Source organism: Paraburkholderia sabiae (genome assembly GCF_030412785.1).
Classification (GTDB): domain Bacteria; phylum Pseudomonadota; class Gammaproteobacteria; order Burkholderiales; family Burkholderiaceae; genus Paraburkholderia; species Paraburkholderia sabiae.
This window is the reverse complement of the sequence record NZ_CP125295.1, coordinates 4,938,216-4,995,886: the sequence shown is the minus strand read 5'-3', so window position 1 is coordinate 4,995,886 and position 57,671 is coordinate 4,938,216. Positions and strand designations below refer to the sequence as shown.

General features: G+C 64.1%; 47 protein-coding genes and 1 other RNA gene (2 of these 48 cut by a window edge). 23 read left to right on the top strand and 25 right to left on the bottom strand.

Translation table 11 applies throughout. The features are described 5' to 3' along the window. Positions 1 to 876, top strand: the 3' portion of a protein-coding gene (locus QEN71_RS22475; RefSeq protein ID WP_201652081.1) for an inorganic phosphate transporter. The gene continues 135 nt to the left of window position 1, outside the view; only the last 876 of its 1,011 coding nucleotides appear in the window; its start codon lies off the left edge, out of view; the stop codon is at positions 874 to 876. 33 nt (positions 877 to 909) lie between these two features. On the opposite strand, the gene QEN71_RS22470 is transcribed toward QEN71_RS22475, so the two are convergent. The 12 genes from QEN71_RS22470 to QEN71_RS22415 form a co-directional block, all read right to left on the bottom strand. Then, positions 910 to 1,716, bottom strand: a complete 807-nt coding sequence (locus QEN71_RS22470; protein WP_201652083.1) for an SDR family NAD(P)-dependent oxidoreductase — start codon at positions 1,714 to 1,716, stop codon at positions 910 to 912. Between the two features lie 132 nt (positions 1,717 to 1,848). After that, the gene (locus QEN71_RS22465; RefSeq protein ID WP_201652085.1) at positions 1,849 to 2,916 is read right to left on the bottom strand and encodes a C40 family peptidase; all 1,068 of its coding nucleotides are present in this window, start codon (positions 2,914 to 2,916) and stop codon (positions 1,849 to 1,851) included. Positions 2,917 to 3,171: 255 nt separating this feature from the next. Beyond that, a complete protein-coding gene (locus QEN71_RS22460; protein ID WP_201652087.1) occupies positions 3,172 to 4,992 on the bottom strand; it encodes a PhoH family protein in 1,821 nt (606 codons plus the stop codon). Positions 4,993 to 5,357: 365 nt separating this feature from the next. Next, positions 5,358 to 5,819 (bottom strand): peroxiredoxin, encoded by a 462-nt coding sequence (locus tag QEN71_RS22455; RefSeq protein WP_201652089.1) that lies wholly within the window; start codon positions 5,817 to 5,819, stop codon positions 5,358 to 5,360. Positions 5,820 to 6,037: 218 nt separating this feature from the next. Then, on the bottom strand, positions 6,038 to 6,934 hold the full coding sequence (locus tag QEN71_RS22450; RefSeq protein WP_201652091.1) for a polysaccharide deacetylase family protein: 897 nt from the start codon (positions 6,932 to 6,934) through the stop codon (positions 6,038 to 6,040). A gap of 12 nt (positions 6,935 to 6,946) precedes the next feature. Continuing rightward, positions 6,947 to 7,993 carry a bifunctional UDP-4-keto-pentose/UDP-xylose synthase gene (locus QEN71_RS22445; RefSeq protein ID WP_201652093.1) on the bottom strand — a complete coding sequence of 349 codons (1,047 nt, stop codon included), beginning with the start codon at positions 7,991 to 7,993 and terminating at the stop codon, positions 6,947 to 6,949. Continuing rightward, complete coding sequence (locus tag QEN71_RS22440; protein ID WP_201652095.1) at positions 7,990 to 8,925, bottom strand: formyltransferase; 936 nt, start codon at positions 8,923 to 8,925, stop codon at positions 7,990 to 7,992. The genes QEN71_RS22445 and QEN71_RS22440 overlap by 4 nt, the downstream gene beginning before the upstream one ends. After that, the gene (locus QEN71_RS22435) at positions 8,922 to 9,971 is read right to left on the bottom strand and encodes a glycosyltransferase (RefSeq protein ID WP_201652097.1); all 1,050 of its coding nucleotides are present in this window, start codon (positions 9,969 to 9,971) and stop codon (positions 8,922 to 8,924) included. Before QEN71_RS22435 ends, QEN71_RS22440 begins: the two co-directional genes overlap by 4 nt. Before the next feature lie 17 nt (positions 9,972 to 9,988). Then, positions 9,989 to 11,140, bottom strand: coding sequence for a DegT/DnrJ/EryC1/StrS family aminotransferase (locus QEN71_RS22430; RefSeq protein ID WP_201652099.1), 1,152 nt, complete (start codon positions 11,138 to 11,140; stop codon positions 9,989 to 9,991). A gap of 259 nt (positions 11,141 to 11,399) precedes the next feature. Continuing rightward, positions 11,400 to 11,771: an SMR family transporter gene (locus QEN71_RS22425; RefSeq protein WP_041763289.1), complete on the bottom strand. Its 372-nt coding sequence runs from the start codon at positions 11,769 to 11,771 to the stop codon at positions 11,400 to 11,402. A gap of 28 nt (positions 11,772 to 11,799) precedes the next feature. Beyond that, positions 11,800 to 13,605 carry a glycosyltransferase family 39 protein gene (locus QEN71_RS22420; RefSeq protein WP_201652101.1) on the bottom strand — a complete coding sequence of 602 codons (1,806 nt, stop codon included), beginning with the start codon at positions 13,603 to 13,605 and terminating at the stop codon, positions 11,800 to 11,802. A 406-nt stretch (positions 13,606 to 14,011) separates the two neighbouring features. Next, positions 14,012 to 14,386 (bottom strand): Mth938-like domain-containing protein, encoded by a 375-nt coding sequence (locus tag QEN71_RS22415; RefSeq protein ID WP_201652103.1) that lies wholly within the window; start codon positions 14,384 to 14,386, stop codon positions 14,012 to 14,014. A 456-nt stretch (positions 14,387 to 14,842) separates the two neighbouring features. Here QEN71_RS22415 and QEN71_RS22410 point away from each other — a divergent pair, with 456 nt between their 5' ends. The 6 genes from QEN71_RS22410 (at position 14,843) to moaE (ending at position 21,647) form a co-directional block, all read left to right on the top strand. Continuing rightward, entirely contained in the window at positions 14,843 to 16,090 is a 1,248-nt protein-coding gene (locus tag QEN71_RS22410) for a pyridoxal phosphate-dependent aminotransferase (protein WP_290370823.1), read from the top strand. A 57-nt stretch (positions 16,091 to 16,147) separates the two neighbouring features. Continuing rightward, complete coding sequence (locus tag QEN71_RS22405; RefSeq protein WP_201652107.1) at positions 16,148 to 17,479, top strand: homoserine dehydrogenase; 1,332 nt, start codon at positions 16,148 to 16,150, stop codon at positions 17,477 to 17,479. Positions 17,480 to 17,509: 30 nt separating this feature from the next. Then, positions 17,510 to 18,958 carry a threonine synthase gene (gene thrC, locus QEN71_RS22400; RefSeq protein ID WP_201652109.1) on the top strand — a complete coding sequence of 483 codons (1,449 nt, stop codon included), beginning with the start codon at positions 17,510 to 17,512 and terminating at the stop codon, positions 18,956 to 18,958. A gap of 697 nt (positions 18,959 to 19,655) precedes the next feature. Continuing rightward, complete coding sequence (locus tag QEN71_RS22395; protein ID WP_233471944.1) at positions 19,656 to 20,876, top strand: molybdopterin molybdotransferase MoeA; 1,221 nt, start codon at positions 19,656 to 19,658, stop codon at positions 20,874 to 20,876. Between the two features lie 15 nt (positions 20,877 to 20,891). Further along, positions 20,892 to 21,149, top strand: coding sequence for a molybdopterin converting factor subunit 1 (moaD, locus tag QEN71_RS22390; RefSeq protein WP_201652113.1), 258 nt, complete (start codon positions 20,892 to 20,894; stop codon positions 21,147 to 21,149). Positions 21,150 to 21,170: 21 nt separating this feature from the next. After that, the gene (gene moaE / locus QEN71_RS22385) at positions 21,171 to 21,647 is read left to right on the top strand and encodes a molybdopterin synthase catalytic subunit MoaE (RefSeq protein WP_201652115.1); all 477 of its coding nucleotides are present in this window, start codon (positions 21,171 to 21,173) and stop codon (positions 21,645 to 21,647) included. Between the two features lie 123 nt (positions 21,648 to 21,770). Here the strand turns inward: moaE and QEN71_RS22380 are convergent, their stop codons facing one another. Beyond that, positions 21,771 to 22,331, bottom strand: a complete 561-nt coding sequence (locus tag QEN71_RS22380) for a group III truncated hemoglobin (RefSeq protein WP_201652117.1) — start codon at positions 22,329 to 22,331, stop codon at positions 21,771 to 21,773. A 239-nt stretch (positions 22,332 to 22,570) separates the two neighbouring features. On the opposite strand from QEN71_RS22380, the gene QEN71_RS22375 reads away from it, so the two are divergent. Continuing rightward, positions 22,571 to 23,068, top strand: a complete 498-nt coding sequence (locus tag QEN71_RS22375; RefSeq protein ID WP_201652119.1) for an Rrf2 family transcriptional regulator — start codon at positions 22,571 to 22,573, stop codon at positions 23,066 to 23,068. A 289-nt stretch (positions 23,069 to 23,357) separates the two neighbouring features. After that, positions 23,358 to 25,955, top strand: a complete 2,598-nt coding sequence (clpB, locus tag QEN71_RS22370) for an ATP-dependent chaperone ClpB (protein WP_201652121.1) — start codon at positions 23,358 to 23,360, stop codon at positions 25,953 to 25,955. 109 nt (positions 25,956 to 26,064) lie between these two features. On the opposite strand, the gene QEN71_RS22365 is transcribed toward clpB, so the two are convergent. The 4 genes from QEN71_RS22365 to QEN71_RS22350 all read right to left on the bottom strand — a co-directional run bounded on the left by QEN71_RS22365 (position 26,065) and on the right by QEN71_RS22350 (position 35,821). Continuing rightward, positions 26,065 to 26,508 (bottom strand): YidB family protein, encoded by a 444-nt coding sequence (locus tag QEN71_RS22365; protein WP_201652123.1) that lies wholly within the window; start codon positions 26,506 to 26,508, stop codon positions 26,065 to 26,067. Between the two features lie 131 nt (positions 26,509 to 26,639). Next, on the bottom strand, positions 26,640 to 27,197 hold the full coding sequence (locus tag QEN71_RS22360; protein ID WP_201652125.1) for a ComEA family DNA-binding protein: 558 nt from the start codon (positions 27,195 to 27,197) through the stop codon (positions 26,640 to 26,642). Between the two features lie 182 nt (positions 27,198 to 27,379). Beyond that, positions 27,380 to 29,737: a penicillin-binding protein 1C gene (gene pbpC / locus QEN71_RS22355; RefSeq protein ID WP_377791236.1), complete on the bottom strand. Its 2,358-nt coding sequence runs from the start codon at positions 29,735 to 29,737 to the stop codon at positions 27,380 to 27,382. 15 nt (positions 29,738 to 29,752) lie between these two features. Continuing rightward, on the bottom strand, positions 29,753 to 35,821 hold the full coding sequence (locus tag QEN71_RS22350; protein ID WP_201652127.1) for an alpha-2-macroglobulin family protein: 6,069 nt from the start codon (positions 35,819 to 35,821) through the stop codon (positions 29,753 to 29,755). Positions 35,822 to 35,984: 163 nt separating this feature from the next. Here QEN71_RS22350 and QEN71_RS22345 point away from each other — a divergent pair, with 163 nt between their 5' ends. Together QEN71_RS22345 and QEN71_RS22340 are read left to right on the top strand one after the other, a co-directional pair. After that, positions 35,985 to 36,401, top strand: a complete 417-nt coding sequence (locus QEN71_RS22345; protein ID WP_201652129.1) for a MerR family transcriptional regulator — start codon at positions 35,985 to 35,987, stop codon at positions 36,399 to 36,401. Continuing rightward, on the top strand, positions 36,398 to 36,808 hold the full coding sequence (locus QEN71_RS22340) for a carboxymuconolactone decarboxylase family protein (protein WP_201652131.1): 411 nt from the start codon (positions 36,398 to 36,400) through the stop codon (positions 36,806 to 36,808). Before QEN71_RS22345 ends, QEN71_RS22340 begins: the two co-directional genes overlap by 4 nt. 128 nt (positions 36,809 to 36,936) lie before the next feature. Here QEN71_RS22340 and QEN71_RS22335 read toward each other — a convergent pair whose 3' ends face one another. From QEN71_RS22335 to trxA, 7 genes are all read right to left on the bottom strand, one after another. Further along, positions 36,937 to 38,316, bottom strand: coding sequence for an MATE family efflux transporter (locus QEN71_RS22335; RefSeq protein ID WP_201652444.1), 1,380 nt, complete (start codon positions 38,314 to 38,316; stop codon positions 36,937 to 36,939). A gap of 2 nt (positions 38,317 to 38,318) precedes the next feature. Then, positions 38,319 to 40,076: an ArnT family glycosyltransferase gene (locus tag QEN71_RS22330; protein ID WP_201652133.1), complete on the bottom strand. Its 1,758-nt coding sequence runs from the start codon at positions 40,074 to 40,076 to the stop codon at positions 38,319 to 38,321. Positions 40,077 to 40,351: 275 nt separating this feature from the next. Next, a complete protein-coding gene (locus QEN71_RS22325; protein WP_028365113.1) occupies positions 40,352 to 40,615 on the bottom strand; it encodes a type B 50S ribosomal protein L31 in 264 nt (87 codons plus the stop codon). Positions 40,616 to 40,768: 153 nt separating this feature from the next. After that, positions 40,769 to 41,605 carry a M90 family metallopeptidase gene (locus tag QEN71_RS22320; RefSeq protein WP_201652135.1) on the bottom strand — a complete coding sequence of 279 codons (837 nt, stop codon included), beginning with the start codon at positions 41,603 to 41,605 and terminating at the stop codon, positions 40,769 to 40,771. A gap of 92 nt (positions 41,606 to 41,697) precedes the next feature. Further along, positions 41,698 to 42,207: a MerR family transcriptional regulator gene (locus QEN71_RS22315; protein WP_201652137.1), complete on the bottom strand. Its 510-nt coding sequence runs from the start codon at positions 42,205 to 42,207 to the stop codon at positions 41,698 to 41,700. 159 nt (positions 42,208 to 42,366) lie between these two features. Then, positions 42,367 to 43,629, bottom strand: a complete 1,263-nt coding sequence (gene rho, locus QEN71_RS22310) for a transcription termination factor Rho (protein WP_012400357.1) — start codon at positions 43,627 to 43,629, stop codon at positions 42,367 to 42,369. A gap of 288 nt (positions 43,630 to 43,917) precedes the next feature. Beyond that, on the bottom strand, positions 43,918 to 44,244 hold the full coding sequence (trxA, locus tag QEN71_RS22305) for a thioredoxin TrxA (RefSeq protein ID WP_007586494.1): 327 nt from the start codon (positions 44,242 to 44,244) through the stop codon (positions 43,918 to 43,920). Between the two features lie 433 nt (positions 44,245 to 44,677). On the opposite strand from trxA, the gene ffs reads away from it, so the two are divergent. The 8 genes from ffs to QEN71_RS22265 all read left to right on the top strand — a co-directional run bounded on the left by ffs (position 44,678) and on the right by QEN71_RS22265 (position 52,594). Then, positions 44,678 to 44,776: signal recognition particle sRNA small type (gene ffs / locus QEN71_RS22300), an RNA gene on the top strand. Positions 44,777 to 44,966: 190 nt separating this feature from the next. After that, positions 44,967 to 47,276 carry a DNA polymerase III subunit gamma/tau gene (locus QEN71_RS22295; protein ID WP_201652139.1) on the top strand — a complete coding sequence of 770 codons (2,310 nt, stop codon included), beginning with the start codon at positions 44,967 to 44,969 and terminating at the stop codon, positions 47,274 to 47,276. Positions 47,277 to 47,348: 72 nt separating this feature from the next. Next, positions 47,349 to 47,675 carry a YbaB/EbfC family nucleoid-associated protein gene (locus QEN71_RS22290; RefSeq protein ID WP_006048866.1) on the top strand — a complete coding sequence of 109 codons (327 nt, stop codon included), beginning with the start codon at positions 47,349 to 47,351 and terminating at the stop codon, positions 47,673 to 47,675. Positions 47,676 to 47,807: 132 nt separating this feature from the next. Next, complete coding sequence (recR, locus tag QEN71_RS22285; protein ID WP_201652142.1) at positions 47,808 to 48,404, top strand: recombination mediator RecR; 597 nt, start codon at positions 47,808 to 47,810, stop codon at positions 48,402 to 48,404. Between the two features lie 54 nt (positions 48,405 to 48,458). Then, positions 48,459 to 49,691 carry a CaiB/BaiF CoA transferase family protein gene (locus QEN71_RS22280; protein ID WP_201652144.1) on the top strand — a complete coding sequence of 411 codons (1,233 nt, stop codon included), beginning with the start codon at positions 48,459 to 48,461 and terminating at the stop codon, positions 49,689 to 49,691. Positions 49,692 to 49,769: 78 nt separating this feature from the next. Continuing rightward, the gene (locus QEN71_RS22275) at positions 49,770 to 50,807 is read left to right on the top strand and encodes an ABC transporter substrate-binding protein (RefSeq protein ID WP_201652146.1); all 1,038 of its coding nucleotides are present in this window, start codon (positions 49,770 to 49,772) and stop codon (positions 50,805 to 50,807) included. Between the two features lie 136 nt (positions 50,808 to 50,943). After that, on the top strand, positions 50,944 to 51,768 hold the full coding sequence (locus QEN71_RS22270; protein WP_201652148.1) for an ABC transporter ATP-binding protein: 825 nt from the start codon (positions 50,944 to 50,946) through the stop codon (positions 51,766 to 51,768). 1 nt (position 51,769) lies between these two features. Continuing rightward, positions 51,770 to 52,594 (top strand): ABC transporter permease, encoded by an 825-nt coding sequence (locus QEN71_RS22265; RefSeq protein WP_201652150.1) that lies wholly within the window; start codon positions 51,770 to 51,772, stop codon positions 52,592 to 52,594. A gap of 81 nt (positions 52,595 to 52,675) precedes the next feature. Here QEN71_RS22265 and QEN71_RS22260 read toward each other — a convergent pair whose 3' ends face one another. Next, positions 52,676 to 53,650 carry an NADPH:quinone oxidoreductase family protein gene (locus tag QEN71_RS22260; protein ID WP_201652152.1) on the bottom strand — a complete coding sequence of 325 codons (975 nt, stop codon included), beginning with the start codon at positions 53,648 to 53,650 and terminating at the stop codon, positions 52,676 to 52,678. Positions 53,651 to 53,916: 266 nt separating this feature from the next. On the opposite strand from QEN71_RS22260, the gene surE reads away from it, so the two are divergent. The 4 genes in view from surE to rpoS are tightly spaced (at most 16 nt apart) and all read left to right on the top strand, a layout consistent with a single transcriptional unit that may run on beyond the window. Further along, positions 53,917 to 54,675, top strand: a complete 759-nt coding sequence (gene surE / locus QEN71_RS22255) for a 5'/3'-nucleotidase SurE (RefSeq protein ID WP_201652154.1) — start codon at positions 53,917 to 53,919, stop codon at positions 54,673 to 54,675. Continuing rightward, positions 54,672 to 55,730, top strand: a complete 1,059-nt coding sequence (locus QEN71_RS22250) for a protein-L-isoaspartate(D-aspartate) O-methyltransferase (protein WP_201652156.1) — start codon at positions 54,672 to 54,674, stop codon at positions 55,728 to 55,730. Before surE ends, QEN71_RS22250 begins: the two co-directional genes overlap by 4 nt. Positions 55,731 to 55,735: 5 nt before the next feature. Then, entirely contained in the window at positions 55,736 to 56,683 is a 948-nt protein-coding gene (locus tag QEN71_RS22245; protein WP_201652158.1) for a peptidoglycan DD-metalloendopeptidase family protein, read from the top strand. Between the two features lie 16 nt (positions 56,684 to 56,699). Next, positions 56,700 to 57,671, top strand: partial view of an RNA polymerase sigma factor RpoS gene (gene rpoS, locus QEN71_RS22240; RefSeq protein WP_201652160.1) — the 5' portion only. The gene runs 123 nt beyond the window's last position; 972 of the gene's 1,095 nt are visible here — the first part of the coding sequence; it begins with the start codon at positions 56,700 to 56,702; its stop codon lies beyond the right edge, outside the window.

Below are 57,671 nucleotides of genomic sequence, written 5' to 3'. Positions count from 1 at the left end.
CAACAGGCCGTCGCGTTCGCGGCCGCCTTCAACGTCATCGCGTATTTCATTTTTCACCTGAAAGTCGCGCAGACGGTCGGCAAGGGCACGATCGACCCCGGCATCGTCGATCACTACGTCGTGTTCGGTGCGCTGGTCGGTGCGATCGGCTGGAACATCGTGACGTGGTACTACGGCATTCCGTCCAGCTCGTCGCATGCGCTGATCGGCGGACTGGTGGGCTCCGCGCTCGCGAAATCGGGCTGGGGCGCGCTGAACTGGGACGGGTTGCTGAAGACGATCGCGTTCATCTTCGTGTCGCCGCTGCTCGGTTTCGTGCTGGGCTCGTTCTTCATGCTGCTGGTGTCGTGGATCTATTTCCGCACGCCGCCGAGCAAGGTCGACCGGCGCTTCCGGCGGCTGCAGTTGCTGTCGGCGGGGCTGTACAGCCTCGGTCACGGCGGCAACGACGCGCAAAAGACCATCGGCATCATCTGGATGCTGCTGATCGCAACGGGCTACGCATCGTCCACGGGCGACGCGCCGCCGCTCTGGGTGATCGGCGCGTGCTATCTGTCGATGGGTCTCGGCACGCTGTTCGGCGGCTGGCGCATCGTGCGGACGATGGGACAGAAGATCACCAAGCTCAAGCCGGTCGGCGGTTTTTGCGCAGAGGCGGGCGGCGCGATCACGCTATTCGTTGCTTCGTTCCTCGGTATTCCCGTATCCACGACGCATACGATCACGGGCGCGATCGTCGGCGTCGGCGCGACACAGAAACTCTCGGCTGTGCGCTGGGGCGTCGCGGGCAATATCGTCTGGGCGTGGGTGCTGACGATTCCCGCCTCCGCCGTGCTCGCGGCGGCCGGCTGGTGGCTCGGTCACCGCATCTTCTAAAGCTCCAGAAGCTTCTAAAAAAGCGCGCCGCGCTCAGATCAGCGGCGCGCTGCCTCCATCCATCGGGACGATCGCGCCCGTCACATAGCTCGCGCGGCGGCTCGCCAAGAACAGCGCGACGTCCGCAATTTCTTCCGGTTTCGCGAAACGTCCGAGCGGCACGCTTGCTTCGCCGCGCGCCAGCGCTTCGGCCGAGTCGATGCCTTCGCGCGACGCTTCCAGCTTCAGCGCTTCGTCGACACGCTCCGTCAACGTCGCGCCCGGATTGATCGCGTTGATGCGGATGCCGTAGCGCGCGTAGTAGTGCGCGAGGCCGACCGTCGCGAGCATCAGCGCCGCATTGGCCGCGCCGCCCGCGATGTGGATGTCGCTCGCGATCTTGCCGCCCATCCCGATGATGTTGACGATCGTGCCGGGCTCCTTCGCAGCGCCCGATTTGACGCGCTCGGCCATGCGTTTCAGCACTTCCTGCTGCGGGTAGATGTACGGGAAATATTTGGCTTCCATCGTCGCCTTGAAGGCGGCGGCGTCTAGCGTTTCAGGATCGTAGCGGCGCGCGGCGCCCGCGCTGTTGATCAGAATGTCGATCGGGCCCACGGCGCTCGTCGCTTCCTCGACGACATCGGCGGCGCTATGCGGCTCATGCAGATCGGCGCGCGTCAGATGGACGTGCAAGCCTTCGCTCGCCAGCTGCTCGCGGGCGCGCGCGAGATTCGCGGGATCGCGCGATACGATCGCGACTTTCGCGCCTTCCTGTGCAAACGCGCGCGCGCACGCGAGTCCGATGCCCTTGCTGCCGCCCGTTATCAGAACCACTTTGTCTTTGAGACCAAGATCCATCGTCGTCACCCGCCATCAGGGAAGTGAGGGAAATATCGTCAAAAGATAGCAGAGGTGCGCGCTGACGGGTGGCGAATCGGGCAGGGCCGTCGAGGCGTGCCGCTTTGATCTCGCGATCCTGCGTCCACTCGATCAGTAATTGGCGAAACCGGCGATCGGGTCGTCGTTGGTCTGCGTCGGCGCGGGAACGGGGCGCGAGGCCGTCGACGCGCGCATGATCTGCACGCCGCCCGCTTCTCCGTTCGATCCGTTATACGACTGCGCCTGCCGGGCCTGACGCGCTGCCATGGCTGCGGGCGGCGGCGGTTCGTAGGCATCGGCGGCTGCGTCGATGGCGTCGGGTGCGGGTGCATTCGACACGTTCGGCGACACGGCGCCAGCCGCACGCGCCTGCATTTGTGCAGCGCTCATGCCGGGAGGCGGCGGTTCGAACTGATCGGCGGATGCTGTGGGCGGCGTGGCCGGCATCACAGGCGCTGTATTAGCGACGGGCGCGGCTTGCGTGCGCGACTGGGCGGCATAAGCGCTGGACACAGTGCGAGACACGCCACCCTGGGCTTCCGTAGCAGCGGCATCGCGTGGAGCTTCGGCGGTCGCCACAGCAGGCGTTGATGGCGCGGCAGCCTGATAACTCGGCGCATCGAATGGCGCCGGCTTGCTCAACGCAGGCGCGACCCGGCGGATGCCGTCGAAACGCTTCGCCCAATACGGATTGGTCAGATAGTCGAGCCGCACGGTGCCGCCCGTCGACGGCGCATTGACGAAGCGCAGCTTGCCGACGTAAATCCCGACGTGCGAATGCGGGCGCCCGGTCGTGTTGAAGAAGATCAGGTCGCCGGGCGCGACTTCGTCGGGTTCGACGGATTCGCCGCGCGAACTCATATCGGCGGTGGTGCGCGGCAGGTTCACCGAGGCCGCACGCTGCACGACGTAGTGTACGAGTCCGCTGCAATCGAAGCCGCTGTCGGGCGTGTTGCCGCCCCAGCGATACGGCACGCCGACGAGGCTCATCGCCTGAATCGAGATTTCTTCGCGGCCGATGCTGTGATCGACGAAACGGGGGAAGCCCGGCGGCGTCGTGCGATATGCGCCGCTTGAGGACGCAGACGATCCGCCCGAGCCGCGCACGGTCTTCTGCGGCGCGCCTGAGCAGGCGGCGAGCAGGGCGACGACCAACAGTGACAGCGCGAGGCGAAGCATGAAAGCACGGACGAGCGCAGACGCTCGCCAAAAGCCGACGATGTCCGATGGTAGCCCGCGTGACGGGCCTCTCGCAACAACTCTTGATGAATTACTTGAAGTTTACGCGCTAAATGTTGCTTTGCCCGGACGCTATACGCGCGCAAACCGTGTGTTGCTGAATGCACCACGCATAGAGTGCGTCACACAAGCGCAAATGAAAAAGCCGCTTCCGGGTTACACCGAAAGCGGCTTGAGAAGAAGCAAAAACGCGCGTTACAGAATATCCGACGCGTAATCCGCCAGACGCGAACGCTCGCCGCGCGCCAGCGTCACATGCCCGCTGTGCGCCCAGCCCTTGAAGCGATCGACGACATACGTGAGGCCCGAGCTGCCTTCCGTCAGATACGGCGTATCGATCTGCGCGATGTTGCCGAGACAGATGATCTTCGTGCCCGGACCCGCGCGCGTGACAAGCGTCTTCATCTGCTTCGGCGTCAGGTTCTGCGCCTCGTCGATGATCAGATACTTGTCGACGAACGTCCGGCCGCGCATGAAGTTCATGCTCTTGATCTTCAGGCGCGAGCGGATCAGTTCCTGCGTCGCCGCGCGGCCCCATTCGCCTGCGGCATCGTCCGTCTTCTGGAGCACTTCGAGGTTGTCGTCGAATGCGCCCATCCACGGCTGCATCTTTTCCTCTTCGGTGCCGGGCAGGAAGCCGATGTCCTCGCCGACGGGAACCGTCGCGCGCGTCACGATGATCTCGTTGTAGCGCTTGTCGTCGAGCACCTGCGCAAGGCCAGCCGCGAGCGCGACCAGCGTCTTGCCCGTGCCTGCCTGGCCGAGCAGCGTGACGAAGTCGATCTCGGGATTCATCAACAGGTTCAGCGCGAAGTTCTGCTCGCGGTTGCGCGCCGTGATGCCCCACACGTTGTTCTTGTGGTGGCCGTAGTCGCGCAGCGTCTGCAGCAGCGCCGTCTTGCCGTTCAGCTCGCGCACGATCGCGTGAAACGCCGGCTCGCCGTTTTGCGGCTCCAGATACACGAACTCGTTGACCAGCATCGACGCGCACAGCGGACCCGTCACGCGGTAATACGTGGTGCCCGTCTTCGTGTCCTGCCAGCTCTCCATGTCCTTCGCGTGCTTCGTCCAGAAGTCGGGCGGCAGCTGGCGAATGCCGGAGTAGAGCAGGTCCTTGTCTTCGAGAACCTGGTCGTTGAAGTAGTCTTCAGCGGGCAGGCCGAGCGCGTGCGCCTTGATGCGCATGTTGATGTCTTTAGACACCAGCACGACCTGGCGATCCTCACGGTCGCGCTGCAACGCGCGCACGACGCCGAGAATCTGGTTGTCGGCCTTGCCTTGCGGCAGGCCTTCGACGGGCTCGATATGCGTGAGCTTCGTCTGGAAATACAGACGTCCGAGCGCTTCGCGGCTGCCGAGACGCGCGAGGGGGATGCCTTCCGACATCTCGCCCGCGTTCGCGACGAGCGTATCCAGCGTGCGGCTCACCTGACGCGCGTTACGCGCGACTTCCGACATCCCCTTCTTGTGATTGTCGAGTTCTTCCAACGTCATCATGGGCAGATAGACGTCGTGTTCCTCGAAGCGGAAGAGGCAGGTCGGATCGTGCATCAGCACGTTGGTGTCGAGCACGAACAGCTTGCGGATTTCGACCTGTGCGCCTTTGGTCGCGCCTTTCTTCGTAGCCGTACGCGCCGGTTTGGCGCCGGCAGCGGCGGGCGCTTCTGCTTCGGCGGAACCCTTGCCGCGGCGCGCGACAACGGGCGCTGCCGTTTGCGCGTCGGCGGCGGGCGCGGACGGCACCGGCTGCAGCAACGCAGCCGTCTGCTTCGACTTGCGGCTGCGCGACGGCGCGGCTTCTTCAGTGGCGGGAACGGCGTGCGGGACAGGGCGCAGGGTGGTGGCCGCGTTGGCGGCGTGCGTCATCGGTGCGGCAACATTGGCGCGGCCATATTCGGCCGATGCGGCTTGCTCCCCTTCTTGCGCCTGTTTTCGACCAGGCTTTGCAGGCTTCGCCGTGTATTCATCAGGCGGCAACAGATTGCCGAGCTTGCTGGGGGGGGTAGGCAAAGGCATGGTTTCCCTCAAGTAAAGCGGGTCACAATTCTTCGCCGCCTGCCGCAAACTGTCGTGCGTTGTGCGCTCGCAATTTGCGTCCGGTGGCGCGTGTCGGATTAGTAATGCCGGTTCGCCTGGTTTTCGATCGGCTCCTTGACGAAAGTGCGCTGCGAACGACGCGAACAGCTTCGCGCAATGAAAAAAGCCGCCGCCCCGGCAACCGGGGCAAGCGGCTTGACTTCGGTCATCGCATTGCGCCTCATGGCTCGCCTCATTGCCGGAATCACTGCCTCGTGGTCAGCGACGACAACTACGCGATCTGCAGCGCAACTGCGGAAAAAAGTATGTGAACAGGCACTCATTGCGGCCCAATATAACGCGCCTCAAAGCGCTTGTACAGCCTCCAGAATCTCGTCGACATGCCCCGGCACTTTCACGCCGCGCCACTCGCGGCGCAACACGCCTTCGGCATCGATGACGAATGTGGAGCGCTCGATTCCCCGTACTTCTTTGCCATACATTTTCTTCAGTTTCATGACGCCGAAGAGCGTGCACAGCGTTTCGTCGGGGTCCGATACCAAGGTAAACGGCAATTCGAGCTTGGCCTTGAAGTTATCGTGCGAGCGCACGCTGTCGCGCGACACGCCGATGATCTCCGCGCCCGCCTTCTTGAACTTCGGATACAGGTCGCGGAACTGCAGGCCTTCCGTCGTGCAGCCGGGCGTGTTGTCTTTCGGATAGAAATACACGACGACCTTTTTGCCGCGCAGGCTGGACAGCGTGAAGTCGCCGCCGGTAGCCGGGGCGGTGAAGTCGGGAACGGGTTGATCGACTGCGATGGGCACGTGGTCCTCCGGTTGTTATCGGTGCCGGCGGCAGCGTGGGCTGCGCGCCTGAACTTTTTCTTCGGGGTTGCTTGGGGTGATTTCGCGGGGCGGCATCGGGACGGTCATGCGGCGCGTTGCGAGGCCGTCGTGGGCAGATTGCCCGGCCGGCGAACAGGACGGCGTGCATCGGGCGAGCGCGTATCCAACGAAGGAACGATACGCGGCCCCATGCACGGCTAGTCGGGCTGAACGATCAGTTCGCCGGAGCGGCCCGGAATTTCGCCCCACGTGACAGGGTACGACGGCAGTGTGTCGCGGTCTAGCGTGGCGTGGTAATCGCCCATCGTCGCGAACGTGTGGCCTTGCGCGCGCCAGCCGGCCAGCAGCTGCTCGAACACGGGCGCAAGCTTCTGGCCTTCGAGTTCTGCGTGCAGCGTGAACACCTGATCGTGCGGATTGTTTTCGGTGCGCTTCAGCATCCACGCGGCGACGTTGTCCGTGTCGATGCCATCGATGCCCAGCACTTCGTCGAGCGTGGGCAGCGTGGTCGGCATCTGCACATGCGACAGCGTGCGTCCGCCGACGACCGGGAAGTAAGGCGTATGTCCGCGTCCGTCGGACGCGTACTGCATGCCCCACGCGTCGATCTGCTCGAACGCGTGACCGTTCATCTGCCAGCCGGCCGCGCCGTGCGTGACGGGCGGCATGCCGAAGATGTCGGCGAAACGGTCGTGGCTCTTCTGCATCTGCGCGACGGTCCAGTCGCGCGGACGCGAACGCACGTTGTCCTGCCAGTAGACGTGATCCCACGTGTGGATGCCGCATTCGAAGCCGGCTTCGTGGATCGCGCGCATTTCCGAGCGGGCGCGCGCGCCGATGTCCGGCCCCGGCAGCAGCACGCCGTACATCAGCTGCTTCACGCCGTAGTGCTCGACCACGGAAGTGCGCGACACCTTCTTCAGAAAGCCCGGCCGCAGCACGCGGCGCATCGCCCAGCCGGTGTGATCCGGCCCAAGGCTGAAAAGGAACGTGGCGCGCGCCTTGTAGCGGTCGAAGATACGCGCGAGGTTCGGCACGCCTTCACGCGTGCCGCGCAACGTATCGACGTCGATCTTCAGGACGATCAAGGCCAAGAGCGGCAGCCTTTACTGTTGTTCGACGAGGGCGCGCGCTTCGGCGACATGGCCGCGGTACGCTTCGAAGATCTTCCGCAGGGCTTCGTCGAACGTCGATTGCGGCGCCCAGTTCAGTTCCTGCTTCGTGTTGTCGATCTTCGGCACGCGGTTCTGCACGTCCTGATAGCCCGAGCCGTAGTAGGCGCCCGACGACGTCTCGACCAGTTGCACCTTCTTCGCCATTTCCGCGTACTCGGGGAATTCGGCCGCAAGTGCCAGCATCTTGTGCGCGAGTTCGCGCACCGAGAAGTTGTTGGTCGGATTGCCGATGTTGTAGATCTTGCCCGTCGCGACGCCGTTCTTGTTTTCGATGATCTTCATCAGCGCGCTGATGCCGTCGTCGATATCCGTGAACGCGCGCTTCTGCGCGCCGCCGTCGACGAGGCTGATGTTTTCACCGCGCACGATATGGCCGAGGAACTGCGTGACCACGCGCGACGAACCTTCCTTCGGCGTGTAGATCGAGTCGAGGCCCGGGCCGATCCAGTTGAACGGACGGAACAGCGTGAAGTTCAGGCCTTCCATGCCGTAGCCCCAGATCACGCGGTCCATCAGCTGCTTCGAGCACGCGTAGATCCAGCGCGGCTTGTTGATCGGGCCGTAGGTGAGGGCGGACTCGTCCGGGTCGAACTGCTCGTCCGAACACATGCCATAGACTTCCGACGTCGACGGGAAGACGAGATGCTTGCCGTACTTCACGGCCGAACGGACGATGGGCAGATTCGCCTCGAAGTCCAGTTCGAACACGCGCAGCGGCTGCTTCACGTACGTGGCGGGCGTGGCGATCGCGACGAGGGGCAGGATCACGTCGCACTTCTTCACGTGATACTCGACCCACTCCTTGTTGATCGTGATGTCACCCTCGAAGAAATGCATGCGCTCGTGGTTCACGAGGTCACCGAGACGTTCGGTCTGCATGTCCATGCCGAACACTTCCCAGTCGGTCGTTTCGAGAATGCGCTTGGACAGGTGATGGCCGATGAAGCCGTTCACACCCAGAATCAGGACTTTTTTCATGCGTTACGGAAAGATTGAGTGAGCTGGGTGAATTCGGCGGGGGTGACGACGCGCTCGTTGCCGTCGCGCTGATGCCGCAATTCGTGGATGGCGACCACGCGGCCGTCGCCGCATGTCGCAAAAAAGCCATTATCGCCTACGTGGATGCCGGGCGGCAAATCCCCGCCGGCCGCACCGGGCTGCGCGAGACGCGCCCGCGCCACGACGAAGCGCTCGCCGCCGATCTCCGTGAACGCGCCCGGATAAGGCGGCGCCACGGCGCGAATCAGGTTGTAGACCTGCTGGCCGCTCTGGCTGAAGTCGAGGCGTCCGTCTTCCGGCTTGCGTCCGCCGAAATAGCTGCCGTGCGCGAGGTCGTTCGGCAGATGCGGCGCTTCGCCTTTCAGCAGCGCGGGCAGCACGCGCCAGAGCGTCTGCTCGGCGGCGACCGTCACCTTGTCGAACACCTGGGCGGCCGTGTCGTCGGGCAGGATGGGCACGGGCGTCTGCGCAATGATCGCGCCTGCGTCCGGCTTCGCGGCCATTTCATGCAGCGTCGCGCCCGTTTCCGTCTCGCCGTTCAGCACGGCCCAGTTGGTAGGCACGCGCCCGCGATACTTCGGCAGCAGCGATCCGTGCATGTTGTACGCGCCGCGCGGTGCGACGGCGAGCAGATCGACGGGCAGCATGTGCCGGTAATAGAACGAGAAGATGAAGTCGGGCTGCGCGGCGACGATGCGCGCGCGCAACTCGGGGCTCTTCGGATCGGCGGGCGTGACGACGGGAATGCCGTGCTCGGCCGCGACCGACGCCACGCTGCCGAACCAGATGTTTTCCGTCGGGCTGTCTTCGTGCGTGACGACGAGGGCCACCTCGACGCCGCGCGCGAGCAGCGTCTGCAGACAGCGCACACCCACATTGTGATACGCGAAGACAACGGCGCGCGGCTTCATGCGCCTTGTCTCCGTTCGTCGCGCGCGATGGGCGAGGGCTGCATGCCCTGCACGACCGATTGACGCGGCTGCGCCGTCACGGGTTCGCCGTCGCGTTGTTCGAGAATGGTCTGCACCAGATAACGCGGACGCGCGCGCACCTGCTGATAGATGCGGCCGATGTATTCGCCGAGCAGCCCGAGCGCGAAGATGATCACGCCGAGCATGAAGAACGTGATGGCGAACAGCGTGAACACACCTTGCACTTCCGCGCCGAGGATGAAGCGGCGAATCAGCAGCAGCACGAACAGCGCCGCCGAGCCCATCGAGAGAATCACGCCGATGAACGACAGCCATTGCAGCGGCACGACCGAGAAACCCGTCACCAGGTCGAAGTTAAGGCGGATCAGGCTGTAGATCGAATACTTCGATTCGCCCGCGAAGCGCTCTTCGTGCGCGACCTCGATTTCGACGGGGTTTTGCGCGAACGTGTAGGCGAGCGCGGGAATGAACGTGTTCACTTCGCCGCAGCGGTTGATGGTGTCGATCACGTGACGGCTATACGCGCGCAGCATGCAGCCCTGATCGGTCATCTTGATGCGCGTGATGCGCTCACGCAGACGGTTCATCGCCAGCGACGCCTTGCGCCGCCACAGGCTGTCGCGGCGCTGCATGCGGATCGTGCCGACGTAGTCGAAGCCTTCGCGCATCTTCGCGCACAGCTTGCCGATTTCTTCGGGCGGATTCTGCAGGTCGGCGTCGAGCGTGACGACGATCTGGCCGCGCGACTGCTCGAAGCCCGCGAGAATCGCCATGTGCTGGCCGTAGTTGCCGTTCAGCAGGATTACGCGCGTGGTGTCGGGGCGCGCACGGAACTGGTCGGCGAGCATGGCGGGCGACCGGTCGCGGCTGCCGTCATTGATGAAAATCACCTCATAGCTCGTGCCGAGCGCGTCGAGCGCCGGGTACAGGCGCGAGAACAGCGCGCCGAGTCCTTCTTCCTCGTTGTAGACGGGGATGACGACCGACAGTTCGGGAGCGACCGTGCGTGGGTCCGATTGATTCATTTCCCTGGATTTCCGCTTTATTGACCGTATTGTTCGCAAGTCTCGTTGACGGCGCGGCAGACGCGCTCGACATCGCCTTCATTCATCAGCGTGAAGAGCGGCAGCGTGACCGTGGTCGCGCCGTAGTGCTCCGCATGCGGATACATGCCTTCCTTGTAACCCATCGCGCGATACAGCGAGAACAGGTGGATGGCCGGGTAGTGCATGCCCGTGCCGATGCCGCGTTCCTTCATCTGTTCCATGAAGCCGGCGCGACTGATTGACAGGCGCGCGAGCGGCAGCGTGATGAGGAACATGTGCCAGTTGGTGTTCTCGAAGTCCGCCAGCGGCAACCCCATGCCGAGCTTGACGGCAGCGCCGCCTTCGAACCCCGTAAAGTATGCGCGCGCCAGTTTGTGGCGCTGCGTGCGGAAGCGCTCGATATGCTGCAACTGCCCGAGGCCGACGCGCGCGGCGACGTCCGTCAGGTTGTACTTGCCGCCCAGCAGATCGCAATCCATGCCGTCGAAGCCCGTGCGCGTGATGCCCTGCAGCCGGTACTTCTGCGCGAGGATAGCTTCCTCTTCGTTGTTTAGCACCAGCGCGCCGCCTTCGATCGACGTCAGGTTCTTGTTCGCGTGGAAGCTGAACGAGACGATGTCGCCGAGCTTGCCGATGCGCTCGCCGTTCCACGTCGCGCCGAACGCCTGCGCGGCGTCCTCGATCACGCGCAGCTTGTGCGCGCGGGCGATCGCGTAGAGCCGGTCCATGTCGACGGGCAGGCCGGACAGGAAGACCGGGATGATCGCCTTCGTGCGCGGCGTGATCGCCTTTTCCATCAGATCCAGATCGATGTTGCGCGTGACGGGGTCGATATCGACGAACACGGGCGTCGCGCCCACTTCGAGGATCACGTTGCTCGTCGCGACCCACGACGCGGGCGTCGTGATGACTTCGTCGCCGGCGCCGACGCCCGCGATACGCAGACCGATTTCCAGCGTTGCCGTGCCCGAGTTGAAGGTGCGCACCGGGCGGCCGCCGCAGTATTCCGACAACGCCTTTTCGAACGCCTGGTTCTGCGGGCCCGTCGTGATCCAGCCGGAGCGGAGCACGTCGACTACACCGCTGATCGTTTCTTCATCGATCTCAGGACGCACGAACGGCAAAAACGGAACGGATGACTGGGTCATGGATGGTTGTGTTCGCTATAAAAAAGGGTCACGGGCCACAGCGCCTGACAAAGCCCGAAGCGCGAGCTTTAGTCAAACTCTATCGCCGAGCCTGTGTTAATTGCCGCGCATGTGTTCCACGGCGCAACGCGGCGGCGATGATGTGCGGTTTCGGCTGTAATGTCCAGCGCTCGAAACAATTCAGAAGACATTAGCAGACCTGCGCGAGCTTGCCAGGGCTTTAGCTCTAGAGCCACAGCATCCGCGCGCGGTTCGCGCGTCAGCTGCGCGCGACGATGAACACGCCGACGAGAATCACGCCGATGCCGATCAGCCGTTGCGCCGACAGCACTTCGCCGAACAGGTACCACGCCGCGAACGCGTTCACGACGTAGCCGAGCGACAGCATCGGATAGGCGATCGACACGTCCACGCGCGACAGCCCGACGATCCACACGACCACGCTCAGCACGTAGCAGGCAAGCCCGCCGATGATGGGCAGCTGCGTCGCGATCCGCCAGCCGATGGGGATGATGTTCGACAGCGTGAAGTCGAAGTGGCCGACGGCGTTGGTGCCGGCCTTCAGGAGCAATTGGGCCGTCGCGTTGAGCGCGACGCCCGCGAGGATGCAGAAAAGGGAAATCGGGTTCATCGAAGAGATGTTCGGGTGAAGAATGCGGTCAGGGCTGGGGCTGCGTGGCGCCCGTACCGGCGGCCGGGTTTGCACCCGCATCGCCGGACAGCGGCTTTTCGACGATCACGCGGCGGGCGTCGCGCGCGACGACGGTCATCGGCAGATGCTGCGCGCTGAACTCCTTGTAGCGGTCGGGCGACATCAGCGCCAGCGCGTAGCGGTCGGCCTTCCAGCGCTCGACCCATTGCGGGATCGTCGGCACCCATTTTTGTGGCTCGACGGAGACGCCGAACGCCAGTTCGTCGGCATGCTCGACCATGATCGTCGTATGGCCGACGTAGAACGGCAGCGTGTGATCGAGGACGCCGACCGAGTAGAACGGCGTGTCGGCGGGCAGTTTCGCGAGCGCGGCCTTCACCGCGGGCGCGAGCGGCGCGCCCGACGACAGCCGGCCGAACGCGTCGTGGCCCGTGCCCGCGATCGTCGCGAGCAGCACCCAGCCGATGCCGAACGCCGTTGCCGCGCCGACGATGCCCGTCGACTGCGACCCGCTCGGGGCGACGGTCGATCCATTCGCCGAACCATTCAGCGCACCGGCCGCGGCCATCTGCCGGCGCCGGTTGAGCCAGATCGCGATGACGGTAAAGACGAACCCGACGGCGAGCGCCGCGAAAACCCAGTTGCGGAATTCGAGGTAGAGCGCGTTCGGATTGCGCGCGTCGCCGAGACGCCCCAGAAACACCGCGCCGAAGCCGCCCGCGACGAGAAACAGCGCGTAGCCCGTCAGATGCCGGTGAAACTGCTCCCGCGTGACGAGGGGCAGATACATGCCGATCACCAGCGCGATCGCGGGCGCGATCGGCAGCGTGTATGACAGCAGCTTCGAGTGCGAGGCGCTGAAGAACAGGAAGATGAAAGCCGTCCACACGAACAGCAGCGTGATCGGCGCGAAGCCGTTCGCCTGGCGCGGCATGCGCAGCGCGTGCCGCGCGCTCTGCACGGTCACGGACAGCCACGGCAGAAAGCCGACCAGCATCACGGGCACGAAGTAGTACCACGCGCCGGGGCGGTTCTGCTCGGGCGTCAGATAGCGCCTGAACTGCTGGACGATGAAGAAGAAGTTGAAGAACTCGGGATTGCGATCCTGCACGAGCACGAACCACGGCGTGACGACCGCGAAGAACACGATCAGCCCGCTCACGAGATACAGGCGCTTCCAGAGCGCCCAGTCGCGCGCGATGATGGTGTACAGCACGAGCACGGCGCCCGGCAGGATCAGACCGACCAGACCCTTCGACAGCACCGCGAGCGCCATCGACGCCCACACGGCCCACATCCACAGTCGCTGCTCGCGCGCGGCGAGCCCCGGGCGCTGCGCGAGCAGCAAGCCGCACAGCGTCAGTTCCATCCAGAACGACAGGCCCATGTCGAGCGTGTTGAAGTGGCCCATCAGATACCAGTACGGTGCGCTCGCCAGCACGACGGCGGCGAAGAAGCCCGTCGCGACGTTGAACACCCGCGCGCCCGTGTAGCCGATCAGCAGCACCCCGGCGAAGCCCGTCAGCGCCGTGTAGAGGCGCGCCTGCCACGCGCCGATGCCGAACCATGCAAACGACAGCGCGTTCGCCCAGGTTTGCAGCGGCGGCTTCTCGAAGTACTTGTAGCCGTTGTAGCGCGGCGTGATCCAGTCGCCCGTAAGGAACATCTCGCGCGCCATTTCCGCGTAGCGGCCTTCGTCGCTCGGCAGCAGGTGCCGCCAGCCGAGCGGCACGAACCAGATCACAGCGAGCGTGAGCACGAGCAGCAGGACCGTCGTGCGATTGAGCGTCAGCCCGGACGGCTTGTCGTTCATGTTTGTTTCAACCTTTGTCGGCGCCGCTGTCGCGGCTACTTTCTTATACCGTTCGGACAGGTGTCCGTTGCTGCGGCGCGTCGGGCCGGCGCTCAGCGCGAATCCCGACCGTGCGTGCCGCCGGCGCGCAGGCGGGTCGTGCACGATGTGCCCGCTCCGCGTGAGACGCGGCGCTGCCCGCCGGTGCGGATTGTCCCTGCGAGAGCCTTAGCGCAACCTTATGGCGACCGGGCTGCGGGCCCGGCTGCCGCGTCCGTTTGCGGGCGCACGCCGATCGGCGCGAAGGCCATGCGCAGACAGCGCAAAGGGCGCGCGAGCCCACGCAGGCGCGCAGTGTACTTGATTCGTAAGACACCCAAGCCAAAACCGCGGTGCCGCGCCGTTCGGGGCGCGCAGAACGCCGCGTCTAGCTCTCGATCAGCAGCGCGGCCGCGACCTTGCGGCCTTCCGCCATCAGGATGTTGTACGTGCGGCAAGCGGCCTTGAAATCCATCGTCTCGACGCCGATCCGGTTTGCGGCGAGCGCGGCCGTCAGGCGCGGATGCGGGAAGCGCAGACGCTCGCCGCTGCCGAAGATGACGACTTCCGGCGCGGGCTCGATCAGAAGCGCGAAGTGTTCGGCCGAAAGGGCCTCGAACGACGACACCGGCCAGCTGATGACGGGGCCCGCCGGCAGCACGATGATGCTGCCCGAATGACGTACGAGATTGATATCGACGTAGCCGGCGCCGTAGCCCGTGACGGTGTTCAGGGCGCCGCTTGAATCCTGGTGTAATTTCAAACTGGTTTTCCGTGGTCGTCGTAAGACATGCAGTCGCGTTTCGACCGGCATGAAGAGGCCCGGGTTCAATGCCACAGGCGCGTCAGGAACGCACGCAATTCGTGTCCGAGCCTTGCGCGGCCTTGCGTGGTGCATTGCGGAAGTCGGCCAAAATCCGCTAAATTATAACTTTTTAGCCGCCCGGCGGCTCCCCGCGAGGTTTGCGCGCTGCCACAAGCCGCGCCCGCCAGGCTGGCGACTACGCCCGCCGTTGCCAGTGGGGTGCCCGGAACGCGTCGGCAGAGGCGCCATCCGAACGCCTGCCAGGCCCACGCAGCTTGCAGCCGCGCGCCGCCGACGTCCCGCATCATGCACTGCGCCTGCCCGCGCCGCGCGGCTGTCGCCGTTCCCGTTCTCATGGCTTGCCCGCTGCGTGGGGCGAGAGCTCTGTGGTTCCGCTCATTTATCCAGGATGAAGTGCCCGTCGTGAAACCGATACTCAAATCCAACAAGCTGTTGAACGTCTGCTACGACATTCGCGGGCCCGTTCTCGAACATGCGAAGCGCCTCGAAGAGGAAGGCCATCGCATCATCAAGCTGAACATCGGCAATCTGGCGCCGTTCGGCTTCGACGCGCCGGACGAGATCATCCAGGACATGATCCGCAACCTGCCGGAATCGTCGGGTTACTCGGATTCGAAGGGCGTGTTCGCCGCGCGCAAGGCGATCATGCATTACGCGCAGCAGAAGAAGGTCGTGGGCGTCGAACTGGACGACATCTACATCGGCAACGGCGCGTCCGAGCTGATCGTGATGGCGCTGCAGGCGCTGCTGAACGACGGCGACGAAGTGCTGCTGCCCGCGCCCGACTATCCGCTGTGGACGGCGGGCGTGAGCCTGTCGGGCGGCACGCCCATCCATTACATCTGTGACGAGTCGAACGCGTGGATGCCCGACCTCGACGATATCCGCGCGAAAATCACGCCGAACACGAAGGCGCTCGTCGTCATCAACCCGAACAACCCGACGGGCGCGCTGTATTCCGACGAACTGCTGCTCGGCCTGATCGAGATCGCGCGCCAGCACGGCCTCGTGATCTTCGCGGACGAGGTCTACGACAAGATCGTCTACGACGGCAAGACGCACACGTCGATGGCGTCGCTGTCGGAAGACGTGCTCACCGTCACGTTTAACAGCCTGTCGAAGAGCTACCGTTCGTGTGGCTATCGCGCGGGCTGGATGTGGGTGTCGGGCCTGACGGGCGAGAACCGCCGCCGCGCGAAGGACTACTTCGAAGGACTCGGCATTCTGGCGTCGATGCGCCTGTGCCCGAACGTGCCCGGCCAGTATGCTATCCAGACGGCGCTCGGCGGCTATCAGAGCATCAACGAACTGATCGCGCCGGGTGGACGCCTCTACAAGCAGCGCGAACTCGCGTACGACATGCTGACGGCCATTCCCGGCGTGACCTGCGTGAAGCCCGAGGCCGCGCTGTACATGTTCCCGCGCCTCGATCCGAAGATGTACCCGATCGAAAACGACCAGCAGTTCATTCTCGATCTGTTGCTGGAAGAGCGCGTGCTGCTCGTGCAGGGCAGCGGCTTCAACTGGAAGACGCCGGATCATTTCCGCGTCGTGTTCCTGCCGAACATCGACGATCTCGCCGATTCGATCAACCGGATCGCGCGTTTCCTCGACGGCTATCGCAAACGCCACGCGGCCTGAGCGCAGACCATCGCGCCCGAACCGATTTACCAATCACTCACTCGAAATACACGCTGCATGGAACCGATCAAAGTTGGACTGCTGGGCTTCGGCACGGTAGGCAGCGGCACCTTCACGGTACTGCGCCGCAACCAGGAAGAAATCAACCGACGCGCGGGCCGCGGCATCGAGATTGCGCGCATTGCCGTGCGCAATCCCGCCAAGGCGACGGCCGCGCTCGGCAACGAAGCGGGCACGGTGGCGATCACCGATGACTTCGGCTCGGTCGTCGACGATCCGTCGATTGATATCGTCGCCGAGATGATCGGCGGCACGGGCATTGCGCGCGAACTCGTGCTGCGCGCGATCGGCAACGGCAAGCATGTCGTCACAGCCAACAAGGCGCTGCTCGCCGTGCACGGCACGGAAATTTTCGAGGCGGCGCGCGCGAAGGGCGTGATGGTCGCGTTCGAAGCGGCCGTCGCGGGCGGCATCCCGATCATCAAGGCGCTGCGCGAAGGCCTCACGGCGAACCGCATCCAGTACATCGCGGGCATCATCAACGGCACGACGAACTACATCCTGTCGGAGATGCGCGACCGCGGCCTCGACTTTGCGACGGCGCTGAAGGCCGCGCAGGAACTCGGCTACGCGGAAGCGGACCCGACTTTCGACATCGAAGGCGTCGACGCCGCGCACAAGGCCACGATCATGAGCGCGATCGCGTTCGGCGTGCCCGTGCAGTTCGACAAGGCCTATGTGGAAGGCATCAGCAAGCTGGCCGCGATCGATATCAAGTATGCGGAAGAACTCGGTTATCGGATCAAGCTGCTGGGCATCGCGCGACGCGCCGATCAAGGCATCGAACTTCGCGTGCATCCCACGCTGATTCCGGCCAAGCGGTTGCTCGCCAATGTGGAAGGCGCGATGAATGCGGTGGTGGTGCGTGGCGATGCAGTCGGCGCGACGCTGTACTACGGCAAGGGCGCGGGCGCGGAGCCGACGGCTTCCGCCGTGGTCGCCGATCTCGTCGACGTGACGCGCCTGCATACGGCTGACCCCGAGCATCGCGTGCCGCATCTGGCGTTCCAGCCGGACCGTCTGTCGAACACGCCGATCCTGCCGATCGACGAAGTGACGAGCGGCTATTACCTGCGTCTGCGCGTCGCCGACGTGACGGGCGTGCTGGCCGACATCACGCGTATCCTGGCCGACACGGGCATCTCGATCGACGCGCTGCTGCAGAAGGAATCGGAGCACGTCGACGCGTCGAAGAAGGGCGAGACGGACATCATTCTGATCACGCACGAGACGGTCGAAAAGAACGTCAACGCGGCGATCGCGAATATCGAGGCGCTGAAGACGGTCGTGTCGAAGGTGACGAAGCTGCGCATGGAAGCGCTGGACTGACGCACCGCACACACGTAACGAGGCAAGCTCATGAACTACATTTCCACGCGCGGCGCCGGCATCGGCGAGCGCCATACGTTTTCCGACATCCTGCTCGGCGGTCTCGCGAAGGATGGCGGCCTGTATCTGCCGAACGAGTATCCGAAGGTCTCGGCGGATGAACTCGCGCGCTGGCGCACGCTGTCGTACGCGGATCTCGCGTTCGAAATCCTGCGCAAGTTCAGCGACGACATTCCCGCCGACGATCTGCGCGAACTGACGCGCCGCACGTACACCGCGCAGACGTACTGCAACGTGCGCGACGAAGAGAATGCCGCGCAGATCACGCCGCTCAAGACGCTTGGCGTCGAGAACGGCGCGCCGCTGTCGCTGCTCGAACTGTCGAACGGTCCGACGCTCGCGTTCAAGGACATGGCGATGCAGTTGCTCGGCAACCTGTTCGAGTACACGCTCGCGAAGCACGGCGAAACGCTGAACATTCTCGGCGCGACGTCCGGCGACACGGGCAGCGCCGCCGAATACGCGATGCGCGGCAAGAAGGGCATTCGTGTCTTCATGCTGTCGCCGCACAAGAAGATGAGCGCGTTCCAGACCGCGCAGATGTATTCGCTGCAGGATCCGAACATCTTCAACATCGCTGTGGAAGGTGTGTTCGACGATTGCCAGGACATCGTCAAGGCGGTGTCGAACGATCACGCATTCAAGGCGCAGCAGAAGATCGGCACGGTGAACTCGATCAACTGGGCGCGCGTGGTCGCGCAGGTCGTGTACTACTTCAAGGGCTATTTCGCGGCGACGAAGAGCAACGACGAGCGCGTGTCGTTCACGGTGCCGTCGGGCAACTTCGGCAACGTGTGCGCGGGACACATCGCGCGCATGATGGGCTTGCCGATCGAAAAGCTGGTCGTTGCGACGAACGAAAACGACGTGCTCGACGAGTTTTTCCGCACGGGGATTTATCGCGTGCGCAAGTCGGCGGAGACGTATCACACGAGCAGCCCGAGCATGGACATTTCGAAGGCGTCGAACTTCGAGCGTTTCGTGTTCGATCTGCTCGGGCGCGATCCGAAGCGCGTGCTGCAACTGTTCCGCGATGTCGAAGAGAAGGGCGGTTTCGACTTGCAGGCGAGCGGCGATTTCGCGCGCGTGCAGCAGTTCGGTTTCGTGTCGGGACGTAGCGATCACGACGATCGCGTCGATACGATCCGCGACGTGTTCCAGCGGTATGACACGATGATCGATACGCATACTGCCGATGGCGTGAAGGTCGCGCGCGAGCATCTGCAGGCGGGTGTGCCGATGGTGGTGCTGGAGACCGCGCAGCCGATCAAGTTCGGCGAGACGATTCGCGAAGCGCTGGAGCGTGAGCCGGAGCGTCCGGCGGCGTTCAGTGGGCTCGAGAGTTTGCCTCAACGGTTTGAGGTGCTGCCCAATGATGCGCAGCGGGTTAAGGAGTTTGTTGCTGCGCATACTCGGTGATCGGTTCGGTTTTTTGCTTTTTGCTGCGCTGGCATCCGCGATTTCGTTTCTGTACTTCATGCGTTGCCCCTGTGCGGGGCGGCACCTACTTTTCTTTGCAGCGGCAAAGAAAAGTAGGCAAAAGAAAGCCGCTTTTGTACCTCCGGTGCCCGCCCGGATACCGCTTCGGCACATGTTCTTTGAGCTATCGCGCAGCGACCTCCGCACTCCGTAGAAAGCCCGCAGTCAACCGCGCACAGCGCGAAAACTCCACACACAATCCGGAGCACATACCACCGCAATCACTCCGACGGCAAACACACAAATACAAGCCGACCGAATGTGCCCCAAGTAGATGTCATCTTTCGCGCCGCGCGCGCCTGACTGCGGGCTTTCTACGGAGAGTTTGCGTCGCTGCGCGAGAACTCAGAGACCGTGTGCCGTGGTGTTATCCTGGCGGGCACCGGAGGTTTGAAGCGGCTTTCTTTTGCCTACTTTTCTTTGCCGCTGCAAAGAAAAGTAGGTGCCGCCCCGCACAGGGGCAACGCATGCAGCACCGCTACGAATTCGCGGATGCCAATGCAGCAAAAAACCCCACCGCGCCGCCCAGGCGCCCTCCCGCTACAATGGATTCTTTCCGAATCGCTCTAAAAACCGAACGATGTCCACCCCCAAGCCTCCGGCGCCGCCCGGACAGCCAGCAGCCCCCCGCGCGCCCATGCTCTCGACAGCCGACGCGCTCGCGACGCTGCTCGGCGCCGCCGTGCAGATCGACGGCACCGAAACGCTGTCGACCCTCGACGCCACCAACCGCGTTCTGGCCACCGACGTCGTCTCGCCACTCGACGTCCCGCCGATGAACACGAGTTCGATGGACGGCTACGCGGTGCGCGTCGCCGAACTGTCGCAAGGCGAACGGCGTCTGCCCATTTCGCAGCGGATTCCGGCCGGGCACGCGCCGCAGCCGCTCGCCGAGGGCACGGCCGCGCGCATCTTCACCGGTGCGACGGTGCCGCCCGGCGCCGATGCCATCGTGATGCAGGAACAGACGGAAGCCGCCGGCGACGAAGTGACGATCCTGCACACGCCGAAAGCGGGCGAATGGATCACGCAACAGGGCGCGGACATCCACAAGGGCGCGACCATTCTGCCCGCCGGCACGCGGCTCTCGCCGCAGGCGCTCGGGCTGGTGGCGTCGGTCGGTTGCGCGAATCTTGAGGTCGTGCGGCGCGTGAAAGTCGCCGTGTTTTTCACCGGCGACGAACTGACGATGCCCGGCGAGCCGCTCGCGCCGGGCGCCATCTACAACTCGAATCGCTTCACGTTGACGGGTTTGCTGCACAAGCTCGGCTGCGAGGTGACCGATTACGGCATCGTGCCCGACAAGCTCGATGCAACCCGCAATACGCTGCGCGAAGCCGCTCAGGCGCATGATCTGATCCTGACGTGCGGCGGCGTATCGGTGGGCGAGGAAGATCACGTGAAGCCCGCCGTCGAGGCGGAAGGGCGTCTGTCGATGTGGCAGATCGCGATGAAGCCCGGCAAGCCGCTCGCGTTCGGCGCGATCCGGCGCGCAGAAGATCAGGACAACTCCGGCGAGACGTTCTTCATCGGCCTGCCGGGCAATCCAGTCTCAACGTTCGTCACATTCCTGCTGTTCGTGCGGCCGTTCCTGCTGCGTCTCGCGGGCGTGCGTACGGTGACGCCGCGCGCGCTCTCGCTGCGCGCCGATTTCACGCAGCACAAGGGCGATCGCCGCAACGAATTCCTGCGCGCACGCGTGAACGCCGCGGGCGGTCTCGATCTGTTCCCGAACCAGAGTTCGGCTGTGCTGACGTCGACCGTCTGGGGCGACGGGCTGATCGACAATCCGCCGAATCACACGATCAGCGCCGGCGAGACCGTGCGCTTCATCCCGTTTTCCGAATTGCTGAATTAATTGCAGAACTGCACGATGAAGATCCAGCTGAAATATTTTGCGAGCGTGCGTGAAGCGCTCGGCCGTTCCGATGAAGCCGTGGACCTGCCGGAAGGTATCGCGACCGTCGGCGACGTGCGCGCGTGGCTGCGCGTGCGCGGCGGCGTGTGGGCGGAGACGCTCGCGGAAGGGCGCGCGCTGCGCATGGCGTGCAATCACATCATGACGGACGCGGGCACGCGCATCACCGACGGCTGCGAAGTTGCGTTCTTCCCGCCCGTCACGGGCGGCTGAACCGTCTATGAGGATCGAACGATGACCGTGCGCGTTCAGACTGAAGATTTCGACCTGTCGACGGAAGTGGCCGCGTTGCGTGCGCAGAATCCGAAGGTGGGCGCCGTCGCGTGCTTCGTCGGCACGGTGCGCGACATCAACGAAGGCGAAACCGTCGAGACGATGGAGCTCGAACACTATCCGGGCATGACGGAGAAGTCGCTGGAAGCGATCGTCGAGGCGGCACGCGAGCGCTGGCCGGGTACCGAAGTGCTGATCGTGCACCGCGTCGGCAAATTGATGCCGCTCGACCAGATCGTGCTGGTCGCGACGACGTCGAAGCATCGCGGGAATGCGTTCGCGTCGTGCGAATTCGTGATGGACTACCTGAAAACCCAGGCGCCGTTCTGGAAAAAAGAAAAAACCGAAAGCGGCGAACGCTGGGTCGACGCGCGCGTCACCGACGATGAAGCACTCGCGCGTTGGGGACTCGAATCGCTCAATTCGAAAGCCGATTAAACGTTATTCATTGAACGCTTCAAAAAAATAACGTTGACGCGATTATCGGCTTCACATGTCAAATTGCGATTGCCGGATGGCAATTGTTAAATCGCTCGCGTTAGTCTCACTCAATCGCGACACTCAATCATCATCGCGCGATTTGCCGATGATTTTGGCCGGAAACGGCTCGCCGCGCGGCCGCGCATGCTCGGCTTCGTGTTCGTCGCGCGGGCGGCGGCGAGGCGCGATGCGCTCCAGCAGCGCCTGCTGCTCGGCAGGAATCTGGTAGTCCCAGCCGAACTTGCTCAACTGCAGGCTCTGCGCGATACGCAGCGCCGGTTCCATGAAACGGACGGCGGCGGCGGGCTCGTAGCGTGACTCGACCGTGTCCAGGAACAGATACAGCCAGCGGCTGAAATGGCGCGGCTCAAGCCCCTCCAGCGGCATATGCGCCTGTTGCACGTTGCCCCGATACTGCTTCGCGCCCAGCACCAGCGATCCCCAGAACACGCACATTTTCGGCAGATGCTCGTCCCAGCGTCCCGCGAGCTTCTGTTCGAAGGCGGGGCCGAGCAGCGCGTCGGCGCGCACGCGATCGTAGAACGCATAGACGAGTTCACGGATATTGTCTTCCGTGGGATCGGCATAACGCGGGTCGAGACGGACAACGGCGGGAATATCAGCGGTAATTTCAGACTTCATATCTGGAACAAAAGTGAGTCGCGCGAATTGCGCAGACACAAACGTTGGAAGGGCGTTTATTAATCTCAGAAAAAAATGCGCTTCAAACGAAAGTTACCGTTTATAGTTACGCGAAATAACGAGATACATGCGGCAATAAGATGTGTTTTGAAGGCATGTTATTGCACGCTGCAGTACAGGCGTTAGTGGAGCTGGCGTGAACATTCCGCATGCCGTCTCCGTCGCGATTTTGCCTTTCAATGAGACTCACAGACTATACCGATTACTCGCTGCGCGTGCTGCTATACCTCGCAGTTCGATCCGAAGGACTGGCAACGATACAAGACATCTCCGACGCTTATGGGATATCGAAGAACCATCTGATGAAGGTGGTTCAGCGGCTCGCCGAACTCGGCTGGGTCGAAACCGTGCGCGGGCGCAACGGCGGTTTGCGTCTGTACGAGCACTCGTCGGCGCTGACGGTCGGCGAAGTGGTGCGGGCGGCCGAGAGCGACTTCGCACTGGTTCCCTGCTTCAACGGCGTCGATGCGAGCGGGGCGCACCGCGAGTGTGTCATTCAGTCGCAATGCAGACTCAAGAGCGTGCTCGAATCGGCGCGCGATGCTTTTTTCCGCGAACTCGACAGCTATACGATCCGCGATATCGCCGAGCCCGCTTCGCCGTTGATGTCGCTGCTCGGGCTCAAGCCGTCAGCCGTCGTCGTGCCAATCGTGCCCGTTGCGTCGACGGGGACTTGAGTTACCAGCTGGAAACGGGCGCCCCGTGCCACGGCCAGGACGCCTGAAATCTCACAGGCGCGCGGGCGAGCCCGTCCCTTTGTGCCGCCGCGCCGCGTGTTCTCACGCCCGCTGCCTTCCTTCCGCCCGACCCAACGCCGGACTACACTGACCGGTGTCCCCACGCTGTCCTCGCGACCTGTACGTTCGTACGAACCGCGCGCAAATTCTCTCTTCTTCGTTCAAAAAAGCGCTTGAAACCCAAATAAAACGCCTCATTTTGGTGGTAATCGAAATTGGAGGTCGCTTGATGAGAATCGACAAACTCACCACTAAATTCCAGGAAGCGCTAGCCGACGCGCAAAGCCTCGCCGTGGGCCATGACAATCAGTACATCGAGCCCGTTCACCTGCTTGCCGCGCTCGTCGCGCAGCAGGACGGCTCCGCGCGCTCGTTGCTGGCGCGCGCCGGCGTCCACGTGCAGGCGCTGCAAACCGCGCTGGCCGACGCGATCACGCGTCTGCCGCAGGTGCAGGGCACGGACGGCAACGTGCAGATCGGCCGCGATCTGACGGGCCTGTTGAACCAGGCAGACAAGGAAGCACAGAAGCTCAACGACACCTACATCGCGAGCGAAATGTTCCTGCTCTCCGTCGCTGACGACAAAGGCGAAGCCGGGCGTCTCGCGCGCGAGCACGGTCTGTCGCGCAAGTCGCTCGAAGCGGCGATCGTCGCCGTGCGCGGCGGCGCGCAGGTGCACAGCCAGGACGCCGAAAGCCAGCGCGAAGCGCTGAAGAAATACACGATCGACCTGACCGAGCGCGCCCGTGCGGGCAAGCTCGACCCGGTGATCGGCCGCGACGACGAAATCCGCCGTTCTATCCAGATCCTCCAGCGCCGCACGAAGAACAATCCGGTGCTGATCGGCGAGCCGGGCGTCGGCAAGACGGCGATCGTCGAAGGTCTCGCGCAGCGCATCGTCAACGGCGAAGTGCCCGAAACGCTGAAGGGCAAGCGCGTGCTGTCGCTCGACATGGCGGCGCTGCTCGCGGGCGCGAAGTATCGCGGCGAGTTCGAAGAACGCCTGAAGGCCGTGTTGAACGACATCGCGAAGGACGAAGGCCAGACCATCGTCTTCATCGACGAGATTCACACGATGGTCGGCGCGGGCAAGGCGGAAGGCGCGATGGACGCCGGCAACATGCTGAAGCCGGCGTTGTCGCGCGGCGAACTGCATTGCGTCGGCGCGACCACGCTCGACGAATACCGCAAGTACATCGAGAAGGATGCCGCGCTGGAGCGCCGCTTCCAGAAAGTGCTCGTCGACGAACCGAGCGTCGAGGCGACCATCGCGATTCTGCGCGGCTTGCAGGAACGCTATGAGCTGCACCACGGCGTCGATATCACCGATCCGGCCATCGTCGCCGCGGCGGAACTGTCGCATCGCTACATCACCGATCGTTTCCTGCCGGACAAGGCGATCGACCTGATCGACGAAGCGGCGTCGAAGATCAAGATGGAAATCGACTCGAAGCCCGAGGAGATGGACCGGCTCGACCGTCGACGCATCCAGCTGAAGATCGAGCGCGAAGCGGTCAAGAAGGAGAAGGACGAGGCGTCGCAGAAGCGTCTGCAGCTGATCGAGGAAGAAATCGAGCGGCTGGATCGCGAATATTCGGATCTCGAAGAAATCTGGACGGCGGAAAAAGCGGCCGTGCAGGGCAGCGCGCAGTTGAAGGAAGAGATCGAGAAGACGCGCGCGGAAATCACGCGTCTGCAGCGTGAAGGCAAGCTGGAGAAGGTCGCCGAACTGCAATACGGCAAGCTGCCGCAACTCGAGCAGCAACTGAAGGCGGTCACGAAGGCCGAGGCGGAAGAGCAGAGCAATCCGACGCGTCCGCGTCTCTTGCGCACGCAGGTCGGTGCGGAGGAAATCGCGGAAGTCGTGTCGCGCGCAACGGGCATTCCTGTGTCGCGGATGATGCAGGGCGAGCGCGAAAAGCTGCTGCAGATCGAAGAAAAGCTGCATCAGCGCGTGGTCGGTCAGGATGAAGCGATCAGCGCCGTGGCCGACGCGATCCGCCGTTCGCGTGCCGGTCTGTCGGATCCGAATCGTCCGTATGGCTCGTTCCTGTTCCTCGGGCCGACGGGCGTCGGCAAGACGGAACTGTGCAAGGCGCTCGCGGCGTTCCTGTTCGACGCGGAAGATCACCTCATCCGCATCGACATGAGCGAGTTCATGGAGAAGCACAGCGTCGCGCGTCTGATCGGCGCGCCGCCGGGCTATGTCGGTTACGAGGAAGGCGGCTATCTGACGGAAGCGGTCCGCCGCAAGCCGTACAGCGTGATCCTGCTCGACGAAATCGAGAAGGCGCACCCGGACGTCTTCAACGTGCTGCTGCAGGTGCTCGACGACGGCCGCATGACGGACGGCCAGGGCCGCACGGTCGACTTCAAGAACACGGTGATCGTGATGACGTCGAACCTTGGTTCGCAAGTGATCCAGTCGATGGTCGGCGAGCCGCAGGACGCCGTGAAGGACGCCGTCTGGGAAGAAGTGAAGCTGCATTTCCGGCCGGAATTCCTGAACCGGATCGACGATGTGGTCGTGTTCCATGCGCTCGATCGCTCGAACATCCAGTCGATCGCGAAGATCCAGCTGGAGCGCGTGCACGAGCGGCTCGCGAAGCTCGACATGCAACTGGTCGTGTCGGATGCGGCGTTGGAACTGATCGGCAAGGTCGGCTACGACCCGCTGTTCGGCGCTCGGCCGTTGAAGCGCGCGATCCAGCAGGAGATCGAAAACCCGGTCGCGAAGCTGATTCTGGCCGGGAAGTTCGGTCCGAAGGACGTGATCCCCGTCGAAGTGGACAACGGCAAGCTGGTGTTCGACCGCGTGGTGCACTAAGCGGTGAAAGAGCGGTGCGTCGAAACACGGCGCAACCGCTCCGGAGCGAAATCAAAAAGGGCAACGAAGCGATTCGTTGCCCTTTTTTGCGTGCTGCTTAAGAAGAAACTCAGGCGTTCTTGTTGCCGAACATGCCCGCGATCTGGCCAAGCGCGCCCAGCGCGCCGGAGAGGCCGCCTGCGTCGACTTTGCCGTCGGCGGGCACTTCGCCGTTCGGCGTCGCCGCGTTGACCACATGCGGCAATACTTGCGACAGCAGGCCCGTCACCATCGACGGTTCGACGCCGACTTTCGCCGCCATGTTGGCGACGGTTTCCGAGCCGAGCACGTTGTGCAGCGTGTCGGCGGCGATCGGCTGGTTCTCGCCCGTGCCGACCCACGAGTTGATGATGTCGCCCGCGCCGTTCTGCTGGAAGCGCTGGATCAGGCCGTTCAGGCCGCCCGGCTGGTTGTTGATAAATTCGAGCGCGGCGCTCATCAGCGCCGCCTGGCCGCCGCCTTGCGGCGATTCACCGCCGCCCAGCATGGAACCGAGGGTGTCGAGTAGGCTCATGACAATCTCTCTTGAGAAGCCGGCGCGTCGTGCGTGAAGCATGCGCCGGCAGGGAACGAAACGCCGCGCGAAACGCGGCACCAATGGTCGTCAGGCAGTGCGGCCACTGGACGCTGACGGACTGCGCGTCCTTATGCGCCCGATGCAGCGGACGCAGCCTTGCTCTTCTTCGATTTCTTCGACTTCGAAGCGGTCGTGTCCGACGCCATCGCGGGTGCGGATGCCGCCATAGCCGCAGGCGCTGACGCCGCAGCGGCGTCGGCCTTGCTCTTCTTCTTCGACTTCGATGCTTTCGCGTCCGATGCGGCAGCGGGCGCTGTCGTTTGCATCGGGTTTTGCGTCGTGGTGGCAGCCGGCGCGGCTGTTGCTTTTGACGTCGTCGCAGCCGTCGATTTCGCAGGCGCACCCGACGGCGGCGCGGACGAGCCGTTGATCGTGAGGCCCGCTGCTTCGAGATTCTTCACCGACTTCTGGCCGATACCCTTGACCCGGTTGGCGAGATCGTCGGCGTCCTTGAACGGGCCGTTCTTCGTGCGTTCGTCGATGATCGCTTTCGCATGGACGGGGCCGATGCCCTTGACCGATTCGAGCGCGGCCTGATCGGCCGAATTGACTTCGACGGCGGCCGCAAATCCTGCTGAGACCGACAGCACCAGCGCAACGCACAGCATCAACAGCTTTTTCAACATGGCAATCACTCCATTGAGGGCAAACAGGTAGCCGGAACGGACGACGCTTTCATTTGAGCAAGCACTGCGTTCAAGCATAGGACAATTTACTGTCCTGTTTAGTCGGGGCAGCGCGCAACGATGCGCGAATCGGCCGATTTATACCGTTCGAATCGTGACAAGACAATGCGGGCTCACCAAATTTAAAGGTTTTGCCCGTTCGTAGTGCGGTCTTGCTGGGTGGATGTCAGAGGAGTTGGAGATTTCGGCGGCGTGGATCGGCGTGCCGCTGCGCCGCGCACTTCGAAATGCACCGAATCGGCGCTCGTGCCGTCTGCATCGACGAGTTCGAGCACGTGACGGCCCGGCCACGGCAGCCACAGCACGCGCTCGTCGCGGCCGAGCGGCTTGCCGTCGAGCCGCCAGCTGCTGCGCCCGGACGAGCCGCTTGCGCGCTCGAACACGATGCGCTGACGCGCGGCGGGAATGTCGGGATCGAGCGCGAACAGCGTGCCGTCGGCGGGCGAGCCGATGCGCGGCGCGGCGTTTGCCGCCGCCGCACTTTGCCGCGTCGACGCGCGCGAAACGGACGTTGCCTCGTCGGCCGCATGGGCGTTCGCCGCGAGCCCGACAACGGGCGTCTGCGTGCCGCTGACGAACCACTCGTTGCGCGCGGGCTCGATATTGCCGTCGAAGGTCACGCGCGTTTGCACGACTCCTGCGGGCGCGCGCGGCCCGACGCTCGGCACGCGCCGGTGCAGATAGCCGACGACAGCCGCCCAGATGGGCGAGGCGCCCGTGACGCCGGATACGTCCCACATCGGCTGGCCGTCCGCATTGCCGACCCACACGCCGACCGTGTAACGCGACGTATAGCCGATCGTCCAGTTGTCGCGCATATCCTTGCTGGTGCCCGTTTTCACGGCCGAGAAAAAGCGCGTCGCGAGCGGGCTGTCGAAGCCGAACGTGCGCGTGCGCGCGTTGTTGTCCGACAGAACGGTCGTGATGACGTAGCTCGCGTCGCCGCTGAAGACGCGTTGCGTTTGCGTTGCCACGGGCGACGACGGGCGCCGCAGGACATCGACGGTCGGCGCGGCCACGCCGCCGTTGGCGAGCGCGCGATACGCGTTGGTCAGCGACAGCAGCGTCACGTCCGCGCTGCCGAGCGCGAGCGAATAGCCGTAATAGTCGCCGCTCTGATCGAGCGGAAGGCCGAGCGCGGTGAGCGTCTTCGCGAACCGGTGCGGCGTGACCATCACCAGCGTGCGCACGGCGGGCACGTTCAGCGACGAGCCGAGCGCCGTGCGCACGCTCACCCAGCCCTTGAAGTCCTTGTCGTAGTTCTGCGGAATGTAGAGGCCGCCGCCTGCCGGGAGATCGAGCGGCGCGTCGTCGAGCAGCGATGCCGTGGTGAGCCGCCGTTCGTCGATGGCCTGCGCATACAGGAAGGGCTTCAACGTCGAGCCCGCCTGGCGGCGCGCGAGCACGGCATCGACATCGCGCGCGCCCGACAATCCGCCCGACGAGCCGACCCACGCGAGCACGTCGCCCGTCGCGTTATCGAGCACGACCACAGCGCCGTCGTGCACGTTGCGCGGATGCGCGGGCGCGTTGAGTTCGACGAGCGTGCGCGTGAGCGTGTCGCTGGCGAACCGCTGCAATTTTGCGTCGAGCGTGCTGGTCACGCGCGTGCCCGCTACAGGATGCATTTCGCTCGCGATGCGACGCGCGATGTGCGGCGCGAGCGTCGGCGCATCGGGCGACACGGACAGCAGCGCGGGAGCAGGGCGCGCGAACGCCAGTTGCACGAACGCCGTGAGATTCGCGCAGCGCTCGGGCGCTTTCATGTCGCGCAGGATGCGGCACGCGCGGTCGCTGACCTTCGTGTACGGCGCGTTCGGCGCGCGGATCAAGGCGGCGGCGACGGCGGCTTCGCGTTCGTCGAGACCCGACGGCGACTTGCCGAACAGCGTGGTCGACAGCGCGGACAGACCGATCGTCTCACCGCGAAACGGCACGAGGTTCAGATACGCTTCGAGAATCTGATCCTTGCGCCACGTGCGTTCGAGCCACAGCGCGCTCACGGCCTGATTGGCCTTCTGCGCGATCGAACGCTGGCCCGAACGCTCCCGCTCGTCATCGAGCAGACCCGTTAGCTGCATCGTGACCGTCGACGCGCCGCGCGTGCGCGTGTTCCACAGGTTCGCCCAAGCGGCCGCCGCAGCGCCGCGCCAGTCGACGCCGCTATGTTCGTAAAAGCGCTTGTCTTCCGACACGACGATCGCTTCGCGCAGCGCGGGCGACACGTCCGCGAGCGCGACCCAGTCGCCGCGCCGCTCGGTCCGGTCGATGCGCGTGCGTTGCAGCGGCACGCCGTCGCGCGACAGCAGCAGCCAGTCGGAACTGCGCCATTCGGTGCGGACGTCGTCGAAAGTCGGCAGTGCGTGCGCGGCGAGCGGTTCGCCGATCAACAGCACGCACAACGCGATCCGCACTAACGCGCGAGGCCAACGCTGTTTGAGCGTGGACTCGCAGTTCATCGCGTTCGCACATTGACGCATCGCACGCGCTCCTCGTTACTTGCCAGGCGCCGTCGCCGGTTTTACGACGACGGGCGCATTCGGCAGCACGCCGAAGGTCGACGGCGCGTAGAGCGCTTCGACGCGCGTCGGCGGCAGACCGAACGTGCCAACGTTGTTCAGCCGCACCGTGTACTCGATCGAGAAGGTGCCCTTCGGCACGTAATCGTAGTACGCGCGATAGCCGTCGAAGCCGCGCTCGACGAACGCCGGCCACGCTTCGCCCTTCGACTTCTCGCCTTGCGTCGCTGCTTCCGAATCGCGGCCGAGGCCCGAGCCGAGGATCGTCGCGCCCGCCGGCACGGGATCGTTGACGACGACCCACGTCATGTCCGTCTGCGCGACGATGTCGAGGTGCACGCGCACGATATCGCCGCGCGTGTTCACGCCCTTGACGGCGGGATCGACGGGCGTGACGGTCTTCGTGATCCGGTAGCCCGCCGCGAACGGTGCTTTCAGCGCGACGGCCGCGAGGCTTTCGATAGTCGCCCACGGCTTGCCCGTGCCGTCGTGCGTCAGTGTCAGCGACACCGGCGCGCTGCGCGTTTCGGGCGGCCACGGCAACAACTGGCTGCGCGTGTCGGAGGTCTTCGTGATGGCTGTGGCGGACGCATAGTTCGCGGCGGCGGAAGCGGGCTGGTTCCACGAAATCGTCTTGTCCGTCGAGCCGAGTTGCAGCTTCGTCTGACCCGTTACAGGCGTGCTCTCGAACACCTGCGAGAAGCGCTGCACGGCAATCGAGCCCCACAGGTTCGCCGTCGTCGTCTGCCATGCGCCGTTCTTCTGCAACGCGAGCATCCCCGCGACGAGACGCGGCATCTCGTCCTTCCAGCCCGGTACATCGACGAACGTGAGCGCGGTGCGCGCCGCGTTCGTTTCCGTGCCCGACATCAGCCACCACAGATCGTCGTTGTCGGCCGTCGAGAACGTGAGGCGCGTGCCCTGATACGTGAGCCGCGAGCGGATGATCTGTTCGACCTGCGCGAGCTTCTCATCGCGCTGCGGAATGTCCTTCACGCGCGACAGCACCGCGTAGTAGTCGAGCACGGCCGAGGTCGGCCACTGGTTCGGCGCGATTTCGATCGAACCGAGCATGCTGGCGCGCGCGGCGCCGTGCCGCGACAGCGCTTCGAGCGCGGCGAGCTTGCGCAGATCGAGATCCTTTCGCGGCGCCCAGATGTTCCGTTCGAGCCGTCCTTCGACGAAGTTGATCAGGCCGCCTTCGAGCTTCGCGCGCAGATCGTCGGGTAGCGCGAAGCGCGGATCGAGCTTCGCGGCTTCGTCGGTGACGGAGAGCAGATAGGCCGTCAGCGTCGTGCTGCCTGTGTTGCCGCTGTCGTCGCCGGGCGGGAAGTAGTTCGCGAGACCGTCCTTGTCGAAATAGACGGGCATGCGCGCGAGCACGCCTTGCCAGCGTGTTGCGTCGCGCAGACCGAGTGCCACGGAAGTCTGCTGTTCGAGGCAGCTATACGGGTAGCGTTCGAACCAGCGGCGCACGCCCGGCATGCCGTCCGACAGCTTCGATTGCAGCGACACCGCGATGCCGCCGCGCAATGCACCCGCTTGCGTCGCGGTCGCGTCCGGCGGCGCGGCGACGTGCAGCGAGAACGAGCCGTCGACTTGCGTGAGCGTCGCCTGCTGCACGGTGATGGGGATGGCGGCCGTCACGCGCTGCGTGATCTTGAGCGCGTCGGTCGCGTGCGATGCGCCTTGTTCGGCGGCGCCGATGTTCCAGGTCAACGCGGCGGGCGTGGCTTCGGAAAGTCCATCGGGCGGCGATACGTTCCACGCGACTTCGCGTGCCGAATCGGCGGCGACATCCACTGTTTGCGCCTGCAGCGACAGCCCCGGCACGTTCGGCGTGACAACGACTTTCATCGCACGCGTCGTCGTGTTGCGCACCGTGAACTGCGCGCGGAACTGGTCGCCTTCGCGCACGAGCGGCGGCAGTCCGGAGATCAGCTGCAGATCCTGCGTGCTGCGGATCGACGTGCTGCCCGTGCCGAACGTGCCGTCGCCGACGGCTGCAATCGCGACGATTCGGAAGCTCGTCAACGCGTCGTTGAGCGGCACGTCGACGGATGCTTCGCCGTTGGCATCCAGCGTCACGCGCGGATTCCACAGCAGGAGCGTATCGAACAGTTCGCGCGTCGAGCTGTGTCCGCCGCCGCCGCCCGCGGGCACGGCCTTGCGTCCGAAGTGTCGGCGTCCGACGATCTCCATCTGCGCGGTCGCCGTTTCGACGCCGTACGCGCGCCGTTGCAGCATCGCGTCGAGCACGTCCCAGCTGTTGTTCGGCATCAGTTCGAGCAGGGCTTCGTCGACGGCGGCCACGGCGATTTGCGTACCCGCAGGCGCAGGCTTGCCGCCCGGCATCTGCACGCGCAGCTTCACATGCGCCTTGCCGCGCACCGTGTACGACTTCGCGTCCGGCGTCACCGTGACGGCGAGCTTGTGCGCCGCCGTGCCGACCTTGATCTCGGCGAGACCGTAGCGGAACGCGGGCTTCGACAGATCGACGAGCGGCGTCGGCGCCTCGTAGTACCGGCCTTCGTACCAGAACGCGCGCGCCCATTCGAGCGGCGCCTTCCAGCCCCACGTGAAGAACGAGTACCACGGCACCTCGCGGATGCGTCCGCGCAGCGCGAGCACCGACACATACACGTTCGGCCCCCAGGCCTCGTTCACCTTCAGTTCGACGGTCGGATCCTTGCCATCGAGCTTCACGACATGCGTCTCGACGATCCCTTCACGTTCGACGGCCACGAGCGCCGTCGCGAAGCGGAAGGGCATGCGCACCTGGAAGCGGGCCGTTTCGCCCGGCTCGTACGCGCTCTTTTCGGGCAGCACGTCGATGCGGTCGGTGTTCTCGCCGCCGAACCACAGGTCTTCCTCGCGCGTGACCCAGACGGACGTCGTGGCCGTCGATGCGTGGCCGTCACCGTCCTTCGCCGTGACGACGAGATCGACGTTGCCCGCTTCCTTGAGCTTCGCGTCGCAGCTCATCAGGCCGTGGTCGTCGCTCTTGCCGCTGCACAGCGTGCCGAGGTCTTTGGTTTCGGTGTGGTTGTCGTACGCATAGAAGCCGCCGACCATGCGCTTTCTCGACGTGATCGTGATGCGCGCGATGCCGCGCACTTCGAGCGGCACGCCCGCGCGCGGCTTGCCTTGCAGATCGACGGCGAGCGCCTTCACGGGCACCGAGTTGCCCACCGACACCCATTGCCCCGACTTCACGCCCGCGACGACGGCGGCGGGCCAGAGCGTCGCGTTGCCGCTGATCGTCTGCACTTCGCCGTTCGGATCGGCAAAGGTGGCTTCGAGCGCGAGACGCTTCGGCGCGTCGACTTGCGGCACGCTCTTCAAGGTCAGGCTGCCCGCGCCGTTGCGATCGAGCGTGACGGGTTCCTTGTCGGCGATCAGCTTCGACGTGTCGTCGTCGGCGGACTGTTCGCTTTCTTCATCGTCCGAAGACGAGGTGTTCGCTTCGTTGCGCTTCCTGTACGGCGCGAAACTGAACTCGGGATACGTGCCCGCGAAGGCGGGCGTCGTGCTCTTCATGAGCGCCGAGACCTGCACGGGCAGACCCGACGCGCCGCCGCCCGACATATAGTCGATTTGCAGCGTGACGGGCGCTTCGCTCGCGGCGACGAGCGGATGCGTTTTCTCGTCGCGCACGGCAATCGTGCCTTTGAACACGGGCAGGCGGAATTCCTCGACGCGGAAGCTGCCCGACGAATAGCTGTGGCGCGCGGAATCGGCGGAGTTGTCTTCGTTGTCGTCGCTGTTGTCGTTCGTGTCGTTCGATGTTGCATTCACGTCGCCGTCATCCAGCGACACGCTGTATTCGCCGAGCTTCGCCGCTGCCGGAATCGCAAAGGTCGAATCCGACGTGTGATCGGCGGCCCATTTCAACGGCATGTGCCACGTCTGCCCGCTGCCGAGATGACGGATCGTCAGGCGCGTCGGATACGTCTTCGGAAACGCGAGGCCGTGCATCGTCTCGACACGGATCATGTGCTTCATCGACACCGTTTCGCCCGCGCGCAGCAGCGTCCGGTCGAACACGGTATGCGCGCGCACGGACTGCTCGATGCTCGTATCCGTCGGCACGTTGAAGCGCCACGCTTCGATCCCGCGATTCCAGTCGGAGCGCACGAACGCCATGTCGTGACCCGTCTTCGGATCGTCGATACGCGCCGACACGAAGAAGCCGTCGAAGCTTTCGTCCTTGCACTCGCTGCGCGACGTCAGCGACTGGTTGATCGTCAGCACGCCGTGCGCATCTGTCTTGCCCGACGCGAGTTCGTCGCCGTTGCAGTCGCTCACGTGCACGTCGGCGTTCGGGACGGGCTGGCCCTTGTCGAGCGTCGTGACCCAGACGACGCTGTTTTCGCGTCCCTGTTTGAAGTGCACGCCGAGATTCGTGACGAGCACCGCCGTGCGCACGTACATCGGCGCCTGCTTGCCGAGCAGCGATGCGCCGAGCGCGGGCGACGCGAGTTCGATCACATAGAAACCGGGCTTCGTGACAGGCACGCCGACCACTTCGAACGGTCGCAACGTTTTCGGATCGGCTTTCGGCAGCGCGAGCGTTTCGACATTCTTTTGACCCGCGAGCAACGACAGCGAGCGCACGTCGATCAACGGATTCTTGCGGTCTTCGGCTGGGTCCGAGTCTTCGCTCTTGCGCGGCACGATCACGGGATGCGGATTGTGCGCGAGCAGTTGCGGCATCTGCTGGTTGATCGACTGGCGATCCATCATGAAGCCGTCGAAGCGATCGACATTGCGCATCCAGCGGCGGATGTCGCTGTCGGCATCGACGCGAAGCTTCGTGAACTGCGCGTTGCCCGCGTTCAGTCCGGCGATATGCAGATCGGCTTCGACATTGCGCAGCGTGACGGGCACGAGCGCGGGCATGTCCGGCTCCGCAAAACGCTCGACGATGCCGAACGTCCCCGAAGAAAACTTCGCGAGCGGCGGCAGCGGCGCCGTCGTCGTCTTGAGCGGGAACAGGTCCGCGTTGGTCAGCGCGCGGCCGCTGACGTCTTTCAGATTCGACGGCAGTTCGATGCTCAGGTCGGCGCGCTCGGGCAGCGGCGCGGCGAATTCGATCGCCGTGGTTTGCGGGTCTTTGTCGTCGGGCGAGAAGGTCGGCTTGATCTCGCCGTTCGGCCCCTTGATGCGGATCTTTTCGGCGTCGGTGCGCAGAATGGGCGCGTTGAACTGGACGCGTAGCGGCCGCAAAGGCGTGCAGGGCGCCTTCGCGTTCTCGCGCTCGCAACTGAAGCTCGCGGCGAACGGTTCGCGCACGTTGAAATCGAAACGGCGTTCGACGTCGTTCGCAATGCCGCTCGGACTCGCGACGCCCTTGCCATACACCAGCTGCGCCTTCGCACCCGACGGCAGCGCCTGCTGGCATTGCAGCGTCAGCACGCGCGCCGCTTCCTTTTGCAGACGGAAACGCTTGAGCAGTTCAGTGCGCGTCGCGGCATCGACGTTCTTCACGGGAATCCGGTTGCCGAGTCCGCTCGATTCGCACCACACGTGCTGCTGCACAGATGCATCCGTCGCCGGGCCGTTCAGACGCAGGACGAACGCCTGGTTTTCCTCGATTTCGCCGCCGTAGGGCTGAACGTTCTGCACGAACGGGCCGCCCGTTTCGAACGCGTAGTGGCGCGGGCCCGTCAACGCATGGCCAGCCGACGACTTCAAGCCGTCGTTCAGATCGACGGAACAGGCGACGCCGGGCGGCAGATCGGCATTGAAGTCCCACGCCCAGGTCTTGTCGTCGATCCAGCGCGCCTGGCCGGCGCTCGCCGACGCGTCGTTGCACTTGATGCGCGCGGGCGCGGGCAGATCGGGCGCGCCGAACGCGACCATCGATTCGTCGAACTTGACGACGACCTGCCGGACCTGCGCGACCTTGCCTTGCGGCGAAACCTGCGTGATGCGTGCTGCATCCGCGCGCCACGTGAGCGTGGTGAGGGTGATGAAAACGCCGAGCATCGCAGCCGCTGCGGCCGCCCATTTCCGTTGACGATTGATGGTGCCGCTCTGCATCGACTGCGCTCCCGGTTTCATTTTTCTTTCGGATGGCAGCCGATTCTAACCGACGCTTTCGACGTTCCCAACCTGCTTCACAGGTAGGATGACGCCGACATCTGTACATCATCAGATAGCACTTGACTTAGAGTTCACTCGAAGTCCTAACCTGAGTTCCGTCATGTCGAAACCTCTCACCATCGGTCAGGTCGCCGCGTCGAGCGGCGTCTCCACGCATACGCTGCGCTACTACGAGCAGGCCGGTTTGCTGCGGCCCGTGGGGCGCACGGACGCGGGGCATCGTCTGTATTCGCCCGCCGATCTCGACTGGCTGCAGTTCGTGATGCGCCTCAAGGCGACGGGTATGCCGATCGCGGGCATGCAGGCGTTCGCGGCGTTGCGCGCCGAAGGCGAGGCGACGTTCGGCGCGCGGCAGGCGATGCTGATCGAGCATCGCGATGCCGTGCTTGCGCGCATCGCCGAGTTGCAGACCAACCTTGCCGCGATCACCGACAAGATCGAGCATTACGAGGCGGCCGAGCGTGAGATCGCATCGACACGACATACCGACAACTCATTCGTAAAGGACTCGCCATGAATCACGCACACGACGATCGCTACGCACGCGGCTGGGCAAAGTTGAAGGAAATCGACGGCACGGCAGGGGAGAAGGTGGTCGCGTCGCTCGCATCGATTGCGCCGGACTTCGCGCGGCTCCTGATCGAATTTCCGTTCGGCGATGTGTACAACCGGCCGCAACTGGATCTGCGCGCACGCGAAATCGCGACAATCGCGGCGCTGGCCGCGCTCGGCAACGCGCAGCCGCAACTCAAGGTGCATATCGAGGCGGCGCTGAACGTCGGCTGCACGCGCGACGAGATCGTCGAGGTGTTCATGCAGATGGCCGTCTACGCGGGCTTTCCGGCGGCGCTGAATGCGCTGTTTGCCGCGCGTGAGGTGTTCGAACGGCGCGATGAGGAAAAGGCGATGGAGGCTGCTGCGTGATCTACGATCGCAACTAACGGTCTGTTTTTACGGCCACTTCCCAAGTGGCGGTTGTGGGCCGCTCCAAGCATCGAGTCTTTAGGGGGAGGTGGTCGGTTTGCGTGGCAAGTCGGCGAGCGGAAGCGGGTTCAGGCCGCGCTATCGGCCTGCTGCACGGCGCCCGTCCGCACCGACCGCGCGCTGATTCGCCGCAAATACAGCGCGAGGCCGATACCCGCGATCAGCAGACTCGCCGTATTCGCGAGCCAGAAACCGCGTGCGCCCGTGAACGATTCGGGCACCCAGCTGAAGACATCGAAGCCGAGTGCATAGCCGCCGCCGAGCCCGACGCCCCACAACGCGACGGCATAGATCACGGTCGGCACGACGGCCACGCGATACGCGCGCAGCACGAACGCCGACGTGATCTGCAGCGCATCGCAAAGGTGATAGAACACGACGATCAGCACGAGCGGCATCGCTGCCTGCGCGACGTTCGCGTTCGGCGTGTAGCCCGCAATGATGACGGGCCGCAGCACGAGCACGATCACGCCGTAGCAGCACGCGATCGCCACGGCCATCGCGATGCCGTGCCGTGCGAGCGTGCGCGCCGCTTCGTAGCGATGCGCGCCGAGCGCCTGCGCGACCAGCGTCGAGGTCGCAATCCCGATCGACAGCGGCGTCATGTACAGCACCGCGCCGATATTGCCCGCGATCTGATGACCGGCGAGCGTCGTCGTGCCGAAGCGCGCGATGAAGAGCGCCATGAAGGTGTACGACGTGACTTCGATCAGATACGACAGCCCCATCGGCACGCCGAGTTTCAGCTGCGCCGCCTGACGCCGCCACACGGGCCAGCAGAAGTGCCGGAAGATCGCGAACGGCCGGAACACGTCGAGCTTCGTCATCACGAGCATGCCGACGACGGCGAGTGTCCAGTTGATCAGAATGCTGGCGAGCGCAGCGCCCGGACCGCCGAGCGCCGGCACGCCGAGCGCGCCGAAAATCAGCAGCAGGTTGAGCGGAACTTTGAGCAGCAATGCGCCGATCTGCAGAATCATCACGAGCCGCGGCTGGCCGACGGCATTTGTCAGCGAGCTATAGACGCGAAACGCGAGACTCGCCGGCAAGCCGAACGCGAGTATCTGCAGATACGACACCGTGCGTTCGCGCAGAGCCTCGGGGGCGCGCGCGAACTGCAGCAGCGGGTGAGGGAAGTAGAGAATCAGAAAGCCGATCGTGGCGAGCGCCAGCGCGAGCCACAGCGCCTGGCGCACTTCCTCGCCGATCTCCTCGTAGCGCGCGGCGCCGTAGAGCTGACCGGCGATCGGTTGCAGCGCCGTCAGGATGCCCGTCAGGCCGATGTACACCGAGATATAGATCGAGGCGCCGAGGCCGAGCGCTGCAAGATCCGTGGCCGAGAAGCGGCCGACCATCGCCGTATCCATCACGCCGAACGCGATGATCGCGAGCTGGCCGATCAGCACGGGCCACGCGAGCCCGGCGATTTTCCGCACATCGGCGAACATGGTCAGCCGCTTTTCTTCGGCCGCCACGGACGGCGCTTGACGGGCGGCGTCGGACGATCGATGCGCACGTACAGGCGGAAGCGTTCGTCGCGGTCGGCGACGCGGCGCCCTTCCCAGACGAGCTTCCACACGAAGTTCGACATCGAACTCGGTTCACCGAAGTCCTGCGTGTCCTGACGCAGGATCACGTCGCAGTCTTCATCGAACGAAAAATGCATGTCGCCGAAATAGGCGAAGGTCGCGATCTGCGCGTCGCCGAGACGTGCGGGCGAGATGCAGTTGTAATCGGCGGGGAGGTGCGCGGCGATCTGTTGCGCGACGTCCTTGTAAGTCCGGCTGTAGTTGACGACGGGCAGCCACAGGGTCATCAGCAGCACCCACATCAGCGTCGTTCCCGCGCTCGACAGCACGACGCTGCGCCACAGTACCTTCGGATGCCGCGCGACGCGCCACTGCACCAGCGCGAACCAGCAAACAGTCACGGCGACCGCGCACACGAACGACAGGATCTTGAACTGCGGCGTGAAGCCGGGCGCGAGACGCGACAGATTGCGCGCGAGCTGATGCGGAAAGCCCGTCATGCCCGCGAGCCAGACCAGCCACACGAACGAGCCGAGCACGGTGAAGCTCAGCACCGCGAACCAGTCGATTGCGTTGATCGCGCCGCGCTTGAGCGTCGGCAGCGCGAAGGCGGCGATCACGGCGAGCGCGGGCGTCAGCAGCATGTAGAGGCGGTTCGTCCCCTGGCTTTGCAGCACGACGAGAATCAGCAGCGGCGCAATCACCGACAGCGGAATCGCGACGTGCGGCGCGCGGCGCAGGCCCGCCCAGCTGAACCACGCCCAGATCGCGAGCGGCCATGCGGGCCAGGTGAAGAGCGGCAGGTTCTTGACGGCGTACTTCAGCGTCGAACCATACGGGCCCTGGAACGTGTGCAGGCTGCCGCGCATCCATTGATGCAGGAACCAGACGGCATCGTCGGGGAACAGCGCGATGGCCGTGAGCGGCCACACGACCGACAGCGCCAGCGCAACGGGCAAACCCGCGAGCATCAAGGTGCGCCAGTGCGTGTCGTGCACGATAACCATCATCGCGAAGGTGCCGATCAGCAGCGCGCCGACCAGCACGGGACTGCTCGTGAGCGTCACGAGGCCGATCGCGCAGCCCCAGATCAGCGCGCCCTGGACGGGCTTGTCGATCATTCGCACGAGGCCGTAGACGAGCATCGCCACGCAGACGAACTGCGCAATCTGCGGCGTGGTTTCGTGGCCGCGCTCGGCGAGACCGAAGGTCGCGAGCAGGATCAGTAGCGCGCCGTCGCCGAGTGTGCGGCCGTAGTCGCGCGGTTCCGGTTCGCCGCCGAACGCATATTTGAATGGCTGCACTTCGGGCCGGCGGCCGAGCAGATACGCCGCGTACCAGACGAACGCACAGGCCGCGCAGAACAGCAGGCCCGTGAATACGCGCGATGCATTGCTCGCATCGACGAGCGGATCGAGCACGCGGATCGCGCTTGCGCCGAGCCAGTAGCCGAGCGGCGCGTCGGACGTCATGTATTTGCCGACCAGATTCGGCAGTAGCCAGTCGTGCAGCGAACCGTTGGCCATCGTCCACATGACGCCGAAGCCGGCTGCGTCCTCGTTCTTCCATGGGTCGCGTCCGAACAGGCCGAACGACGCGTACACGACGCAGATGGTAAGCAGCAGCCAGCGCGGCAGTGCACTGGTGGCGGAAGCAGTGAGGCGAACGACAGATCTCATGCGGTGTTCGTGTGGGGCTGCGCGGACGGCAGCCGTGAGTTATTGGCGCAGCGCGGGAGGCGTCGCAAATTCAGGCATGCGGCATTGTAGACGGGCGACGCGGTGCGCGTCACAAGGACGCCTGCGGACAGCCTTACGGACAGATACCCGGCAGGACGCGGGAAAGCGGGGCGCGCGGTCTTGTTCACAAACCTTGCACAGACAAAAAAGGGCAGCTCGCGCTGCCCTTTTTGCATCGTATCGGCCCGGACGCAAGTCGGGGCCAGCACGGGATATTACTTCACGGCCTTGCCCGAAGCGCGGGCGCCGAACTTCTTGTTGAACTTCTCGACGCGGCCTGCCGTGTCCATGATCTTTTGCTGGCCGGTGTAGAACGGATGCGATTCCGACGAGACTTCGATCTTCGCCAGCGGATATTCCTTGCCGTTGAATTCGGCCGTTTCACGCGTCTGGATGGTCGAGCGCGTCACGAACTTGAAGTCGTTCGACATGTCGATGAACAGGACTTCGCGGTAATTCGGGTGAATGCCTTCTTTCATGGTCTTTCCTTTAATCTGGCGGTAGCCAACCCGGGAGCCGGAGAATTCCGCAACCGCGAGCCACTTGCCTGAGGTCGAAAAACCGGGATTATGCCAGAAAATCAGACGGTTGACGAGGTTTGCGGAGGTTTTTTCGCACGCTGAGGCGCGTGGTTACGGCTTGACGCCATCGAGCGCTCCCGTGCGCGCCGGGTCCTGCCGGTAATAGCGCGCGAGCAGCCGGTACAACTCCGGGTATTCCGCTTCGAACTCGCGCGGCTTCACGAACAGCGCTTCGCTGCATACGGCAAAAAATTCCGAAGGATGATCCGTTGCGTACGGATCGATCAGCGAGTCGCGCTCGAAGCGCGCCCATCGGCGGTCGGGAACCGCATCCACTTTCGCGCAGAACTGGTCGTATGCGTGGTCGAACACGTCGGCCCACTGCGCGGCATCGAGCGGCGCGTGCAGCTTGCGAAAGAGCGGCGGGTGGCCGTCGGCTTCGCCCGTCACCATGTCGATCTTGTGCGCGAACTCGTGTATCACGACGTTGTACGCGTCGGCGCCGTCCGTCATCTGCGCGTCTTCCCACGAGAGAATCACGGGGCCGCCTTCCCACGCTTCGCCGCTCGCATCGTGCTCGACTTCATGCACGACGCCGTCTTCGTCCTCGACCGTCTTGCGGATCACGAACTCGCCCGGATAGACGATTACGCCGACCCAGCCGCGATACAGTTCAAGCCCGAGATTCAGCACAGGCAAACAGGCCTGAACGGCGATCGCGACGGTGATCCGGTCGGTGAGTTCGAGGTCGTGCGCCGTCGAGAATTCTTTCTGCGCGATGAAGAGGCTCGTCATGTCGCGCAGCCGCTGAAGATCGGCGGCTGCGAGCCAGGAAAGAAACGGCAAGCCTTCGAGCGTCGCTTGCCAGAGCGCGTCGTCGATCGCGTAGGTGCGCAGCGCGCGGTCGCGGCGGCGCGTGTCGAGCCATTGAGTGAGTTTCGAAAACATCGCGCGGTGGTTGGTCTTCGCTTGTGTGATCGAGGAGGCGTGCGGAACGGGACGATTCTAAACGCGCGAAGCGAGGAACGGCATTACGTCGCTCACGCCTTCGTGCTTTTCCCCGCGCCGCGTTTCGATGCGGCCGCTGCGGCGCGCCGTTTCTGGATCAAATCGTCGGCGCTTTCGCCCGCGAGACGCCGCTGCACGTAATCGAGATCGTCGCTCAGTTCGGCTTTCAGCTTTTGCGCTTCCTTCAGTTCGCGCTGCACGGATTCGATCCGCGCATCGAGCGATTCGACCTGCTGCGCGAGACCGTCGCGTATCTGCTGCAACGATTCCATCGAATAACCGCGTCGACCGCTTTCCGTGTTTTCGAGCGGACGCTTCAGCATTTCGGTGATCCCCGCGAGCGAAAATCCGAGCGCCCGCAGACGCAGGATGCGCGAGAAACGTTCGAGGTCGTCTTCGTCGTAAAGACGATAGCGGCCTTCGCTGCGGCTGGGCGTGACGAGGCCGCGCTCTTCGTAGTATTTGAGCGTGCGTGGCGTGACGTTCAGACGCTCGGCGGCGTCGCGCACGGTGAGCAGAGTGGGAGAGTCGGCGTTGGGCATGTCGGCTTCACTGATCGGCGTGAAGCATTATAGATAAACGTATCGGCTCGGCATTCGCCCACGAGCAGGCGCGAAGCGAAGCGCGCAAAAAAGAAGCGCACAAAAGAAAAACGCCCGCTTTCCAGCAGGCGTTTTCGCGGATGAAACGTAGTGGGGCGCTTAGCCGCCGCGACGCATCATGTCGAAGAATTCGGCGTTGTTCTTCGTCTGGCGGATCTTGTCGAGCAGGAATTCCATGGCTTCGACTTCGTCCATGTCGTGGATGAACTTGCGCAGCACCCAGATCTTTTGCAGGATCTCGGGCTTGATCAGCAGTTCTTCGCGACGCGTGCCGGACTTGTTCAGGTTGATCGACGGATAGACGCGCTTTTCCGCGAGACGGCGTTCGAGGTGCACTTCCATGTTGCCCGTGCCCTTGAACTCTTCGTAGATCACGTCGTCCATGCGGCTGCCCGTTTCGATCAGCGCCGTGCCGATGATGGTCAGCGAACCGCCTTCCTCGATATTGCGCGCCGCGCCGAAGAAGCGCTTCGGACGCTGCAGCGCGTTGGCATCGACACCGCCCGTCAGCACCTTGCCCGACGCCGGCACGACCGTGTTGTACGCACGTGCGAGACGCGTGATCGAGTCGAGCAGAATCACGACGTCGTTCTTCATTTCGACGAGGCGCTTCGCCTTTTCGATCACCATTTCGGCGACCTGCACGTGACGCGCGGCCGGTTCGTCGAACGTCGACGCGATCACTTCGCCCGCCACCGAACGCTGCATTTCCGTCACTTCTTCAGGACGCTCGTCGATCAGCAGCACGAACAGGATCACGTCCGGATGGTTCTGCTTGATGGCATGCGCGATGTGCTGAAGCATCACGGTCTTACCGGACTTCGGCGACGCGACGAGCAGGCCGCGCTGGCCTTTGCCGATGGGCGCGATCATGTCGATGATGCGGCCCGTGACGTTCTCTTCGCCACGCATTTCACGTTCGAGCAGCAACACCTTGTTCGGGTGCAGCGGCGTCAGGTTCTCGAACATGATCTTGTGCTTCGAGGCTTCCGGCGGCTGGCCGTTGACCTTGTCGACCTTCACCAGCGCGAAGTAGCGCTCGCCGTCCTTCGGCGTGCGGACTTCGCCTTCGATCGTGTCACCCGTATGCAGGTTGAAGCGGCGGATCTGCGACGGACTGATGTAGATGTCGTCCGTGCTCGCGAGATACGAGGTTTCCGGCGAGCGCAGGAAACCGAAGCCGTCCGGCAGCACTTCGAGCGTGCCGTCACCGAAGATGGTTTCGCCCGTTTTGGCGCGTTTTTTTAGAATGGCGAACATCAACTCCTGCTTGCGCAGGCGGTTGGCACTTTCGATCTCGAGGCCATTGGCCATCTCGATCAATTGGGACACGTGCAGAGTCTTAAGCTCGGATAAATGCATACGGAGAACCCGCAGAGAAGGTGCGACCTGAAATGAAATCTGGGAGGAGAAGTGAGCGGAACCGCTCAAGGACTTACTCGTCTTTTCGACGTTTTATGGATTCTAGCATAGCACACGCCAAAACCAGCCTGCGCGGCCGGTTCGTGTCGACGCATGATTCTTGTTGTCAATGTTGTCCGGCGACAACAAGAATCATGCGGCTCGCTCGATGCACGACTTCATGACACATCGAAGCACTTCGGCGAGCCGGGCAGCGCGCAAAGTTTGCGCGCTATCCGCGTATGCAGATCAGAGGTTGCCGTCGAGGAATGCGGTGAGCTGCGACTTCGACAATGCACCGACCTTCTGTGCCGCGACCGCGCCGTTCTTGAAGAGAATCAGCGTGGGGATGCCGCGCACGCCGAACTTGACGGGCGTGGATTGGTGTTCGTCGACATTGATCTTGGCGATCTGCAGGCGATCAGCGTAGTCCTTCGCAACTTCGTCGAGGATCGGCGCGATCATCTTGCACGGGCCGCACCATTCTGCCCAGAAGTCGAGCAGCACGGGTTTGTCGGATTTGACGACGTCCTGTTCAAACGACGCGTCGCTAATATGCTTGATGTGTTCGCTCATTTGTGTGAATACCTCTTTGGGTTCGAGGCCTGCTTTGAATGCCCGCCACGATACAACAAAATCAGAAAACCTTCCGTTCGCTTTGCCACAGGACAAACCATGAAAGCCGTCGCGGGAAGTATCGTGGGGACACCTTCGAGAGGGCGGGCTGGCTTGGCTTTGCGGATCACTTGAACGTCAGTTTAGCCTAAATTGCTATGCGTTGCCCGTCGTGATAGTACGCATTCCGACAGTAGGGTTTCGTGCCGCGCCTTGCCTGATCGGCCGGTTGTCTTCCGACATGCGGAGCGCGGCATCGCCCTCGTTACGCTACCTATCTGGAGTTCGTGAGCGCGAACACAAGAGGGCGGCGATGAAGGCTCATGCAGGATTTCTTCAGCTTTTCTCCGTGAGCCTCTCGCGTGGCGGATCGACCGATGTTAGAATGTGTCGTGACGGGCCTCCTCGCATGGAGGGGCGGTCAACCTGGTCAGGTCGGGAACGAAGCAGCCACAGCCGTTTTCCGCCAGTGCCGAGGGTCGGGCTCGTCACCTTCCTTTCTTCTTGTCTGTCTTTCTCTGTCTCATTCCCCGGTTTCATTCTTCATCAGCGTCGGTCGAAACGCGGCGTTCCTCTATCGCTTCCTTAGCGAAATACAATGAACCGTCAAAGCGTTGTCGCGCCTTGCGCGGGCACGCAATCGATTCGTCTTTTCGCGTCAGCGTTGCTGATACAATTTCCGGATGACCTATCAAGTTCTCGCACGCAAATGGCGGCCGAAGGATTTCGCTTCGCTCGTCGGACAGGAGCACGTGGTGCGCGCGCTCACGCACGCGCTCGACGGCGGCCGTCTGCACCACGCCTATCTGTTTACCGGCACGCGGGGCGTCGGCAAGACGACGCTGTCGCGGATCTTCGCGAAGGCGCTCAACTGTGAGACGGGCGTCACGTCCACGCCTTGCGGCGTGTGTCGCGCGTGTCGAGAGATCGATGAAGGGCGCTTCGTCGATTACGTCGAAATGGACGCGGCGAGCAATCGCGGCGTCGACGAAATGGCTGCGTTGCTGGAACGCGCGGTGTACGCGCCCGTCGATGCGCGCTTCAAGGTCTACATGATCGACGAAGTGCACATGCTGACGAACCACGCATTCAACGCAATGTTGAAGACGCTGGAAGAGCCGCCGCCGCACGTCAAGTTCATCCTCGCCACGACCGATCCGCAAAAGATTCCCGTCACGGTGCTCTCGCGCTGTCTTCAGTTCAACCTGAAGCAGATGCCGGCAGGGCATATCGTGTCGCATCTCGAACGCATTCTGGGCGAAGAGCACATTCCGCACGAAGCGCAGGCGTTGCGTCTGCTTGCGCGCGCCGCGGACGGTTCGATGCGCGATGCGCTGTCGCTGACCGATCAGGCTATTGCGTATTCGGCGAACCAGGTTACGGAAGAAGCCGTGCGCGGCATGCTCGGTGCGCTCGATCAAAGCTATCTGATCCGTTTGCTCGACGCGCTCGTCGCGGGCGACGGCACAGCCGTGTTGTCGGTTGCCGACGAGATGGCGTTGCGCAGCCTGTCGTTCTCGACGGCGCTGCAGGATCTCGCGAGCCTGTTGCACAAGATCGCGTGGGCGCAGTTCTCGCCGTCGTCGGTGCTGGAAGAATGGCCGGAAGCCGGCGATCTGCGCCGTTTCGCTGATGCGCTGAGTCCCGAGCAGGTGCAACTGTTCTATCAGATCGCGACGATCGGCCGAAGCGAACTGGGTCTCGCGCCCGACGAATACGCCGGCTTCACGATGACGCTGCTGCGCATGCTCGCATTCGAACCCGCACCGAATGGCGGCGGAGGCGGGGGCGTGACGCCGGCTGGACGTTCGACGGTGCCTGCCGCGGGCGCGAAGCGCTCGACGGGTGCGCCCGTCGCTGCTGCGCCGCAAGCTCGCGCGAGCGATGCAACTGCGCCGCGCGCGGTACCGACACCGAAGGCCGAACCGGTGCCTGTTCAGCCGCAAGTTGTCCGCGAGACGCCTGAGGTCGCGGATCCCGTCGCACTTGAAATCGAAGCCGCGCCTGTCGATGACGCCGTGACGCCGTTGTCCGCGAACGTCGAGGCGTCGTCGGAGCCCCAGGAAAAACCAGCGCCGCGAGACGAGATTCCTACGCAGCCCGCAGCCGCGCCGCGTCGCGCGGGCGGTGCGAGCGCCGCGCTCGACGTGCTGCGTAGCGCAGGCAATAAGGTTTCGACGGATCGCGGCCGTTCGGCTGCATCCACATCCGCGGCAGCCGCGACGCCCGCAGCGCCCGCCAAATCGGCCGCGCCGCGCGTCGCCGTGCGCGTGCCGACGCCCGATCCCGCGCGCCGCGCCGCAGCCGCCGCGCAACAGGAAAGCGCCGCACGCACGCCGACGCCTCGTGCCGCGCAGCCGCAGGGCGCATCGGCTGTTCCGCCGTGGGAAGACATTCCGCCCGACGACTACATGCCCGCATCGTCGGACGATGCGTTCTTTGCGCCGTCCGACGACAACTTCGTGCCCGTCTTCGACAGCGGTCCCGACGACATGCTCGTCGGCCGGAGCCAGGCGTCCGCGCCCGCAGCCGCACCCGCCGTCGACATCCGTACGCTGCCGCCCGCCGTGCCGCTCAACGAGATCGGCTTCGACGGCGACTGGCCGACGCTTGCCGTCACGTTGCCGCTGAAAGGCATCTCGTATCAGCTCGCCTTCAACAGCGAGCTGATGGCCGTCAACGGCAAGACGCTGAAGCTCAACGTGGCGGTCCAGCTTTACACGGAGCCCGCGCAAATCGCGAAGCTCAAGGCGGCGCTCGCCGAGCGCCTCGGCACCGAGATCGACGTACAGGTCGAGCTCGGCCCCGTCAAGCGCACGGCCGCCGTGCTCGATTCGATCGAGCGCGCCAAACGCCAGCAGGAAGCCGAACGCGAAATCGGTTCCGATCCGTTCGTGCAGTCGCTGATCCGCGAATTCGGCGCGAGCATCGTGCCGGGCTCGGTCCGTCCGCTGATGCCGGGCGCCGAAGGCGGCCAGAGCGCGGCCCACTGATTTCCGGGCGCGCCGCTCATTTCGCCGACGCGCACGCGCCCAACCGATCAACTATCACGAAGGAGCAAGTCCATGATGAAAGGCCAACTCGCCGGGCTGATGAAGCAGGCCCAGCAGATGCAAGAGAACATGAAGAAGATGCAGGAGCAACTCGCGCAGATCGAAGTCGAGGGGCAGTCGGGCGCGGGCCTCGTCAAGGTGACGATGACCTGCAAGAACGACGTGCGCCGCGTGTCGATCGATCCGAGCCTGCTCGCCGACGACAAGGACATGCTCGAAGACCTCGTCGCTGCTGCGTTCAACGACGCCGTGCGCAAGGCGGAAGCCACCGCGCAGGAAAAAATGGGCGGCATGACGTCCGGCCTGCCGTTGCCGCCGGGCTTCAAACTGCCGTTCTAATCGCGCAGCATGTGTCGCGCGCGGGCATGACGTCATGTCCGCGCGTCGGTCATTCATGACCGAACGGCGCGGCCCGACGCGCCGCGACACCACGCGATTCAACCTCTCTCCGATCGACGCCGCCGTACCAGCATGAAACAACCTTCCGCCTTGTCGGCGCTCGTCGAAGCGCTGCGCGCGCTGCCCGGCGTCGGTCCGAAGTCCGCGCAGCGCATGGCGTATCACCTGATGCAGCATGACCGCGACGGCGCCGAAAAGCTCGGTCGCTCGCTGCTGTTCGCGACCGAGCATCTTCAGCACTGTGAGAAGTGCAACACCTTCACGGAAGCGCAAATCTGCGAGGTCTGCAGCGACACCGAGCGCGATCCGACCTTGCTGTGCGTCGTCGAAACGCCCGCCGACCAGATCATGCTCGAACAGACGATGACCTGGCGCGGCCTGTATTTCGTGCTGATGGGGCGCCTCAGCCCGCTCGACGGCATCGGTCCGAAGGAAATCCATTTCGACCGCCTCGTGAAGCGCGCGACAGACGGCGTCGTCAAGGAAGTCGTGCTCGCGACCAACTTCACCAACGAAGGCGAAGCCACCGCGCATTATCTCGGCCAGACGCTCAAGGCGCGCGGCCTGTCCGTCACGCGGCTGGCGCGCGGCGTGCCTGTCGGCGGCGAACTCGAATATGTCGACGCGGGCACGATCGCGCGCGCGATGCTCGACAGACGCACGATGTAGCGCATCTGCACGCAGCGAACGCGGTCTGTCCGACACAACAAGATCAGGAGACACATGAGCGCATCGACTTCCACCACGCAGAACGGCAAACCCGCAGGCCCGCTTGCGGGCGTCAAGGTGCTCGAACTCGGCACGCTGATCGCGGGCCCGTTCGCCGCGCGCTTTCTCGGCGAGTTCGGTGCCGATGTCATCAAGATCGAAGATCCGAAGGGCGGCGATCCGCTGCGCAAGTGGCGCAAGCTCTATCCCGAGGTGGGCGGCACGTCGTTGTGGTGGGCCGTGCAGGCGCGCAACAAGAAGTCGGTGACGATCAATCTCAAGGCCGACGAAGGCAAGGAAATCGTCCGCAAGCTCGCGAAGGAAGCGGATATCGTCGTCGAGAATTTCCGGCCAGGGCTGCTCGAAAAGCTCGGGCTCGGCTACGACGTGCTGTCGGCGGAAAACCCAGGCCTCGTGATGGTGCGGCTTTCGGGCTATGGCCAGACGGGGCCGTATCGCGACCGGCCGGGCTTCGGCGCGATCGCGGAATCGATGGGCGGGCTGCGTCACATCACCGGCTATCCGGATCTGCCGCCGCCGCGTATCGGCATTTCGATCGGCGATTCGATCGCGGCGCTGCATGGCGTGATCGGCGCGCTGATGGCGCTGCATCACAAGCAGGCGAACGGCGGCAAAGGGCAGGTCGTCGACGTCGCGCTGTACGAAGCCGTCTTCAACATGATGGAAAGCGTGGTGCCCGAATACGGCGTGTACGGCATGGTGCGCGAGCGCACGGGCGCGTCGCTGCCGGGCATCGTGCCGTCCAATACGTATCCGTGCCGCGACGGCAGCATTGTGATCGGCGGCAACAGCGATCCCATTTTCAGGCGGCTGATGATCGCAATCGATCGCGACGATCTCGCCAACGATCCCGCGCTCGCGCATAACGACGGCCGCGTGCCGCGCACGCAGGAAATCGACGGCGCGATCGCCGCGTGGCTCGCCGACCGCACGATCGACGAAGCGCTCGACGTGCTCAACGCCGCCGACGTGCCCGTCGGCCGCATCTACAGCGTCGCCGACATGTTCACCGATCCGCAATACGTCGCGCGTCAGATGATCCAGACGTTCAAGTGGCAGGACGGCCGCGACATCACGCTGCCGAACGTCACGCCGAAGCTCTCGGAGACGCCCGGCGAGACGCGCTGGCTGGGGCCGGAACTGGGTGAACATACGGATGAAGTTCTGCAAACGCTGGGTTATGATGCGGACCACATCGCAAGGTTGCACGCGCAACAGATCGTGTAACGGACGGGCACACTAGCGCAGACGGCGCGTAGACGGGCGCACCAGCCCGCAACAGAACAAAAAACCGGAGACAGGACCATGCAACGAAGAAGCTTCCTCGCAGGCTCGGCGGCACTCGCAGGCGCATCGCTCGTCGGCTCGCCGCTCGTGTTCGCACAAAGCAAGCTGGAGACGTCGAAAGTCGCGATCGCCGTCGGCGGCAAAAACCTTTTCTACTATCTGCCGCTCACCATCGCCGAGCGCCGCAATTTCTTCAAGGACGAAGGGCTCGAAGTCGAAATCTCCGACTTCGCGGGCGGCTCGCAGGCGTTGAAGGCGGCTGTCGGCGGCAGCGCGGACGTCGTGTCCGGCGCGTTCGAACACACGCTTCTTTTGCAGGCGAAGAACCAGTACTTCCGCGAATTCGTGCTGCAAGGGCGCGCGCCGCAGATCGTGCTGGCCGTGTCGAAGAAGACGATGCCGAACTACAAGTCGATCGCTGATCTGAAGGGCAAGAAGATCGGCGTGACGGCCCCCGGTTCGTCGACGTCGATCATGGCGAGCTTCGTGCTCGCGAAAGCCGGGCTGACCGCGAAGGATGTCGCGTTCATCGGCGTCGGCGCGGGTGCGGGCGCGATTGCCGCGCTGCAGTCGGGCCAGATCGACGCGCTCGCCAATCTCGACCCGGTGATGACGAAGCTCGAGCGTTCGGGCGAAATTCGCGTCGTGTCGGATACGCGCACGCTCAACGACACGCACACGGTGTTCGGCGGCAACATGCCGGCCGGCTGCCTGTACGCGTCGCAATCGTTCATCACCAAGAATCCGAACACGACGCAGGCGTTGACCAACGCGATGGTGCGCGCGCTCAAGTGGCTGCAGACGGCGACGGGCACCGAGCTGATCAACACCGTGCCGGAGTCGTATCTGCTCGGCGATCGCGCGCTGTATCTGGATTCGTGGCAGCACGTGAAAGAGGCGATGTCGCCCGACGGCCTGATGCCCGCCGACGGGCCCGCGACTTCACTCAAAACGCTGCAGGCTTTCGACGAAACGATGAAGGGCAAGACGATCGATCTGTCGAAGGCGTGGACGAACGACTTCGTGAAGAAGGCGCTCGCGACGGTCAAGGCGTAACGCGCCTGCGCGACTGAAATCGCGAACCGTGCCGGGTGCCATTCGCCCGGCTTTGCGTTCGATGGCATGCGCACGCGCGTGCCACGAACGCCTCCACACAGAACCACCGAAGCATCGAAACAAAGCGAGCCGAACGATGACCGTTGCCGCCCTGGCGCTCGAAAACATCACCTGCACGTTTGCGTCGCGCGAGAAGCGCGGGCAACGCTACACCGCCGTCAAGGACACGACGCTGCGCATCGCGCCGGGCGAGTTCGTGTCCGTCGTCGGCCCGACGGGCTGCGGCAAGTCGACCTTGCTGAACGTCGGCGCGGGACTGCTCGAACCGTCGTCGGGCGAGGTGACGGTGTTCGGCGAAAAGCTGAAGGGCATCAACCGCCGCGCGGGCTACATGTTCCAGGCCGATGCGCTGATGCCGTGGCGCTCGGCGCTCGACAACGTGCTGGCCGGCCTGTCGTTCCACAACGTGCCGCGCGCGGAAGCGCTTGCGCGCGCCGATGAGTGGCTCAAGCGCGTCGGCCTCGGCGGCTTCGGGGACCGTTATCCGCATCAATTGTCGGGCGGCATGCGAAAGCGGGTCGCGATGGCGCAGACGCTGATTCTCGATCCCGACATCATCCTGATGGACGAGCCGTTTTCCGCGCTCGACATCCAGACGCGCCAGCTGATGGAAAACGAGCTGCTCGATCTGTGGGCGGCGAAGCGCAAGGCCGTGCTGTTCATCACGCACGATCTGGACGAGGCGATCGCGATGTCGGATCGCGTCGTCGTGTTGTCGGCGGGGCCGGGCACGCACCCCATCGGCGAGTTCAAGATCGATCTGCCGCGTCCGCGCGACGTCGCCGAAGTGCGCACGCATCCGCGTTTCGTCGAACTGCATGCGCAAATCTGGAGCGTGCTGCGCGATGAAGTCTTGAAGGGATATCAACAGCAACTGTCGGTCGCGCCGGAGGGCAACTGAGATGTGGAAAGCATTGCGCCCCAACCGCGCGAACCTCGCGATCTGGCAATGGCTGCTGCTCGTGCTGTGCTTCGTGCTCTGGTACGTGCTGACGAGCCCGACGCTGCTCCCCGCGTTCTACTTCGACGATCCGAACAAGGCCGCGTTCTTCTTCGGTGAACCTCAGAAAGTGCTGGTGCGAATCTGGGAATGGTTCGCGTCCGGTGAGATTTATCTGCATCTGTGGATCACTCTGATCGAGACGGTGCTCGCATTCGCGCTCGGCACGGTGCTGGGGCTGGGCGTCGGTTTGTGGCTCGCGCTGTCGCCGCTCGCGAGCGCGCTGTTCGATCCGTACATCAAGGCCGCGAACTCGATGCCGCGCGTGATTCTCGCGCCGATTTTCGGCGTGTGGTTCGGGCTCGGCATCTGGTCGAAGGTCGCACTCGGCGTGACGCTGGTGTTCTTTATCGTGTTCTTCAACGTCTATCAGGGCGTGAAGGAAGTGAGCCCCGTCGTGCTCGCAAACGCGCGCATGCTCGGCGCGAACCGCAAGCAGCTGCTGCGCGCCGTCTATCTGCCGAGCGCGATGAGCTGGGTGTTTTCGAGCCTGCATACGTCCGTCGGCCTGGCGTTCGTCGGCTCGGTGGTCGGCGAGTATCTGGGCTCGGCGCGCGGCGTCGGCTATCTGATTCTGCAGGCCGAAGGCACGTTCGACATCAACACCGTGTTCGCCGGCATTCTCGTCTTGACGGCTTTTGCGCTGATACTCGATGCGATCGTCGGCGCACTTGAGAAGCGTCTGATGAAGTGGCAGCCGAAGAGCGGTGAGACGGAAAAACTCTGATCGCGTTTCACGGCGGATAAGAAAACGGCGCGTGGCCTTGCAAGGGCCACGCGCCGTTTTCACATTCTGGGCTTACGAAGCTCAGGGCGTGATCACGATCTTGCCGAGCACGCGACGTTGCGCCATGTCGTTGAGTGCGCGCGGCGTGTCTTCGAGCGGATAGCGCGCCGACACCAGCGGCTTGAGCTTGCATTCACGAATCCAGCCGAGCATTTCCTGAAAGGCGGCCGCATTGCGTTGCGGTTCGCGTCGCGCGAAATCGCCCCAGAACACGCCGACGATGCTCGCGCCTTTCAGCAGCGCGAGATTGAGCGGCAGCTTCGGAATCTCGCCGTTCGCGAAGCCGACGACGAGATAACGCCCGCGCCAGCCGATGCTGCGAAACGCGGGTTCCGCGAAGCTGCCGCCGACGGGGTCGTAAATCACGTCGGGGCCGTTGCCGTCCGTGAGCGCCTTGATGCGCTCGCGCAGGTCTTCCGTCGCGTAGTTGATGGTTGCGTCCGCACCGTGCGCGACGCAGATCGCGAGTTTCTCGTCGCTCGATGCCGCGGCGATCACCCGCGCGCCGAGCGCCTTGCCGATTTCGACGGCAGCGAGGCCGACGCCGCCTGCCGCGCCGAGCACGAGCATCGTTTCGCCTGCTTTCAACGCCGCGCGATCGACCACCGCGTGATGCGACGTGCCGTATGCAAGCGTGAAGACGGCGGCCGTTTCGAGATCGGCGTCGTCGGGCAGCGGCACGCACGCGGCCGCGTCGGCGACGGCCTGCTCGGCGAAACCGCCTTGCTGCGTGTAGGCGATCACGCGCATGCCGGGCCGGAACTGCGTGACGCCATCGCCGACGGCGCGCACGATGCCCGCCACTTCCGCGCCGGGCGTGAAGGGCAGGGGCGGCTTGAACTGATACTTGTTCTGGATGATCAGCACGTCGGGGAAATTGACGCTCGCCGCTTTCACGTCGATCGCGATCTGGCCGGCTTGCGGCACGAGATCGGGCAACTCTTCGATGCTCAGCGTTTCAGGCGGGCCGTACTGGTTGCAGCGGATTGCGCGCATCGTGTCTCCCATCGATAAGTGTGCGTGGCAAGCGTCGCGGGTTCATGCATGCTTCATAAGCGTGCTCCCGGCTTGTGTCCGTGGTTGCGTCGGGCTTGCGTCGGTCTTTGCAACGCGCATGCCGCAGCGAACCAGTGTAAAGCAAGCGCGAACGACCGTGCGCTTTCGACTTGCTGCATAACACGTCGCACGATGCTTGAAAGCATAGGCATGCACGGGCTCTGTGTGTCGTTCGCGTGCCTTGTTTCCTCGGTTACAATCGCCGGATGCGAATCCTACTCAGCAACGACGACGGTTATCTGGCGCCAGGCCTTGCTGCGCTTTACGAAGCGCTGAAGCCACTCGCCGATGTCACCGTGATGGCTCCCGAACAGAATTGCAGCGGCGCGTCGAATTCGCTGACGCTGTCGCGGCCGCTCTCCGTGCTGCGCTCGGCGAATGGCTTCTACTACGTGAACGGCACGCCGACCGACTCCGTCCACATCGCGTTGACGGGCATGCTCGACCATACGCCCGACCTCGTCGTGTCGGGTATCAACAACGGTCAGAACATGGGCGAGGACACGCTGTACTCGGGCACCGTCGCGGCAGCCACGGAAGGCATCATGTTCGGTGTGCCCGCCATCGCCTTTTCGCTTGTCGACAAGGACTGGGTGCATCTCGAAGACGCGACGCGCGTCGCGGCGGAAATCGTCGCTCATTATCTCGAGCGTCCGTTGCCCGGCCATCCGTTGCTGAACGTCAACATTCCGAACCTGCCTTACGAGCAGCTGCGCGAATGGCGCATCACGCGTCTCGGCAAGCGGCATCCGTCGCAGCCGGTGATCCGCCAGACCAACCCGCGCGGCGAGCCGATCTACTGGATCGGGCCGTCGGGCAGTGCGCGCGATGCCAGCGAAGGCACCGACTTCCATGCAGTGGCGAACGGCTTCGTGTCGATCACGCCGCTGCAACTCGATCTCACCGATACGGCGATGCTGCCCACGGCGTGCGACTGGGTGCGCGCCGGGAGCGGGACTTCATGACCGGCGAGCGCGCAAAGCGCTTTCCGCTTGGACTCGAAGACCTGGTGCGTGAGCCGCGCCGGGCCGACGCGCGCGCCGGCGATGCGCGCGGTGCGAAAACGGGCAGGCCGGCAGCACCCAAACTGGCCGCGCCGAAGCCGGCCGCGCCTAACGCGAACACACAGGCGGGCCGCGCCCTCAATTCGAACGCGAAAGTGACCGGCTCGTCCGCGCGGACGCCTGCCGTCGTCAAATCCGTTGCCAACAGCGCGGTGGCAAAAAGCGCCGTTACAAAAACCGCGTCCGGAATCGTCAATACGAAAAGTGCCACCACGATCCGCAACGACGGCGCGCGCAACCAGTTGCCGCGTCCCGTGACGGCGACGTTCGAACGCACGGGTGCGCCGAACGTCGCGTTGACGAGCGCGCACACGCTGACCTCCGAACGCGTGCGAGAGCGGATGGTCGAACGGCTGCGGACGAACGGCGTCACGGATCCGCGCGTGCTCGACGCAATGGCGATGGTGCCGCGCCACATGTTCGTGGATCCCGGTCTCGCGACCCAGGCGTACGAAGACGCGGCGCTGCCCATCGGCCATCACCAGACGATCTCGAAGCCTTCCGTGGTCGCGCGGATGATCGAGCTGGCGGCGCAGGGCCGCACGCTCAACAACGTGCTCGAAATCGGCACGGGCTGCGGCTATCAGGCCGCGGTGCTGAGCCAGGTCGCGCGCGACGTGTATTCGATTGAACGCATCAAACCGCTTTACGAACGCGCAAAGACGAACCTGCGCCCGCTGCGCATCCCGAACATCCGTCTGCATTACGGCGACGGACGCATCGGTTTGCCCGCGGCTGCGCCGTTCGATGCCATCGTGATCGCTGCCGCCGGACTCGATGTGCCGCAGGCGCTGCTCGAACAGCTCGCCATTGGCGCGCGGCTCGTGGCGCCCGTCGGATCGCAGGACGGACAGTCGCAGGTGCTCACGCTCGTCGAGCGCACGGGGCCCGCGCAATGGCGCGAATCGCGGCTTGATCGCGTTTTCTTTGTCCCCTTAAAATCCGGAGTGATTTGAACCCGATGAGTATGTTTCGCGCGATGCAAAGAACCAGCCTGAATGTCCCGTTGTCCGTCGCTCAGCGCAGCGTTTGCGTGGCCATGCTGTCCGTCCTGGCTGCATGTGCGACGCGGCTCGATCAGGCGCCAGTGGTCGATCGCTCCGGTAACCTCGGCACCGTGACGCAGACGGGCGCAGCGCCCGGCGCGCAGGCGCCCGTGCCGCTCGGCCCGCCGCCTCCGGGCTACTACCGAGTGAAGCCGGGCGATACGTTGTATAGGATCGCGCTCGAAAACGGTCAAAACTATCGCGACATCGCCGCGTGGAACAACCTGACGAACCCGAACCAGATCGAAGTCGACCAGTTGCTGCGCGTGGCGCCGCCGGGCGCGAACGGCGCGCCGCTGGTTCCGGGTGTCGCGACGGCGCCGATCGGCGGTGGTGCAGTGCAGAGCGCGCCGATCAATGGCGCTCCGGGTACACCCGCCTCGCCGTCGGCAGGCGCTGCCAACCAGCCGCCCCTGTACGGTGCGGCGCCGGGCGCGTCAGGTGCGCCGGCTGTGACGCCGCCGCCCGCTGCCAGCGATACGACGGCAGCGAACGGCAACGTGACGTTTGCATGGCCGGTGCGCGGTCCGCTGCTCAACGGCTTTGACGATTCGAAGAACAAAGGCGTGAACATCGGCGGTTCGGCGGGCGAAGCGGTAAAGGCTTCCGCTGATGGTCGCGTGGTTTATGCAGGAAATGGGCTGCGCGGTTACGGCAATCTCATTATCATCAAACATGACGCAACGTATCTCACAGCGTATGCACACAATCGCGCTTTGATGGTAAAAGAAGGTGACGCGGTGACCAAAGGGCAGAAGATCGCCGAAATGGGCAATAGTGATTCGGACCGCGTGATGTTGCATTTCGAAGTTCGCCGGCAGGGTAAGCCTGTCGACCCAATGAAGTATTTGCCGCCGCAATAAGCCAAGCGATACGACCATGCCGAAATCGAAGCGCCGCCCATCGCAAGCAGAGACTGAGTCCCTCAGCCGTGCCACGCCTGTTTCGGTGGACGACGCCGGCGCTTCTGACGCCGACGACGACAATGTCGACGATCTCGACAACGGCAACGACGCCGACGAACGGGCGTCGGGTAGCGAAGAAGAATCGGATTCGCGCGAAGGCGCAAACGATTCCGCGCCTGACGCCGACGATTTCCGCGCGCTGCTGCAGGCCGAACTCACGGCCGACACGATCCAGCATTACCTGAACCGGATCAGCGTGAAGCCGCTGCTTACCGTCGAGGAAGAGCAGCGTTATTCGCGTCTCGCCAAGGCGGGCGAATTCGAAGCGCGTCAGGTGATGATCGAGCGCAATCTGCGGCTCGTGGTCAGCATCGCGAAGGGCTATCTGAATCGCGGCGTGCCGCTGCTCGATCTGATCGAAGAGGGCAACCTCGGCCTGATGCACGCCATCGAAAAGTTCGATCCGACGCGCGGCTTTCGCTTCTCGACCTACGCGACGTGGTGGATCCGCCAGAGCATCGAGCGCGCGATCATGAACCAGGCGCGCACGGTGCGTCTGCCTGTGCACGTGATCCGCGAGTTGAATCAGGTGCTGCGTGCGAAGCGTCACCTCGAAAAGAACTCGATGAATTCGGGCGAAGCCGCCGAGCGCCGCGATGCGAGTATCGACGATATCGCGTATCTGACGGGCAAAACGACCGATGAAGTCACCGATATCCTCGCGCTGAACGAACACACGGCGTCGCTCGACGCGCCGCTCGATCTCGACCCGGCGAGCAGCCTGCTCGATCTGTTGTCGGACGACCAGAGCCAGTCGCCCGATGCCGAGGTGCAGCATCGCGAACTCGAGACGCTGACGCGTGCGTGGCTTGCGCGGCTGTCGGACAAGCATCGGCATGTGATCGAGCGCCGCTTCGGGCTGAATCACATCGAACCGGCCACGCTC

What these genes read in the sequence shown, in the direction of transcription:
- QEN71_RS22330 (WP_201652133.1), bottom strand. Translation starts at nt 40,076, where the DNA reads ATGAGATCTGTCGTTCGCCTCACTGCTTCCGCCACCAGTGCACTGCCG.
- QEN71_RS22375 (WP_201652119.1), top strand. Translation starts at nt 22,571, where the DNA reads ATGAGACTCACAGACTATACCGATTACTCGCTGCGCGTGCTGCTATAC.
- QEN71_RS22470 (WP_201652083.1), bottom strand. Translation starts at nt 1,716, where the DNA reads ATGGATCTTGGTCTCAAAGACAAAGTGGTTCTGATAACGGGCGGCAGC.
- QEN71_RS22250 (WP_201652156.1), top strand. Translation starts at nt 54,672, where the DNA reads ATGACCGGCGAGCGCGCAAAGCGCTTTCCGCTTGGACTCGAAGACCTG.
- QEN71_RS22320 (WP_201652135.1), bottom strand. Translation starts at nt 41,605, where the DNA reads ATGTTTTCGAAACTCACTCAATGGCTCGACACGCGCCGCCGCGACCGC.
- QEN71_RS22315 (WP_201652137.1), bottom strand. Translation starts at nt 42,207, where the DNA reads ATGCCCAACGCCGACTCTCCCACTCTGCTCACCGTGCGCGACGCCGCC.
- QEN71_RS22440 (WP_201652095.1), bottom strand. Translation starts at nt 8,925, where the DNA reads ATGAAGCCGCGCGCCGTTGTCTTCGCGTATCACAATGTGGGTGTGCGC.
- QEN71_RS22275 (WP_201652146.1), top strand. Translation starts at nt 49,770, where the DNA reads ATGCAACGAAGAAGCTTCCTCGCAGGCTCGGCGGCACTCGCAGGCGCA.
- QEN71_RS22365 (WP_201652123.1), bottom strand. Translation starts at nt 26,508, where the DNA reads ATGAGCCTACTCGACACCCTCGGTTCCATGCTGGGCGGCGGTGAATCG.
- QEN71_RS22280 (WP_201652144.1), top strand. Translation starts at nt 48,459, where the DNA reads ATGAGCGCATCGACTTCCACCACGCAGAACGGCAAACCCGCAGGCCCG.
- QEN71_RS22445 (WP_201652093.1), bottom strand. Translation starts at nt 7,993, where the DNA reads ATGAAAAAAGTCCTGATTCTGGGTGTGAACGGCTTCATCGGCCATCAC.
- QEN71_RS22435 (WP_201652097.1), bottom strand. Translation starts at nt 9,971, where the DNA reads ATGAATCAATCGGACCCACGCACGGTCGCTCCCGAACTGTCGGTCGTC.
- surE (WP_201652154.1), top strand. Translation starts at nt 53,917, where the DNA reads ATGCGAATCCTACTCAGCAACGACGACGGTTATCTGGCGCCAGGCCTT.
- QEN71_RS22405 (WP_201652107.1), top strand. Translation starts at nt 16,148, where the DNA reads ATGGAACCGATCAAAGTTGGACTGCTGGGCTTCGGCACGGTAGGCAGC.
- QEN71_RS22345 (WP_201652129.1), top strand. Translation starts at nt 35,985, where the DNA reads ATGTCGAAACCTCTCACCATCGGTCAGGTCGCCGCGTCGAGCGGCGTC.
- moaE (WP_201652115.1), top strand. Translation starts at nt 21,171, where the DNA reads ATGACCGTGCGCGTTCAGACTGAAGATTTCGACCTGTCGACGGAAGTG.
- QEN71_RS22420 (WP_201652101.1), bottom strand. Translation starts at nt 13,605, where the DNA reads ATGAACGACAAGCCGTCCGGGCTGACGCTCAATCGCACGACGGTCCTG.
- QEN71_RS22460 (WP_201652087.1), bottom strand. Translation starts at nt 4,992, where the DNA reads ATGCCTTTGCCTACCCCCCCCAGCAAGCTCGGCAATCTGTTGCCGCCT.
- QEN71_RS22265 (WP_201652150.1), top strand. Translation starts at nt 51,770, where the DNA reads ATGTGGAAAGCATTGCGCCCCAACCGCGCGAACCTCGCGATCTGGCAA.
- clpB (WP_201652121.1), top strand. Translation starts at nt 23,358, where the DNA reads ATGAGAATCGACAAACTCACCACTAAATTCCAGGAAGCGCTAGCCGAC.
- QEN71_RS22295 (WP_201652139.1), top strand. Translation starts at nt 44,967, where the DNA reads ATGACCTATCAAGTTCTCGCACGCAAATGGCGGCCGAAGGATTTCGCT.
- QEN71_RS22245 (WP_201652158.1), top strand. Translation starts at nt 55,736, where the DNA reads ATGAGTATGTTTCGCGCGATGCAAAGAACCAGCCTGAATGTCCCGTTG.
- QEN71_RS22290 (WP_006048866.1), top strand. Translation starts at nt 47,349, where the DNA reads ATGATGAAAGGCCAACTCGCCGGGCTGATGAAGCAGGCCCAGCAGATG.
- moaD (WP_201652113.1), top strand. Translation starts at nt 20,892, where the DNA reads ATGAAGATCCAGCTGAAATATTTTGCGAGCGTGCGTGAAGCGCTCGGC.
- QEN71_RS22260 (WP_201652152.1), bottom strand. Translation starts at nt 53,650, where the DNA reads ATGCGCGCAATCCGCTGCAACCAGTACGGCCCGCCTGAAACGCTGAGC.
- recR (WP_201652142.1), top strand. Translation starts at nt 47,808, where the DNA reads ATGAAACAACCTTCCGCCTTGTCGGCGCTCGTCGAAGCGCTGCGCGCG.
- thrC (WP_201652109.1), top strand. Translation starts at nt 17,510, where the DNA reads ATGAACTACATTTCCACGCGCGGCGCCGGCATCGGCGAGCGCCATACG.
- trxA (WP_007586494.1), bottom strand. Translation starts at nt 44,244, where the DNA reads ATGAGCGAACACATCAAGCATATTAGCGACGCGTCGTTTGAACAGGAC.
- QEN71_RS22270 (WP_201652148.1), top strand. Translation starts at nt 50,944, where the DNA reads ATGACCGTTGCCGCCCTGGCGCTCGAAAACATCACCTGCACGTTTGCG.
- QEN71_RS22335 (WP_201652444.1), bottom strand. Translation starts at nt 38,316, where the DNA reads ATGTTCGCCGATGTGCGGAAAATCGCCGGGCTCGCGTGGCCCGTGCTG.
- QEN71_RS22340 (WP_201652131.1), top strand. Translation starts at nt 36,398, where the DNA reads ATGAATCACGCACACGACGATCGCTACGCACGCGGCTGGGCAAAGTTG.
- QEN71_RS22425 (WP_041763289.1), bottom strand. Translation starts at nt 11,771, where the DNA reads ATGAACCCGATTTCCCTTTTCTGCATCCTCGCGGGCGTCGCGCTCAAC.
- QEN71_RS22395 (WP_233471944.1), top strand. Translation starts at nt 19,656, where the DNA reads ATGCTCTCGACAGCCGACGCGCTCGCGACGCTGCTCGGCGCCGCCGTG.
- QEN71_RS22465 (WP_201652085.1), bottom strand. Translation starts at nt 2,916, where the DNA reads ATGCTTCGCCTCGCGCTGTCACTGTTGGTCGTCGCCCTGCTCGCCGCC.
- QEN71_RS22380 (WP_201652117.1), bottom strand. Translation starts at nt 22,331, where the DNA reads ATGAAGTCTGAAATTACCGCTGATATTCCCGCCGTTGTCCGTCTCGAC.
- QEN71_RS22350 (WP_201652127.1), bottom strand. Translation starts at nt 35,821, where the DNA reads ATGCAGAGCGGCACCATCAATCGTCAACGGAAATGGGCGGCCGCAGCG.
- QEN71_RS22325 (WP_028365113.1), bottom strand. Translation starts at nt 40,615, where the DNA reads ATGAAAGAAGGCATTCACCCGAATTACCGCGAAGTCCTGTTCATCGAC.
- QEN71_RS22430 (WP_201652099.1), bottom strand. Translation starts at nt 11,140, where the DNA reads ATGACCCAGTCATCCGTTCCGTTTTTGCCGTTCGTGCGTCCTGAGATC.
- rho (WP_012400357.1), bottom strand. Translation starts at nt 43,629, where the DNA reads ATGCATTTATCCGAGCTTAAGACTCTGCACGTGTCCCAATTGATCGAG.
- pbpC (WP_377791236.1), bottom strand. Translation starts at nt 29,737, where the DNA reads ATGCGTCAATGTGCGAACGCGATGAACTGCGAGTCCACGCTCAAACAG.
- QEN71_RS22360 (WP_201652125.1), bottom strand. Translation starts at nt 27,197, where the DNA reads ATGTTGAAAAAGCTGTTGATGCTGTGCGTTGCGCTGGTGCTGTCGGTC.